At 71.7% G+C, this 45,454-nt stretch carries 39 protein-coding genes and 1 pseudogene; 17 read left to right on the top strand and 23 right to left on the bottom strand.

The features are described from left to right. Positions 1 to 152 precede the first annotated feature (152 nt). A complete protein-coding gene (locus ACFYM2_RS34145) occupies positions 153 to 545 on the bottom strand; it encodes a VOC family protein (RefSeq protein ID WP_388841659.1) in 393 nt (130 codons plus the stop codon). A gap of 50 nt (positions 546 to 595) precedes the next feature. On the opposite strand from ACFYM2_RS34145, the gene ACFYM2_RS34140 reads away from it, so the two are divergent. The 3 genes from ACFYM2_RS34140 to ACFYM2_RS34130 all read left to right on the top strand — a co-directional run bounded on the left by ACFYM2_RS34140 (position 596) and on the right by ACFYM2_RS34130 (position 3,482). Then, positions 596 to 1,228 carry a nucleoside/nucleotide kinase family protein gene (locus ACFYM2_RS34140; protein WP_388462337.1) on the top strand — a complete coding sequence of 211 codons (633 nt, stop codon included), beginning with the start codon at positions 596 to 598 and terminating at the stop codon, positions 1,226 to 1,228. 50 nt (positions 1,229 to 1,278) lie between these two features. After that, positions 1,279 to 2,232, top strand: coding sequence for a hypothetical protein (locus ACFYM2_RS34135; RefSeq protein WP_388462339.1), 954 nt, complete (start codon positions 1,279 to 1,281; stop codon positions 2,230 to 2,232). A gap of 119 nt (positions 2,233 to 2,351) precedes the next feature. Next, on the top strand, positions 2,352 to 3,482 hold the full coding sequence (locus ACFYM2_RS34130; RefSeq protein WP_388841656.1) for a M24 family metallopeptidase: 1,131 nt from the start codon (positions 2,352 to 2,354) through the stop codon (positions 3,480 to 3,482). A 58-nt stretch (positions 3,483 to 3,540) separates the two neighbouring features. Here ACFYM2_RS34130 and treZ read toward each other — a convergent pair whose 3' ends face one another. Next, complete coding sequence (gene treZ / locus ACFYM2_RS34125; RefSeq protein ID WP_388841653.1) at positions 3,541 to 5,283, bottom strand: malto-oligosyltrehalose trehalohydrolase; 1,743 nt, start codon at positions 5,281 to 5,283, stop codon at positions 3,541 to 3,543. 73 nt (positions 5,284 to 5,356) lie between these two features. Then, positions 5,357 to 6,310: a GNAT family N-acetyltransferase gene (locus ACFYM2_RS34120; RefSeq protein WP_388462345.1), complete on the bottom strand. Its 954-nt coding sequence runs from the start codon at positions 6,308 to 6,310 to the stop codon at positions 5,357 to 5,359. A gap of 310 nt (positions 6,311 to 6,620) precedes the next feature. On the opposite strand from ACFYM2_RS34120, the gene ACFYM2_RS34115 reads away from it, so the two are divergent. Next, a complete protein-coding gene (locus tag ACFYM2_RS34115) occupies positions 6,621 to 7,175 on the top strand; it encodes a DUF1707 and FHA domain-containing protein (protein WP_388462347.1) in 555 nt (184 codons plus the stop codon). Between the two features lie 40 nt (positions 7,176 to 7,215). On the opposite strand, the gene lpdA is transcribed toward ACFYM2_RS34115, so the two are convergent. Then, positions 7,216 to 8,625 (bottom strand): dihydrolipoyl dehydrogenase, encoded by a 1,410-nt coding sequence (lpdA, locus tag ACFYM2_RS34110; protein WP_359008893.1) that lies wholly within the window; start codon positions 8,623 to 8,625, stop codon positions 7,216 to 7,218. A 223-nt stretch (positions 8,626 to 8,848) separates the two neighbouring features. Here lpdA and ACFYM2_RS34105 point away from each other — a divergent pair, with 223 nt between their 5' ends. Next, entirely contained in the window at positions 8,849 to 9,781 is a 933-nt protein-coding gene (locus tag ACFYM2_RS34105; RefSeq protein WP_359008901.1) for a LysR family transcriptional regulator, read from the top strand. A 31-nt stretch (positions 9,782 to 9,812) separates the two neighbouring features. Here ACFYM2_RS34105 and treY read toward each other — a convergent pair whose 3' ends face one another. Further along, the gene (treY, locus tag ACFYM2_RS34100; protein WP_388841650.1) at positions 9,813 to 12,140 is read right to left on the bottom strand and encodes a malto-oligosyltrehalose synthase; all 2,328 of its coding nucleotides are present in this window, start codon (positions 12,138 to 12,140) and stop codon (positions 9,813 to 9,815) included. An 81-nt stretch (positions 12,141 to 12,221) separates the two neighbouring features. Between treY and ACFYM2_RS34095 the strand changes: the two genes are divergently transcribed. After that, positions 12,222 to 13,490, top strand: coding sequence for an MFS transporter (locus ACFYM2_RS34095; protein WP_359008897.1), 1,269 nt, complete (start codon positions 12,222 to 12,224; stop codon positions 13,488 to 13,490). A gap of 214 nt (positions 13,491 to 13,704) precedes the next feature. Here the strand turns inward: ACFYM2_RS34095 and glgX are convergent, their stop codons facing one another. Then, entirely contained in the window at positions 13,705 to 15,834 is a 2,130-nt protein-coding gene (glgX, locus tag ACFYM2_RS34090) for a glycogen debranching protein GlgX (RefSeq protein ID WP_359008280.1), read from the bottom strand. A gap of 344 nt (positions 15,835 to 16,178) precedes the next feature. On the opposite strand from glgX, the gene ACFYM2_RS34085 reads away from it, so the two are divergent. The 3 genes from ACFYM2_RS34085 to ACFYM2_RS34075 all read left to right on the top strand — a co-directional run bounded on the left by ACFYM2_RS34085 (position 16,179) and on the right by ACFYM2_RS34075 (position 18,810). Further along, positions 16,179 to 17,414 carry an SAV2148 family HEPN domain-containing protein gene (locus ACFYM2_RS34085; protein WP_359008279.1) on the top strand — a complete coding sequence of 412 codons (1,236 nt, stop codon included), beginning with the start codon at positions 16,179 to 16,181 and terminating at the stop codon, positions 17,412 to 17,414. A 235-nt stretch (positions 17,415 to 17,649) separates the two neighbouring features. Beyond that, positions 17,650 to 18,378, top strand: a complete 729-nt coding sequence (locus tag ACFYM2_RS34080) for an exonuclease domain-containing protein (protein WP_388462352.1) — start codon at positions 17,650 to 17,652, stop codon at positions 18,376 to 18,378. A gap of 39 nt (positions 18,379 to 18,417) precedes the next feature. Continuing rightward, entirely contained in the window at positions 18,418 to 18,810 is a 393-nt protein-coding gene (locus ACFYM2_RS34075; RefSeq protein ID WP_388841647.1) for a hypothetical protein, read from the top strand. Between the two features lie 73 nt (positions 18,811 to 18,883). Here ACFYM2_RS34075 and ACFYM2_RS34070 read toward each other — a convergent pair whose 3' ends face one another. Continuing rightward, on the bottom strand, positions 18,884 to 19,792 hold the full coding sequence (locus tag ACFYM2_RS34070; protein WP_388462356.1) for a phosphotransferase: 909 nt from the start codon (positions 19,790 to 19,792) through the stop codon (positions 18,884 to 18,886). A gap of 489 nt (positions 19,793 to 20,281) precedes the next feature. Here ACFYM2_RS34070 and ACFYM2_RS34065 point away from each other — a divergent pair, with 489 nt between their 5' ends. Both ACFYM2_RS34065 and ACFYM2_RS34060 read left to right on the top strand, forming a co-directional pair. Next, positions 20,282 to 21,487, top strand: a complete 1,206-nt coding sequence (locus tag ACFYM2_RS34065) for a S8 family serine peptidase (RefSeq protein WP_388841644.1) — start codon at positions 20,282 to 20,284, stop codon at positions 21,485 to 21,487. Between the two features lie 78 nt (positions 21,488 to 21,565). Further along, positions 21,566 to 22,123 (top strand): DUF1697 domain-containing protein, encoded by a 558-nt coding sequence (locus ACFYM2_RS34060; RefSeq protein WP_388841641.1) that lies wholly within the window; start codon positions 21,566 to 21,568, stop codon positions 22,121 to 22,123. Positions 22,124 to 22,147: 24 nt separating this feature from the next. On the opposite strand, the gene ACFYM2_RS34055 is transcribed toward ACFYM2_RS34060, so the two are convergent. Next, positions 22,148 to 22,999 (bottom strand): aldo/keto reductase, encoded by an 852-nt coding sequence (locus tag ACFYM2_RS34055; protein ID WP_388841638.1) that lies wholly within the window; start codon positions 22,997 to 22,999, stop codon positions 22,148 to 22,150. A gap of 181 nt (positions 23,000 to 23,180) precedes the next feature. Here ACFYM2_RS34055 and ACFYM2_RS34050 point away from each other — a divergent pair, with 181 nt between their 5' ends. After that, on the top strand, positions 23,181 to 23,813 hold the full coding sequence (locus ACFYM2_RS34050) for a DsbA family protein (RefSeq protein ID WP_388841635.1): 633 nt from the start codon (positions 23,181 to 23,183) through the stop codon (positions 23,811 to 23,813). Here ACFYM2_RS34050 and ACFYM2_RS34045 read toward each other — a convergent pair. The 13 genes from ACFYM2_RS34045 to ACFYM2_RS33985 form a co-directional block, all read right to left on the bottom strand. After that, on the bottom strand, positions 23,776 to 24,549 hold the full coding sequence (locus tag ACFYM2_RS34045) for a sirohydrochlorin chelatase (RefSeq protein ID WP_359008266.1): 774 nt from the start codon (positions 24,547 to 24,549) through the stop codon (positions 23,776 to 23,778). The genes ACFYM2_RS34050 and ACFYM2_RS34045 overlap by 38 nt on opposite strands. A gap of 6 nt (positions 24,550 to 24,555) precedes the next feature. Further along, positions 24,556 to 25,446 carry an ABC transporter permease gene (locus ACFYM2_RS34040; RefSeq protein ID WP_359008264.1) on the bottom strand — a complete coding sequence of 297 codons (891 nt, stop codon included), beginning with the start codon at positions 25,444 to 25,446 and terminating at the stop codon, positions 24,556 to 24,558. Continuing rightward, positions 25,433 to 26,251, bottom strand: coding sequence for an ABC transporter ATP-binding protein (locus ACFYM2_RS34035; protein WP_350233296.1), 819 nt, complete (start codon positions 26,249 to 26,251; stop codon positions 25,433 to 25,435). The genes ACFYM2_RS34040 and ACFYM2_RS34035 overlap by 14 nt, the downstream gene beginning before the upstream one ends. A gap of 45 nt (positions 26,252 to 26,296) precedes the next feature. Further along, positions 26,297 to 27,406, bottom strand: coding sequence for an aliphatic sulfonate ABC transporter substrate-binding protein (locus tag ACFYM2_RS34030; RefSeq protein ID WP_388841631.1), 1,110 nt, complete (start codon positions 27,404 to 27,406; stop codon positions 26,297 to 26,299). 239 nt (positions 27,407 to 27,645) lie between these two features. Beyond that, entirely contained in the window at positions 27,646 to 29,013 is a 1,368-nt protein-coding gene (locus tag ACFYM2_RS34025) for a GTP-binding protein (protein WP_359008260.1), read from the bottom strand. Between the two features lies 1 nt (position 29,014). Beyond that, the gene (gene cysD / locus ACFYM2_RS34020) at positions 29,015 to 29,950 is read right to left on the bottom strand and encodes a sulfate adenylyltransferase subunit CysD (protein WP_350233299.1); all 936 of its coding nucleotides are present in this window, start codon (positions 29,948 to 29,950) and stop codon (positions 29,015 to 29,017) included. After that, on the bottom strand, positions 29,947 to 30,492 hold the full coding sequence (gene cysC, locus ACFYM2_RS34015) for an adenylyl-sulfate kinase (RefSeq protein WP_350233300.1): 546 nt from the start codon (positions 30,490 to 30,492) through the stop codon (positions 29,947 to 29,949). The genes cysD and cysC overlap by 4 nt, the downstream gene beginning before the upstream one ends. Positions 30,493 to 30,530: 38 nt before the next feature. Next, positions 30,531 to 31,247, bottom strand: a complete 717-nt coding sequence (locus ACFYM2_RS34010; RefSeq protein WP_388841628.1) for a phosphoadenylyl-sulfate reductase — start codon at positions 31,245 to 31,247, stop codon at positions 30,531 to 30,533. Next, positions 31,244 to 31,423: a hypothetical protein gene (locus ACFYM2_RS34005; RefSeq protein WP_350233302.1), complete on the bottom strand. Its 180-nt coding sequence runs from the start codon at positions 31,421 to 31,423 to the stop codon at positions 31,244 to 31,246. Before ACFYM2_RS34005 ends, ACFYM2_RS34010 begins: the two co-directional genes overlap by 4 nt. Next, the gene (locus tag ACFYM2_RS34000) at positions 31,420 to 33,117 is read right to left on the bottom strand and encodes a nitrite/sulfite reductase (RefSeq protein ID WP_388841625.1); all 1,698 of its coding nucleotides are present in this window, start codon (positions 33,115 to 33,117) and stop codon (positions 31,420 to 31,422) included. The genes ACFYM2_RS34005 and ACFYM2_RS34000 overlap by 4 nt, the downstream gene beginning before the upstream one ends. A 114-nt stretch (positions 33,118 to 33,231) precedes the next feature. Next, entirely contained in the window at positions 33,232 to 33,315 is an 84-nt protein-coding gene (locus tag ACFYM2_RS33995; protein WP_310591794.1) for a putative leader peptide, read from the bottom strand. 152 nt (positions 33,316 to 33,467) lie between these two features. Beyond that, on the bottom strand, positions 33,468 to 34,031 hold the full coding sequence (locus ACFYM2_RS33990) for a GNAT family N-acetyltransferase (RefSeq protein ID WP_388462371.1): 564 nt from the start codon (positions 34,029 to 34,031) through the stop codon (positions 33,468 to 33,470). An 83-nt stretch (positions 34,032 to 34,114) separates the two neighbouring features. After that, positions 34,115 to 35,761, bottom strand: coding sequence for an acyl-CoA dehydrogenase family protein (locus ACFYM2_RS33985; protein ID WP_359008248.1), 1,647 nt, complete (start codon positions 35,759 to 35,761; stop codon positions 34,115 to 34,117). A 17-nt stretch (positions 35,762 to 35,778) separates the two neighbouring features. Between ACFYM2_RS33985 and ACFYM2_RS33980 the strand changes: the two genes are divergently transcribed. The 5 genes from ACFYM2_RS33980 (at position 35,779) to asnB (ending at position 43,604) form a co-directional block, all read left to right on the top strand. Beyond that, entirely contained in the window at positions 35,779 to 36,951 is a 1,173-nt protein-coding gene (locus ACFYM2_RS33980; RefSeq protein WP_359008246.1) for a YihY/virulence factor BrkB family protein, read from the top strand. A gap of 500 nt (positions 36,952 to 37,451) precedes the next feature. After that, positions 37,452 to 38,570, top strand: coding sequence for a ribosome small subunit-dependent GTPase A (rsgA, locus tag ACFYM2_RS33975; RefSeq protein WP_388841665.1), 1,119 nt, complete (start codon positions 37,452 to 37,454; stop codon positions 38,568 to 38,570). Positions 38,571 to 39,045: 475 nt separating this feature from the next. After that, positions 39,046 to 40,422 carry an AlkA N-terminal domain-containing protein gene (locus ACFYM2_RS33970; protein ID WP_388841662.1) on the top strand — a complete coding sequence of 459 codons (1,377 nt, stop codon included), beginning with the start codon at positions 39,046 to 39,048 and terminating at the stop codon, positions 40,420 to 40,422. Positions 40,423 to 40,463: 41 nt separating this feature from the next. Next, entirely contained in the window at positions 40,464 to 41,564 is a 1,101-nt protein-coding gene (locus tag ACFYM2_RS33965) for an ionic transporter y4hA (RefSeq protein ID WP_359008242.1), read from the top strand. Positions 41,565 to 41,762: 198 nt separating this feature from the next. Continuing rightward, positions 41,763 to 43,604 carry an asparagine synthase (glutamine-hydrolyzing) gene (gene asnB / locus ACFYM2_RS33960; RefSeq protein ID WP_359008240.1) on the top strand — a complete coding sequence of 614 codons (1,842 nt, stop codon included), beginning with the start codon at positions 41,763 to 41,765 and terminating at the stop codon, positions 43,602 to 43,604. 999 nt (positions 43,605 to 44,603) lie between these two features. Here asnB and ACFYM2_RS33955 read toward each other — a convergent pair. Both ACFYM2_RS33955 and ACFYM2_RS33950 read right to left on the bottom strand, forming a co-directional pair. Then, on the bottom strand, positions 44,604 to 45,014 hold the full coding sequence (locus tag ACFYM2_RS33955; protein ID WP_359008238.1) for a DUF5994 family protein: 411 nt from the start codon (positions 45,012 to 45,014) through the stop codon (positions 44,604 to 44,606). Between the two features lie 248 nt (positions 45,015 to 45,262). Next, positions 45,263 to 45,454: pseudogene (locus tag ACFYM2_RS33950) on the bottom strand (slipin family protein); the annotation flags it as partial.

The raw sequence follows: 45,454 nt of genomic DNA, 5'->3' as shown, positions 1-45,454 counted from the left end.
GGGAGAGTAGGACGCCGCCGAACAAATTGTGGGAAAAGCCCCGCACCCGATCGTAGGAATACGGTCGACGGTGCGGGGCTTTTTCGCGTTCGCGGGTCCAGGCAGCCGTCCCCGTCCGGGTTCAGCGCGCCCCCGAAGGGACCGCAGCGCCCTCAAGCCGGCTGGAGCAAGTCCCAGCGGTTTCCGTACAGGTCCTCGAACACCGCGACCGAACCGTACGGCTCATGGCGCGGCTCCTCCAGGAAACGGACCCCGGCGGCCAGCATCCTGGCATGGTCGCGGGCGAAGTCCTCGGTGTGGAGGAAGAATCCGACCCGGCCGCCGGTCTGCGCGCCCACGCTCGACGACTGCCGGTCGCCCTTGGCGCGGGCCAACAGCAGCGAGGTGGTGTCGCCTGGTGCGCCTGCGGGGCGGACGACCACCCAGCGGGAACCGTCCCCGCGGACGGTGTCCTCGACGAGTTCGAAGTTAAGGGCGCGGGTGTAGCAGGCGATGGCCTCGTCGTAGTCGCGTACGACAAGAGTGATCAGTGCGATGTGTGGCATGCACACAGGTTATACGTACTACCCGTACCGCCACGGGGAACAATGCGGGCATGGATCTCGACCTGGACCGGCTCGTCGTTCGTGCTCGCGGCCTCATCGTCCCCGGCCGGCGCCGTATCCTCGGCATCGCCGGGCCGCCGGGCGCCGGAAAGTCCACGCTGGCCGGGGAGTTGGTGGGCCGGCTCAACGGGGACGCCGTGCTCGTGCCCATGGACGGCTTCCATCTCGCGGGCGCCGAGCTGCGTCGCCTCGGGCGCGCGCGGCGCAAAGGCGCGCCCGACACCTTCGACGCCGCCGGATACGCGGCGCTGCTGGCCCGGCTGCGTACACCCGAGGCCGGCACCGTCGTCTACGCGCCGGATTTCGACCGCTCGTTGGAGGAGCCGATCGCCGGGAGCATCGCCGTCGATCCCCGGGTGCCGCTCGTCGTGACCGAGGGCAACTATCTGCTGCACGACGAGGGGACGTGGGCGCGGATCGCGGACCTGATCGACGAGGTCTGGTACCTCAAGGCCGATGACGGGGAGCGGGTGCGCGGGCTGGTCGAACGGCATGTGCGACACGGCAGACCGCGGGCGGACGCCGAGCGGTGGGTCGAGGAGTCCGACGAGGTCAACGCACGGCTCGTGGCGGCGGGACGGACCCGGGCGGACCTTGTCATCACCCGGGGCCTCACTGGGTAGGCTCGCAGCTCTGGCGACGATGCGGACGGTGCGAGGGGAAGGCAGCAGACGTGGGGATATTCCGACGAGGACCGAGGCGGGACGCGAGCGACGTTCCACGGGATTCCGAGTTCGGCTTCTTCTCGACCGACGAGGGCGCCCGCTTCCGCGCCCTGGTCAGGGAGGCGTTCGCCGAGCTGGGCCTCGAGGTCACCGTCTACGCGGACTCGGTGAAGGACAGCGGCGGCCGGCGGTTCGGCCTCGGCAACCTCGCGGCCGTCTGCCACAACGAACCCCGCGGGCCGCGCGTCTGGCCGGAATTGATCCGCAGACATGTCGGTATGGTCCTGCGCACCATGGACGCGCCCTCCGCGCTCGACACCATGCCGCCCGACCAGATCCGGGCCCAGCTCTACCCCCGGGTGATCAGCGGGGACGGGCTCGATCCGCAGAGCTTCGGGTACGCGCGCAGTGTGGCGCCCGGCCTCTACGAGATCCTTGCCCTCGATCTCCCCGAGAGCGTCATGATGCTCACCGATGAGGCGCTTGAACCCCTCGGCAAGGTGCCTGACCTGCGGGAAATGGCCCTGCGTAATCTGCGGGAGCTGCCCGTCGAGGGGCATGAGAGGGTCAAGGGCGACGACGGGATGCGCTTCGAACTCGTCGTGGGTGACTCCTTCTACACGGCGAGCCGCGTCCTCGCCCTGGAGACCGTGGTCCGTCAGGTGACCGGACAGGAACTCCCGCCGGAGGGCGCCCTGGTGGCGATGCCTTTCCGCCATCAGCTGGCCTTCCATGTCATCCGCGATTCCGGCATGGTCCTGGCCCTCAACGCGATGGCGTCCTTCGCCGCCTCCGGTTTCGAGGACACCCCGGGGTCCATCAGCCCGTATGTCTACTGGTGGCGGGGCGGTGTGCTCACGCAGCTCAGCGACCGCGACGGCGATGGGCTGCGCATCGTCGTGGGCGACGAATTCGGCGAGCTGCTTGAGCGGCTTGTCGATCAGGAGATGGACGGGCTCTGAGGCACGGGGGCAGGCCTCGGGGGAGTATCGAGCAGGGACACCCGGGAAGACTTGACCTGGGGGCGCGCGATCGGGCCAGGCCCCTCGCGTCCTGACGTGCGCCCGGGCAGGATGAGGGCATGTCCACAGCACCTGTTCCCGCGCCCTTCACCGCCGACGACTACCGGGCCCGGATGGCCCGCGCCGCCCAGGCCGCCGCCGACGCCGGCCTGGCGGGTCTCCTCGTCGCGCCCGGTCCCGATCTCGTCTATCTCACCGGCTACCAGCCGACCGCTCTCACCGAGCGGCTGACCGTCCTCGTACTGGCGCCGGGGCAGGACCCGGTCCTGGTCGTGCCGAAGCTCGAAGCGCCGGACGCCGCGCACGCCGCCGGCGCCGCCGCGCTGAGCCTGCGGGACTGGACCGACGGCAAGGACCCGTACACCGTGACGGCGCCGCTGCTCGGCAGCCACGGCAGGTTCGGCGTCAGCGACAACGCCTGGGCGATGCATCTGCTCGGTTTCCAGCGGGAGTTGCCCGGCACCTCCTACGTCTCCCTCACCGAGGCGCTGCCCATGCTGCGCGCGGTCAAGGACGAGCACGAACTGGCCCGTCTCGAGGCGGCGGGCGACGCTGCCGACGAGACGTTCCGGGAGATCGTGAAGGTACCGTTCGCGGGCCGCAGGGAGCTCGACGTCGCCGCCGATCTGGCCGGACTGCTGCTCAAGTACGGCCACGAACAAGTGGACTTCACGGTGGTGGGCTCCGGACCCAACGGGGCCAATCCGCACCACGAGGCGGGTGAGCGCACGATCGGGCAGGGCGACATGGTGGTGCTCGACTTCGGCGGGCTCAAGCACGGATACGGGTCGGACACCACTCGTACCGTCCATGTCGGCGAGCCCAGCGCCGAGGAGCAGCGCGTCCACGACGTGGTCCGTGAGGCGCAGGAGGCGGGCTTCGCCGCGGTGCGGCCCGGTGCCACCTGCCAGGACGTGGACCGGGCGGCGCGCGCGGTGATCACGGAGGCCGGGTTCGGCGAGTACTTCATCCACCGCACCGGCCACGGCATCGGCGTGACCACCCACGAGCCGCCGTACATGATCGAGGGCGAGGAGCGCCCGCTGGTGCCCGGGATGTGCTTCTCCATCGAGCCCGGCATCTACCTGCCCGGCCGGTTCGGGGTGCGCATCGAGGACATCGTCACCGTGACGGGTGACGGCGGCCGGCGTTTGAACAACACCGACCGCGCCATGGCCATCGTGGAGTGAACAGCGTCAGTAGTACGGGTGCTGAGCCGCCGCGGCGCAGGGCTTCGCGCCGCGCGGCTCAGTGCCCGAGGACGGCGCTGGACTCCGGCGGCATCAGCAGCAGGCCGTCCGGTCCCGGCGCCTCGGCGGGCTCCCAGGCCGCGAGGACGCGGCAGCCGTCCCCGAGTTTGATCCTGACCGGCTCCTTGGACAGGTTGACCACGACGCGCAGGTCGCCGCGCCGGTAGGTGAGCCAGCGCGCCTCCTCGTCGTACGCCACCTTGACGGACGCGAGGTCGGGGTCGGTGAGGTCGGGACGCTCGCGGCGCAGGGCGATGAGCTCGCGGTACCAGGCGAGCAGCCGCGCGTGGGGCTCGGCCGCCGGCTCCGCCCAGTCCAGGCAGGAACGCAGGCGCGTGGCCGGGTCCTGCGGGTCGGGAATGTCCTCGGCCGACCAGCCGTGCGAGGTGAACTCCCTTCGCCGGCCCTCGCGTACCGCGCGGGCGAGCTCGGGGTCGGTGTGGTCGGTGAAGAACTGCCAGGGGGTGCGGGCGCCCCACTCCTCGCCCATGAAGATCATCGGAGGGAACGGGCTCGTCAGGGTCAGCGTCGCCGCGCAGGCCAGCAGGCCCGGTGTCAGGGTCGCGGAGAGGCGGTCGCCCTGGGCGCGGTTGCCGATCTGGTCGTGGGTCCCGGAGTAGCCGAGGAAGCGGTGGGCGGGGGTGTGGGCGCGGTCGACGGGGCGCCCGTGGGTGCGGCCGCGGAAGCTCGAATACGTACCGTCGTGGAAGAAGACGCGGGTCAGCGTCTTGGCGAGCGCGGCGAGCGGGGCGCGGGCGAAGTCGGCGTAGTAGCCCTGGGATTCGCCCGTGAGCGCGGTGTGCAGCGCATGGTGGAAGTCGTCGTTCCACTGGGCGCGCAGGCCGAGGCCGCCCTCCTCGCGCGGGGCGGTGGTGCGCGGATCGCAGGTGTCGGACTCGGCGATGAGGAAGAGCGGCCGGCCGAGTTCGGCCGCGAGCGCGTCGACGGCGGTCGAGAGCTCTTCGAGGTAGGTGTACGCGCGGGTGTCGGCCAGGGCGTGCACCGCGTCGAGGCGCAGCCCGTCGAGGTGGTAGTCGCGCAGCCAGGCAAGCGCGCTCTCCAGGAAGTAGGCGCGGACCTCGTCGGAGCCGGGGGCGTCCAGATTGACGGCGGCGCCCCAGGGGGTGTGATGGGTGTCCGTGAAGTACGGCCCGAAGGCGGGCAGATAGTTGCCGGACGGGCCCAGGTGGTTGTGCACGACGTCCAGGACCACGCCGAGGCCGTGTCCATGTGCCGCGTCGACGAACCTCTTCAGCGCCTCGGGGCCGCCGTAGGGCTCGTGCACCGCCCACAGGGAGACGCCCTCGTACCCCCAGCCGTGCCGGCCGGGGAAGGGGCACACCGGCATCAGCTCGATGTGGGTGATGCCCAACTCGACGAGGTGGTCCAGCTGTTGGGCGGCGGCGTCCAGGGTGCCGGCGGGGGTGAAGGTGCCGATGTGCAGCTCGTACAGGACGGCGTCCTGGAGCGGGCGGCCGCCCGGCCAGGGGTGCTGCCAGGCGAAGGTGTCGTGCGCGACGACGGCGCTCGGGCCGTCGGGCCCCTCGGGCTGGCGGCGCGAGCGCGGGTCGGGAAGGACGGGCCCGCCGTCCAGTACGTACCCGTAGCGGTCGCCGGGGCGGGCCTCGGCCTCGGCCAGCCACCAGCCCGCGCGGACGGGATGGCGGCGCATGGGATGGGTGGCGCCCTCCAGGCGCAGGGCGGCGCGGTCGGCGTGCGGTGCCCACACTTCGAACAGCACTGGCGTGTCCCCCTGTCGTAACCGGTTGCGACCATGGTGCGACAGACGAGGGGGACACGCCCGCACTTCGGGACTACTTCCAGATCATGTTGATCGAGCGCTCGAAGACGACGTAGCCCGCACGGGCGAACGCGTGCGCCATGGGGACGTTCGGCAGGTCCGTCGCGGCGCGGATCCGCGGCACGCCCTGTCCGGCGAGGATCCGGGTGCCCTCGGCCAGGATGTCGTCGATGTGGCCGTGGCCCCGATGGGCCGGCAGCACCCCGATGTAGGCGATGATCGGGTGGTAGTTGTTGCGGGCCGGGATCACGAACCCGACGGGGTCGCCGCCGTCCTTGAGCTCGGCGATCCGCCACCACTCGCGTGGCGTCGTGAACGTCTCGAACTCCTCCTCGTACATGAGCTCCGCGGACTGGCGCGGGGTCATGGTGAGCAGGTCCTCGCGGGTGTGCTCGTCCAAGGAGCCCGCCGCGACGCGTTCCATCAGGGAGATGAGTTCGGCGCGGTCGGTGGCGGGGCGGAACGTCAGGCGGCCGGACGGGTCCGGAACCGGGGTGCCCGGGCGCCACTCCAGACGCAGCCGTTCGACCAGGGGGGTCGCGCCGGACGCGGCCAGGATGTTCAGGCGCGTTTCGACGATCTCGCGGGCGGCGGGGTCCTCGCGCCAGTCCCCGGGCACGAAGCGGCCGTATTCGGGGCGCGGGGCGCCCGCCGCGACCACGGCGGCGGTCGCCGTCTCCACGAGGCGCAGGCCGATCTCGTGGCGCTCGGCCGGTGGCAGGGAGTCGTCCACGTCGAAGACGTCGAGGCAGCGCGGTCCGTCGCCGCGCCTGGCCGTCCACCACGCCGCGCGCGCCCGTACGCGGCCGTCGCGCACGGCCACCCACAGCCAGCCCGGGAGGCGGCGGCCGGTGGCCAGGTCGTCCGCCAACTCGTGGTCGAGGACGTAGGAAAGCTGCTGGAAGAACCCGAGTTCGGCGGCTGACGCGAGCGGGCGGATGGTGATGTCCGACGAGGAGGTCGTCAAGAAGGTCCCTTGATCGTGTGGTGGGGTCGGCGCACCCTAACAGCGCATGGGGGCGCTCCCGCAACGGAATTGGCGTGGCCCGGCGCCCGCGTGATCGTCGCGTCCGTGCGCGTGCGGCGGGGCGGGGAGAGGGGCAGAGGGGGAGAGGGGGAGAGGTTGTGGTGGCGCGGGCGGCGGGACGGGGGCGCGGTGGTGGTGGTGTCCGCGCGCGGCGGGGCGGGGCGAGGTGCTGGTGGTGGCGTTGCGGGGGAGCCAGGCCGGGTGGATCGCTGCTGGACACGTCCCGCCCCGCCGACGGACAATCGGTGACGTGACGCCCTCCTTCGAATTCCGGACCTCTTCGGCGCCCGCGCGGCTCTCCGACGCCGAACGCGACCGGGTGCTGGACGTGCTGCGCGAGGGCGCCGCCGAGGGCAAGCTGTCGCACGACACCTTCCTGCGGCGCATGGAGATCGCCCTCGTCGCCCGCACCCCGGACGAACTGGGCGCCCTCACCGCCGACTTGGAGCGCGGGGACCGGTGGTCGAAGGCGGTGTTCGGCGCGGTCGGCCGGGTGTCGGGGTTCTCCCTCTCGCTGCGCAGGGCCTGGCAGTGGGAGCGGCTGCCCAAACTGCTCTTCCCCGCGCCGGGCCCCGGCCCGCTGCGGATAGGCCGCGACCCGGCCAACGGGCTGCGCCTGAACCACGAATCGGTCTCGCGGCTGCACGCGGAACTCGTCTTCCAGGCCGGCGGGTGGCACCTGCGCGACCTCGGCTCGACCAACGGGACCTGCGTCAACGGGCGCCGGGTGACCGGAGCGGTGGCCGTGGACCACGGGGACCAGGTGAGCTTCGGACAGGTGGCCTTCCGTCTCGCCAGTCACTGAGCTGCGCGGCGCCGGGTGGCGCCGGGATGGCGCCGGCGGATCACCGCTGGTGCAGACCCCGCCCGGCCAGGCTGAGGAAGGACTCGCCGACGGCCTCCGAGAGCGTCGGGTGGGGGTGGATGTGGCGGGCCACGTCCGAGGGCTCGGCGTCCCAGCCCACGATCAGCTGGCTCTCGGCGATCATCTCGGACACGTTCGGACCGACGAGATGGACGCCCAGGACCCGCCCCCCGCGCTCGGCGACCACTTTCACCACGCCGCCCTGGCCGTGCACCATGCCCTTGGCGACGGCCGTCAAAGGCATGGTGTTGACCACGACGTCGTGTCCCTGGTGGCGGGCGTCGGCCTCGGTCAGGCCCACCGACGCGGTCTGGGGCGAGGAGTAGGTGACCCGGGGCACCGCCGCGTAGTCGACGGGCGCGGAGGCCACGCCCGCCAGGGTCTCGGCGACCAACAGGCCCTCCCCGAAGGAGGCGTGGGCAAGGCCGAGCGAGGGCGGCGGCAGCAGATCGCCCACCACATGGATGCCGGGGACCGAGGTTTCGAGCCGGGACCAGTCGGCCGGTACGACGAACCCCCGCTCGTCGGCGGCGAGTCCGGCCGAGGCGAGGCCGAGCCCGTCGGTCACGGGTACGCGGCCCACCGCGACCAGGAGCCGGTCCGCCTCGACGCGGCGGATCTCACCGGACGCCGTGCGCACCGACGCGCGTACGCCGTCCGCCAGGAGGTCCGCGCCCGTGAAGCGCGCCCCGCACCGCACGTCGATGCCGCGCTTCTTCAGGCCCCGGGTCAAGTGGCGGCTGACGTCGGCGTCTTCGAGCGGGACCAGACGGTCGGCGGCCTCGACCAAGGTCACCTCGGCCCCCATCGACCGGTGGAAGGACGCGTACTCGACCCCGATCGCGCCGCCGCCCAGGACCAGCACGGACTCGGGGAGGCCGGGGGCGAACAGTGCGTCGTCACTGGTGACCACGCGCCGCCCGTCCGCCGTGAGACCCGGCAGCATCCGGGGGCGCGAGCCGGTGGCGAGCACGATGCCGCGCCGCGCGACGACGTCGCCGTACCCCTCGACGCGCACGCCCCGGCGTCCCGTCAACTGGGCGCTGCCGCGCAGGACTTCGACTCCGGCGTGTGCGAGGTGACCCTCCACGCCCTTGTGGTTGCGGATGACGATGTCGTCCCGGGTCGCCACGAGCGCCTGCCAGTCGATGGAGTCCACGCTCGCCTTCACCCCCCAGCGTTCGCGCGCCTCGGCTATCGCGTCGACGAGTTCCGCCGCGTGCAGCATCGCCTTGCTGGGGACGCAACCCCGGTGCAGACAGGTGCCGCCGACCTTGTCGCGCTCGGCGAGTACGACCTTCAGGCCGAGGGCGGCGGCCCGCAGAGCGGTGGAGTATCCGCCGGTGCCACCACCGATCACGATCACATCGGCGACACGGGCTGCGGTCATGGGTTCGGTCATCACAGGGGTCCGGTTCTCCGTCAGGGGCCGGTCAGGGGCCCAATCAGAAACTGGGCCCCGTCCGGGCTCAGCCACCGGTCAAGCGTGTGCCCCCGCGCCGCCATGAGTCCAAGGCAAAGTTTCTGTCCGAGCGATGCACGATGCTTATGGCAGGGCGGGCACGGCGCGAGTGGCCGACGGCATGAGGGGGCACGGCGTGAGCCTGCGGCAGATGGAGTACTTCGTCACGGTCGTCGAGGAGACGTCGTTCACGCGCGCGGCGGAACTGCTGCACGTCACTCAGCCCGCGCTGTCGCACCAGGTCAAGGCGCTGGAGAAGTCCGTCGGCGGTGAGCTCCTTGAGCGGCTGCCGCGCGGTGTGCGGCTCACCCCCATGGGCCGCGCCTTCCTGCCGCACGCGCGGCTCGCGGTGCGCAGCGCCGTCCAGGCCCAGCACGCCGCCCGTGCGGCGGCCGGCGCCGAGGGCGGCGAACTGCACATCGCCTGCGTGCACTCGGTGGCCGTCGGCGTGCTGCCCGAGACCTTCGCCCGTTGGCGGCGTGCCCACCCCGGCGTCCAGCTGCTGCTGCACGAGTACGCCGGCACCGACGCGCTGGAGGAGGCCGTCGCACGCGGCGCCGCCGATCTCGCGGTGGGCCCCCCGCCGAGCCACTGGGAGGGGCCCGTCGTGCCCGTCGGCGAGGAGGAGATCGCGCTCGTCGTCGCCCTCGACGACCCCCTGGCAGGCCGCACTTCGGTACGTCTCGAAGAGCTCGCCGACCACGCCTGGGTGCGGTGCGCGATGGAGCCCGTCATCGAGGGGCGGCCCTTTCTCGACCTGGTCTGCGGGCGGGCCGGCTTCACCCCGCGCACCGTCGCGCGCACCGAGCACACCTCGACGGCGGTACGGATGGCGGCCGCGGGCGTCGGCGTGGTCGCGGTGCCCACCCACGTCGTGCGCGGCGGGATCGGCCAGGACTGCGTGCTGCTCACCGTCGAACCCGCCTGGAAGCGGGCCCTGACGGTGTTCTCCCGGGTCGAACTGGCCGGCGCGGCGGCCGCCTTCACCGACCTGCTGCGCGCGTCGGCCTCCTGCGGGGCGGGCGGACTCTCACCGGCCGGCCCGAACACCGGCCGGCCCTGTGACGCCGAGGCCGTCCGCTGACGTCAGGCTCGCCGGGGCCCGGGCCGGTCGTTCACGCCGTCCGCCTGAGCAGGGCCACCGGGCGTCGCGCGAACAGGCCGGCGAGGTCGGCCTCGCCGGTGAAGTGGCGGTCCGGGGTCAGTACGTCCGTCCAGGTGCCGTCGGGCAGGGGTAGGCGGGTGCCGGTCCAGCCGCCCGCGTCGGCCAGGCGCAGCGAGAGCCGGGTCACGGCCGTCACCACCTCGCCCGAGCGGCAGAACGCCACACAGTGCTCGGCGCGCGGGCCGCGTGCGCGCAGCGCCGCGTAGGTCGACGACGCGCCGAACGCCCCGGGCAGTTCGCGGCGCAGCCGCAGCGCGGCCAGGGTCACCGCGAGCTTGTCGCCCGGGTCGGCCAGGGCCGCCGGATCGAAGGGCACCGGGCGCCGGTTGTCGGGGTCCACCAGCGCCGCGTACTCGGCCTCGGTGCCCTGGTAGAGGTCCGGCACGCCCGGCATCGTCAGATGAAGCAGCGCCGCGCCCAGGCTGTTGGCCCGCGCCGCCTCGGCTGTCGTCTTCGTGAACTCCCTTACCAATTCGCTGAGTTCGCCGCCCGGCCCCGCCTCCACGAAGGCGTTCACGGCGTCCTCGTAAGCGGCGTCCTGCTCCGTCCAGGTCGTGCGCAGGGCGGCCTCGCGCGCCGACTTCAGCAGCGCCGCGCCGATCCGTTCCGTCTCGGGCGCCCCGCCGAGCCCGACCGATGTCTGCCACGCGATCCAGGCGAGGTGCGCGTCGGGCGCCGGCGCTCCCGCGACCCGCTCCAGGAGCGCCGCCCACCGACGGGGGTGCTCGGACAGCACCGCGATCCTGGCCCGCACCTCCGCGCTGCGCTTGGTGTCGTGCGTGGACAGCACGGTGGCGGAGCCGGGCCAGTCGCGGGCCAGATGGGAGCAGAAGGCATGGAACTCGTCCGGGGTGACCGAGGGCCGCGCCGGGTCGCCGCCCACCTCGTTGACCGACAGCAGGGGCGCGTACCGGTAGAAGGCCTTGTCCTCGACGGACTTGGCGTGAAGTGCCGACGAGGTCTGCGCGAAGCGGGCGCGGAAGTGCTCGTGCTCGGGGCCCTCGCCGAGCACGCCGAGCGCCAGGTCCCGCACCACGTCCACCGCCGCCGACTCCTCTGCCACCGAGAACGCAGCTTTGGCCTCCTCGGCGGCCGACTCGCTCAGCACCACTTCCGCCCCGGTCCGGTAGGGCCGGTAGACCGGGACGCGGACCAGGAGTTCGCGCAGGGCCAGCCGCAGCGCCCAGGGCGCGTGATCGCGCAACGCTGGGCCGCCAGCGGCGCAGATCCGCGTGGCCACCCGCACCAGGTGCTCGGTCTCGGCGGCCAGTTCGTGGGTGAGCACGCGGTACGCGGCGCGCCGCGCCGTCGGCGTCCACCGGCCGCCCAGATCGTCCTCCACTCCGGTGAACTGCCGGTACAGCGAATGGAGTTGATCGACGCCCTCCGGGTCGGTGAAGAGGCCGTCGATGTGCCGCAGGGCGTCGTAGCCGGTCGTCCCCGCGACCTGCCATCCCGACGGCAGCCGCTCGTCACCGGTGAGGATCTTCTCGATCACCGTCCAGCGCCCCCGCGTCGCCTCGTGCAGGCGGCGCAGATACGCCTCAGGGTCCGCGAGGCCGTCCGGGTGGTCCACCCGCAGCCCGTCCACCACTCCGTCCCGGACCAGCTCAAGGATCTTGGCGTGGGTCGCCGCGAAGACGCTCTCGTCCTCCACCCGCAAGCCGATCAGCTCCGAAATGGTGAAGAAACGACGGTAGTTGAGCTCGGTCCTGGCCAGCCGCCACCAGGCGAGCCGGTACCACTGGGCGTCGAGCAGGTCGGCCAGCGGCAGCTTGGCCGTGCCCTCCCGCAGGGGGAAACTCGCCTCCCCGTAGCGCAGTACGTCGCCGTCCACCGTCAGGCGGTCCAGTTCCGAGCCCAGTGGCCCGCCGAGGACCGGCAGCAGGACGCGCCCGTCGCCCGCCGCCCAGTCGATGTCGAACCACCGGGCGTACGGCGAGGCGGGGCCGGTGCGCAGCACGTCCCACAGCCGGCGGTTGTGGCGCACGGAGGCGGACATGTGGTTCGGGACGATGTCGAGAATGAGGCCGATCCCCAATGGGCGTGCCGCGTCGGCGAGTTGGCGCAGGCCCGCTTCGCCGCCGAGTTCGCGCCGCACCGTGGAGTGGTCGGTCACGTCGTATCCGTGCGTGGAGCCGGGCACGGCCTCAAGGACGGGGGACAGATGCAGGTGGGAGACGCCGAGGCCCGCGAGGTAGGGCAGCGCGGCCTGCGCGGCGGCGAACGGGAACGCGGGCTGGAGCTGGAGCCGGTAAGTCGCAGTGGGCAGGGTCATGCGATCGTACGTACCCCGTTCAGCGCCTTTAGTGCCTTCGGTCCCTGCGTGTGCCCCGGTCGGCGGCGCTAGCTTCGCCTGATGGCCGGATCGCTTGAGACCTACCGCAAGGTGCTCGCCCTGACGGGGCCGGTGCTGCCCGTCCTCTCCTTCCTCGGGCGGCTGCCGACCGCCATGTGCCAGCTCGGCAGTGTGCTCCTGGTCGCCGACACCAGCGGAAGCCTGGCGACCGCAGGGCTCGCGGGCGGGGCGCTCGCCGCCGGGCAGACCGTGGCAGGCCCCCTGCTCGGACGCGCCGCCGACCGCTACGGACAGCGCCCCGTGGTGCTCACCGCCGCCTTGGCCAACGCCGCCGCCGTGACCGGCCTCGTCCTGGCCGCGCTCGCCCACCTGGCGACCGGCCCCCTGGCCCTGCTCGGCGCCCTGGCCGGCGCGAGCGTGCCCCAGGTCGGCCCGCTCGCCCGCAGCAGGACCGTCGCCCTGGCCCACCGCTCCGGCGCCGACGAGCGGACCGTGGCCGGAGCGCTCTCCTTCGAGGGCACCCTGGACGAGGTGTCGTTCGTGCTCGGGCCCGCCCTCGTGGGGCTCGCCGCCGCGCTCGCCCAGCCCGCCGCCGCCCTGCTGCTGGCCGCCGCGCTGCTCGCCGTCTGCGGCACGGCCTTCGCGCTCCACCCGACGGCGCGCCAGGTGTCCGCCGCCCGGCGCACCAGGGCCGCGCGCACCCGGCTGCCGGGCGCCGTGCACGCCCTGCGTGCCACCATGGCCCTCCAGGGCGCCATGTTCGGCGCCTCGCAGGCCGGCATCACGGCCCTGACCGAAGAGCTCGGCCGCCCCTCACAGACCGGGCTCGTGTACGCGGCCATGGGCGTGATGAGCGCCGCCGCCGGGCTCGCCATGGTCGCCGTGCCCCACCGCCTCGCGCTGCCGGCGCGCTGGCGGATCGCGACCACGGCGCTGACCGCGCTGTCCGTGCCGCTCCTGTTCGTCACCACCCTGGGTGGTCTGTACGCCGCGGTGATCGTGCTGGGTGTGGCCTACGCGCCGCATCTGATCACCGTGTTCGCGCTGACGGAGCGCCTTGTGCCGGCGGACCGGCTCGCGGAGTCGATGGCGTTCTTGACGAGTGGCGTCGTGGGCGGCCAGGCCCTCGCGCTCGCCCTGTCGGGGCGCCTGGCCCAGGACCACGGCGCCGCCGCCGCGTTCGCCGTCATGGTGGTGGCGGGGGCGCTGTGCGCGGCGCTCTCCTGGTTGGTACGCGGCCTTGGCGCGCGGCGGTTCCCGATGGGTACCGCCGCCGCCGGAGTCGCGCCGGCCCCACCACAGCCGGTGCACGAGCCCCGGCGGGGCTAGGGGGTGTCTGGTGGACCATGGCCGGGGGCGCGGCGTCTGGCACGGCACCTCGCGGCGTTGCCGAATCGCCCCGATAGCTCCGCTATCGAGACGCTCCGGCGCCTTGCGATGCACCGCACCAGACGCCGCGCCCTGACCGACCCTGATCCACCAGACACCCCCTAGGCCGTGCCTTCAAAGTCCCGTCTGCCCGGCGCCGCTCTGAAGACACCCCCTAGGCCGGCCGGCGCAGCACGGTCATGCTGCGGCCGATCAGCGTGATGCGGCCCCCGGCCTCGATCTTCGGGCCCCCGTCCGCCGGCCTCCCTGTCGGCAGCGCGGTGTCCACCACGACCTGCCACTGGAGGCCGTGGTTGACCGGCACCACGAAGCTCAGCGCCTCGGCGCTCGCGTTGAACATCAGCAGGAACGAATCGTCGCTGATCCGCTCGCCGCGCGGCCCCGGCTCGGAGATCGCGTTGCCGTTCAGGAACACCGACAGCGCCTTGGCGTTGGCCGACTGCCAGTCCCGGTCCGCCATCTCCTGGCCCTCGGGCGTGAACCAGGCGATGTCGGAGAGCTCGTCGTGCGTGCCCTGCACGGGGCGGCCGTGGAAGAAGCGCCTGCGCCGGAAGACCGGATGGTCCCTGCGCAGCCCCACCATCGCGCGGGTGAACTCCAGGAGCGTGCCCGCAGGGCCGTCGCCGTCGTCGTCCGGATCCGGCCAGTGCACCCAGGACAGCTCGTTGTCCTGGCAGTACGCGTTGTTGTTGCCGCCCTGGCCACGGGCGAACTCGTCGCCGTGGCTGATCATCGGCACGCCCTGCGACAGCATCAGGGTGGCCACGAAGTTCCGCATCTGCCGGGCGCGCAGCTCGGTCACGTCCGGATCGTCGCTCGGGCCCTCCACGCCGCAGTTCCAGGACCGGTTGTGGCTCTCGCCGTCCCGGTTGCCCTCGCCGTTGGCGTCGTTGTGCTTGTCGTTGTAGGAGACCAGGTCGTTCAGGGTGAAGCCGTCGTGGCAGGTGTGGAAGTTGATGGATGCCAGCGGTCGCCTGCCGTCGTCCTGGTACAGGTCGGACGAGCCGGTCAGGCGGCCCGCGAACTCGGCGAGCGTACGCGGCTCGCCGCGCCACAAGTCCCGTACGGTGTCGCGGTACTTGCCGTTCCACTCGGTCCACAACGGCGGGAAGTTGCCCACCTGGTAGCCGCCCTCGCCCACGTCCCACGGCTCCGCGATCAGCTTGACCTGGCTGACCACCGGGTCCTGCTGGACCAGGTCGAAGAACGAGGAGAGCCGGTCCACCTCGTGGAACTGGCGGGCCAGCGTCGCCGCCAGGTCGAAGCGGAAGCCGTCCACATGCATCTCGGTCACCCAGTACCGAAGGGAGTCCATGATCAGTTGCAGGACGTGCGGTGACCTCATCAGGAGACTGTTGCCGGTGCCGGTGGTGTCCTCGTAATAGCGCGCGTCCTCGGCGAGCCTGTAGTACTGCGCGTTGTCCAGGCCCCGGAAGGAGAGCGTGGGCCCCAGGTGGTTGCCCTCGGCCGTGTGGTTGTAGACGACGTCGAGGATGACCTCGATGCCCGCCTCGTGCAGCGCCCGCACGGCCTGCTTGAACTCCAGGACCTGCTGGCCCCGGTCGCCCCAGGAGGCGTAGGCGTTGTGCGGGGCGAAGAAGCCGATGGTGTTGTAGCCCCAGTAGTTGGACATGCCGGCGTCCACCAGGCGGTGGTCGTTGACGAACTGGTGCACCGGCATCAACTCCAGCGCGGTGACGCCCAGTTGGGTGAGGTGGTCGATGATGGCCGGGTGCCCGAGCGCGGCGTAGGTGCCGCGCTGGTCCGGCGGGAGTTCGGGGTGGAGCATGGTGAGGCCCTTGACGTGGGCCTCGTAGAAGACGGTGTGGTGGTAGTCGGTGCGGGGCGGCCGGTCGTCGCCCCAGTCGAAGAAGGGGTTGACCACCACGGAGGCCATGGTGTGCGGCGCCGAATCCATGTCGTTGCGGCTGTCGGGGCGCCCGAAGTGGTAGCCGTAGACCGCCTCGTTCCATTCGATCTGCCCGCTTATGGCGCGCGCGTAGGGATCGAGCAGCAGCTTCGCCGAGTTGCAGCGATGGCCCCCCTGCGGTTCGTACGGTCCGTGCACCCGAAAGCCGTACCGCTGGCCCGGCAGGACGCCGGGCAGATAGGCATGGCGTACGAACGCGTCGGACTCGCGCAGTTCGACGGCTGTCTCCGAGCCGTCGTCGTGCAGGAGACACAACTCGATCCGACGGGCGGCCTCGGAGAAGACCGCGAAATTCGTCCCGGCGCCGTCGTACGTGGCGCCGAGTGGGTAAGCCTGTCCCGGCCACACCTGCATGGGCAAGACTCTTCCACTTCCACTCGGGGTACTGGGGGGCTGTTCGGCCAGATCCTCCCTGAAAGCCAGATCCTTCCTGAAAAGACGACGGCCACCCAGGACGTCCGCGTGCGCCAATGGGTGACCCGGCGTTGGGCGACGCGGAGCGAGCGCTCGTGAATCCGCTCACCCCGACTGATAGTGCCCACCAGAACAGGCCGTACCCCCCGGCGAGTTGGCAAACTCGACTCGCCATCGGGCTGCACCGCCTCCCGCTCCCGGAGTACCCTTCCTTGATCGTTGAAGGGTGTGCGGGGCGGGTTCGGCCCGCTCGGGTTTGCCGGGGGGCGGAAGGCGGTGCGCGGGTGAGCTCGGGAGGTCTTGAGCTGCCCCCTGGTGACACGGGTCATGAGGGGGAGTCGGGCGGCATTCCGCCCGGAGCGGTCTCCCTGGCCCGTCCGATGGAGATCGGGGCCGAGCTGGACTGGGGCGCCGAGGCCTGGAACGAGGTGCGTACGCGCGCGCAGCGGGCCGGGCGCGCCTACATCTGGCTGAACCTGGTGGAGCAGCGGCTGCGCGCCGTGGTGGCGGCCGTGCTCCGGCCGATCTACGAGCCGGTCCACGGCGACGACTGGGTGGTCGCGGCCGCGGGCCCGGCCGGCCAGGAGTGGGTGCAGCGGGCCGTCGCGGTGCGCGAGGTCTCGCGCCGCAAGGGCTATCTGCTCGACCCCGCCGACGACAACGTGCTCAGCTTCCTGACGCTTCCGCAGCTGCGGGAGCTGATGGTGCAGCACTGGCCCTGTTTCGAGCCGTACGTGGACGACCGGCGCGATGTCGAGCTGGCCCTGGACGAGCTGGAAGTGGCGCGCAACGTCGTGTCGCGCAACCGGGCGCTGAACGAGGCGGTGCTGGCCCAGGCGGAGCGCGCGTCGGCCCGGCTCCTGGACGTGCTGGGCGGCGCCGGCGGCGCGCCGGCCGCGCACCGGCTGCCCATCGACGCCGTGGAGGACCTGGTCGGCGACCGGTACGCCGACGTCGTCTCCGTCCACTCCGACCGGGTGCGCCTGCAACGCCAGCTGCCCGCCGAGGACCTGTTCGGGGGCGCCCGGCGGCTGGACGCGATAGGCATCGGCCTGAACCTGCTGGTGCAGAACTACTCGGGCCGGCGTCTGGTGCGCCTGGCCGAGTCGGGCTGCCGTGTGCGGTTGCTCTTCCTGAATCCGGCGAGCAGCGCGGTCAAGCGCCGTGAGCGCGAACTCGGCGTGAAGAAGGGCGAGTTGAGCCGGTCGGTGGAGATGAACATCCTGCACATGCGGCGGGTGCGGGCCCAGCTGCGCGACCCGGGCGCCTTCGAGATCCAGGTCTTCGACGAGACGCCCCGGTTCACCGCGTACCTGGTGGACGGGGACGGGCCGGACGGCCTCGCGATCGTGCAGTCGTATCTGCGCCGCGCCCGGGGGATGGAGGCGCCGGTGCTGGTACTGCGCGGGGGTGGCAGGCGGGGTGTGGTGCGGCCGGGCCAGGACGTGGAGCACGGCCTCTTCGAGACCTACCGCGAGGAGTTCGAGTCCTTCTGGGTGGATTCGCGCCCTGTGTCCTGAATGGGCGTGGTGCTTGTCCTCGTGATCGGCCCGGCCCTTTTCGGCCGCGCGGCCGATTGTCAGTGGCGCGTGCGAGGCTGGTCGTCAACTGGGGGAAAGCACCACGAAGGAGGGGCAGCACCATGAGCCGGCACCTTGAACCGCTGATCAAACACGCATGGAGGACCACCGGCGCCGGACGGCGTGAGGCGCGCGAGAGGGCCGCGTCCGGCCGCCGCGCGCAAGGGGTGCTGTGATGAGCTGGGCCGGCGCGCCGATGGTGGCGTTCGATCTGGAGACCACGGGCACCGACATCGAGACGGACCGCATCGTCACCGCGGCGCTCATCGGCCTCGACGCGGACGGAAGGACGGAGCGGGAGCGCACGTGGCTGGTGGACCCGGGCATACGGATCCCCGCCCAGGCCATAGCGATCCACGGCATCACCACCGAGCACGCCCGCGCCCACGGAGCCCCCAAGGCCGCCGTGATCACGGAGATCACCCGGGCCATCTGCGAAGTCCTGGACGCCGGGACGGCGTTGGTGGTCATGAACGCGCGGTACGACCTGTCCCTGCTGGACCGCGAGTGCCGGCGCATCGGCGTCGCCCCGCTCACCGAGCGGCTGAGGGGCACGCCGTCTCCCGTCATCGATCCGCTGGTGCTCGACAAGCACGCGGACCCCTACCGCAAGGGCCGGCGCACCCTTCAGGCGCTCTGCGCCCATTACGGCGTGGCCCTGGATGAGGCGCACGACGCGGCGGCGGACGCGGCGGCCGCGGCCCGGACGGCCCGCCGCCTGGGGGAGAGGTACGCGTCCATAGGATCGCTGCCGCTCGCGGATCTGCACGCCCTGCAAGTCCGCGCGGCGGCGGAGCAGGCCGCCTCGCTCCAGCGTTACCTGCGCCGCACGTCGGACGCGACGGCCCACGTCGAACCCGCCTGGCCGGTCGTCCCGTTCACCAGCGAGCGGATCGGCCGCTGATACGGGTCCTGCCTCGGCGGCCCTCGCTAGGCTCGGCGCATGATTGATCATGGAATCGCGCTGCCCCACTACCGCCTGCACGTCGTCCCGGCGGTCGTGGCGCTCGCGAGCCCGACGTGGCAGCGGGAGGTCTGGCTCGACCCGGGGGAGTTCGAAAACCTCGACTACGTGGTGCACGTCCTGTTCGACGACTTCTGCGACGCGCACCACCCTGAGGCCTGGCTGGGGCAGAGTCTACGCACCGAAGAGGAGGTGACACTGATGGCGCGCCTCGGTGCCGCCTATGGCACGGTCCAGGACGCGGTCGGCGCCGACGCCGCCGACGAGGTCTACTTGGCGTCGCCCCACTGGCACGACGTCGTGTCCGCCGCGGCGCGGCTGGCCCAAGTGCTGGTCGGCAACGACCACGCCGCGCTGACCAAGTCGCCCTGACCCCCTCACCCAGACCCGTCACCCAGACCCGTCACCCAGACCCGTCACCCAGGCCGTCATCCAGACCCGTCACCTAGAACGGGTACCAGCGCACCTCGGGGTCCTCCTCGCGCAGGGAGGTGACGCGGCGCCGGAATTCCTCGCGGGCCTTCGGGTTGGCCGGGGCGTGCTGGGCCACCCAGGCGCAGCTGGCCGTCTCGCGCGCGCCGCGCAGGACCGCGCAGCCCTCCCAGGCGCGGACGTCCCAGCCATAGGCGGCGACGAACGCGTCGTACTGCTCGGCGGGCAGCCCGTAGCGGTCGCGGGACAGGGCCATGACGACCAGGTCGTGCTCGCGGAAGTCGAAGGAGAACGTCTCCAGGTCGACCAGGACCGGCCCCTCGGGCCCGATGTGCACATTGCGGGGGAGGGCGTCGCCATGGATGGGGCCGAGCGGCAGACGCGGGACGAGCGCCCCGGCGGCGGCCGCGAAACCGTCCCGGCGCGCGCGCAGATAGGCCGCGTCGTCGGGGTCGATCGCGTCGCCCGCCAGGCTCAGCCAGCGCTCGACGCCGCCGAGCAGTTCGCGGCGCGGCAGCGAAAAGCCGGGCGCCTCCAAGGCGTGGACGCGGCGCAGCAGTGCGGCCAGGTCCGCGGGCGCGGCCGGGCGTTCGGCGGGTGGCAGCTTGTGCCACACGGTGAGCGGGTGGCCCTCGACCAGCCTCGGCTTCGGCTCGGCGGCGCGCACCGCGGGCACCGAGGCCTCGGCGAGCCAGGCGGCGACGGCCACTTCGCGCTCCGCCCGCTCCACCAGCTCCGGGTGGTGCGTGGCATCCCGCCCGACCTTGACGACGAGGCCGTCCGCCCCGGCATGCGCGCCGGGCAGCGCGAAGACCGCGTTCTCGCCCAGAGCGAGCAGTTCGGCGTGCGCCGCTCCCGGCAGCGCTCCGGGGCCCTCCAGTGCCGCCGCGCCCAGCAGCGCCCGCGCCCGTGCCTCGTCCATGATCGTCTCCCGGTGATCGTTCGGATGCCGGCCAAGTCTCGCACCGGCGCGGGTCGCCCTGACGAAAGGGCGGCCCCGTCAACACGGTGACGCGGCCCGCTGTGCGTTACCGCCAGCCCGCGTTCCAGGAGTACCGCGACGGCGAACAGCACGGATGAACTCGAAAAGCGGCAGGGCCGGAACGGAAATGCCGGTTCTCGCGCGCTATCGGCGCCGGGGGCGCCCGTACCCGTAATCACCTTGCTCACAAAGGGAATTGAGGGACCAGAAAAATTGGTGGTCCGCGCCGGATGTCCACCGACCCTCCATAAAGCCCGAGTTGCCCCCTTGGCGGGCGGTATCGCATTACGAAAGCTTGTTGGGTAAGTCACAGCCGGAGGAAGTCCTTGATCTGCGCGCGCCCATCGAGCAGGGTTTCGAACCAGCCCCGGAGGGTCCCCCTCCGGTCGGCGAATCCCCCCACACTCAGTGACGAGGAGACCCCTCTTCATGGCAACTCACAAACGGGCGAGCAGGATCAAGCTCGTCGTGGTGACCACGGCGGCCGTGACGGCGGCCGCAGTGACCGCGCTCAACTCGCCCTTCGCGGGCGCCGCCCCGGCCGAGGGCACGGTCTACGGACTGGACGCCAAGGACGCGGTCGACGGAAGCTACATCGTCCTGCTCGACAAGTCCGCGTCGGCGGACGCCAAGCGCAAGCTGGCCAAGGAGTACGGCGGCGAGCTCAAGCGCGACTACTCCTCCTCGCTCAACGGCTTCTCCGCCGCCGGGCTCTCCGAGACCGAGGCCAAGCGTCTGGCCGCCGACCCCGCCGTCGGCAAGGTCGTACAGAACAAGAAGTTCCACATCGACGAGACCCAGACGAACCCGCCGTCCTGGGGCCTGGACCGGATCGATCAGACCGGCACGGCGGGCGACGGCGCGTACACCTACCCGGCGGCCGCCGGACAGGGCGTCACGGCGTACGTGATCGACACCGGAGTCCGCATATCCCACCAGGACTTCGGCGGCCGCGCCTCCTACGGATTCAACGCCGTCGACAACAATGACAAGGCCGACGACGGCAACGGCCACGGCACGCACGTCGCGGGCACCATCGCGGGCACCGCGCACGGCGTGGCGAAGAAAGCGAAGATCGTCGCGGTGCGGGTGCTGGACGACAACGGCTCCGGCAGCACCGATCAGGTCGTCGCCGGCATCGACTGGGTCACCAAGAACCACCAGGGCCCCTCCGTCGCCAATCTGAGCCTGGGCGGCACCGCCGACCCCGCGCTCGACGAGGCCGTCCAGAAGGCGATCGCCTCGGGTGTCACCTTCGGCGTGGCGGCGGGCAACGAGTCGGCCGACGCGGGCAACAGCTCGCCCTCCCGGGTGAAGGAAGCGATCACCGTCGCCTCCTCGACCAAGGACGACCAGCAGTCCAGCTTCTCCAACTTCGGCTCCGTCGTGGACCTCTACGCCCCCGGCTCGGACATCACCTCCGACTGGAACACCAGCGACACGGCCACCAACACCATCTCCGGCACGTCCATGGCCACCCCGCACGTGGTGGGCGCCGCCGCCGTCTACCTGGCCGGGCACAAGGACGCCGCCCCCGCCCAGGTGTCCGACGCCCTGACCAAGGGCGCGACGCCGGACAAGATCTCCAACGCGTCCCAGGGCACCCCGAACAAGCTGCTGAAGGTCGTCGGGTAGACGTCGTCCGGCAGCGCTGAACGACGGCCTCCGCGCCCGTCCCCCACGGGGCACGGAGGCCGTCCTAGGGTGTGGCTCATGACGACGACGTACGCCGCTCTGCTGCGCGGCATCAATGTGGGCGGCACCAAGAAAGTTCCCATGGCCGAGCTGCGGAAGATCCTCCAGGATCTGGGCCACGGTGCTGTGAAGACGTATCTCAACAGCGGCAACGCCGTCTTCACCAGTGCCTCGCGTGATCAGGACGCGCTCGCCGCCGAGCTGGAGGCCGCCATCGAGCAGCACTTCGGCTTCCCGGTCGCCTGCATGGTGCGCGGCGGGCCCTATCTGCGCTCCGTCCTGGACGCCTGCCCCTTCCCTGCGGAGAAGCTGACCGGCAAGCAGCTGCACGCCACGTTCTTCTCGGGCCCGCCCGTCACCGCCGAACGCTTCGCCGCCATCGACCCGGCCGCCTACCTGCCCGAGGAGTTCCGCCTCGGCGACCAGGTGCTCTATCTGTACGCGCCCGGGGGCCTGGGCACCTCGCAGCTCGCGGCCGCCCTGTCGCGGCGGGGCCCGCTCAAGGGGGTCCAGGCGACCTCACGCAACTGGAACACCGTCCAGGCGCTGGTGAAGATGACGGAAACCACCGCCTGACCCGCGCCGCCCGGCGCCGCGCGCTCAGGACGTCTCCAGGCCTTCCAGCTCCGTCAACTCCTCCTCGGAGAGGCGGACACGCACGGCGTCGAGGTTTTCGTCCAGATGCCGCAGGGAGCCGGTGCCTGGGGTGGGGCACAGGGCGGGGGAGCGGTGCAGGAGCCAGGCCAGGGCGATCTGCCCCCGGGTCGCGCCGTGCCGGTCCGCGATCCGGCCGATGGCCGCCGCCGCGTCCCCGGTCAGGGCGCCGTTGGCCAGCGGGAACCACGGCAGGAACGCGAGGGAGTGCGCCTCGCACAGGGCGAGCACCGCCTGCGATTCCCGGTCCAGGAGGTTGAAGCGGTTCTGCACCGAGGCGATGGTGGTCAGCCCCAGCGCCTGCTCGACCTGGCCGGCGCCGACGCTGTCCAGGCCGATGTGCTCGATCTTGCCGGCCTGCCTCAACTCATCGAGCGCGCCCAGCTGTTCGGCCATGGGCACCTCCGGGTCGAGGCGGTGCAGCTGGTACAGGCCGATGGTCTCCGTCCGCGGCCTGCGCAGACCGGCCTCGCACATCTCCCGCAGCCGCTCTGGCCGCCCCTCGATGTGCCAGGCGCTGTCGCTGGTGCGCACGACACCGCCCTTGGCCGCGATCACGAGATCGTCCGGGTAGGGGCGCAGGGCCTCGGCGATCAGCTCCTCGGCCAGGCCGGGGCCGTAGTTGTCCGCCGTGTCGATCAGCGTGACGCCGCGCTCCACGGCCCGCCGCAACACGGCCCGTGCGTCCGAGGGATCGCCGCGCGGGCCCCAGTAGCCGGGGCCGGTGAGCTGTGCGGTGCCAAGACCCAGGCGCCGCACGCTCCGGCGCCCGCCGAGCGGAAAGGTCTCAACGGTCATGGCGGGACCGTAGCCTGAGCCCTTTCGCGAGGTGGGCCGTGGGGGCGCAGGGACGGGCGAGGACGGGGCGGGGTCGTCGCGGAGGTGGCGAGCGGCGGCGCCCGGACGGGTGGAAGTGGCCCAGTGATCGCCCGTCGAATTGGCCCAGGAGCGAGGGCCACTCCGGGGCTAGGCTCGTCGCATGACGGTTACGACGAACAGCCCCGCGCAGCGCACCACCATCGACTTCTACTTCGACCCCGCCTGCCCCTTCGTCTGGATCACCTCGCGCTGGATGCTGGAGGTCGAGCGCCTGCGCGACATCGATCTGCGGTTCCGGCTGATGAGCCTGTACTTCCACAATGTGGGCAATGAACTGCCCGACTGGTACCGGGACTTGGTGGACCGGTCGATCGGCCCCGTCCGGGTCGCCGTCGCGGCCGCCGAGGCGCACGGCGAGGACGTGCTGCGCGACCTGTACACCGCGTTCGGCACCCGGATCCACGAGGGCAAGAATCAGGACTTCGACGAGGTGATCGCCCAGTCGCTCGCCGAGCTCGGCCTGCCCGCCGCGCTGGCCGACGCCGCCCACGACGCGGCGTACGACGAAGCGGTGCTGCGCAGCCACAACGCGGGCAAGGACCCGGCGGAGGACGCCTATGTCGGCACCCCGACCATGCACCTCGACGGCAAGGTCTACTTCGGCCCGGTGCTCAACTCGATCCCGCGCGGCGAGCAGGCGGCACGGCTCTTCGACAGCGTGCGCACCCTCGCGTCGTTCCCCGACTTCTTCGAGCTCAAGCGGGCCCGCACAGGATCGCTGAGCTTCGACTGAGCCCGGGACCGGGCCACCCGGCCCGTGCCCGCGCCTCGTCGTAGCGGAGCAGCAGCAGACGCGCCAACTCCGGCGCCGCGCCGAGGACTTGGGCCAGGACGTCGGCGTCGGCCGCGCCCCGGGCGATCCGGTCGGGCAGGAAGCCGGGGGCTATGACGTACGGGGCGACGGCCACCCGCCGGACGCCCATGGCCCGCAGTTCCCGTACGGCGTCCTCCGTACGGGGCAGAGCCGCGGAGGCGAACGCAGGCCGCACGGCGCACCAACCGGTGTGCCGCAGCTCCCGCGCGATTTCAGCGATCACTGCGATCGCCTCCGGGTCGGTGGAGCCCGCCGAGGCCAGGACGAGCCCGGTCGAGCTTCTGTCGGCGGGGCCGAGGCCCGCCTCGTGGAGCCGCCGCTCAAGGGTGGCGAGCAGCAGGGGAGAAGGTCCAAGGACGTCCGCGAGGCGGATGTTCAGACGGGCCGGGGCCCGGCCGAGCACCGCCGGGATATCGGCCTTGGCGTGGAAGGCGCGGGTCAGCAGGAGGGGGAGGGCCACCACATCGCGGATGCCGTCGTCGGCGAGCCGTCGCAGGACCTGGGGGACGGACGGCGTATTGAAGTCCAGGAACCCGGTCTCCACGCGCACCCCGGGCCGCAGCGTCCGGACCTGGCGCACCAGGGCGTCGACGGTCGCGGCGTGCCGCGGGTCGCGGCTGCCGTGGGCGATGACGAGAAGGACGGGGCGGCGCACGGTGGTTCAGCCCCTCACGAGCAGACCGCGGCCGCGCAGCACGCGGCGCTCCAGCGGACTGAAGATCAGCAGGTCGATGGCGATGCCCACGATCAGGATCAGGATGATCGCCAGGAAGATGCCCGGCATGTCGGAGTTGTTGCGGCCGTTCTCCAGCAACTGGCCGAGCCCGAGGCCCAGATCGGGTGAGGAGGCGATGATCTCGGCGGCCATCAGGGAGCGCCACGAGAACGCCCAGCCCTGCTTGAGACCGGCGAGGTAGCCGGGCAGCGCGGCCGGCATCAGGATGTGCCAGGCCCCGCGCATCCCGGTCGCGCCCAGTGTGCGGCCCGCCCGCAGATACAGCGTCGGCACCTGGTCCACGCCGGAAACGAGCCCGTTGGCGATCGAGGGGACCGCGCCGAGCAGGATCACCGCGTACATCATCGAGTCGTTCAGGCCGAGCCACAGCACGGCCGGCGGGACCCAGGCCACCGACGGCAGCGACTGGAGCCCGGACAGGATCGGGCCGATGGCCGCCCGCACGAACGTGACCCGGGCGACGATCAGGCCGAGCGGCGTGCCGATGACGAGCGCGAGCAGGAAACCGAGCAGGCCGCGCGAGACGCTGGTCCACACGACGTCCAGCAAGGTGCCCTGGAGCCACATGTCGCGCAGGCTCGACCACACCGCGCCCGGCGCGGGCAGCTTGTAGGCGTCGGTGACCTTCGCCGACACCAGGACCTGCCACACCACCAGGACGAGGGCGACCGCGGTCAGCGGGGGCAGGACCTTCTTGACCAGCACCTCGCGCACCGGGGCGCGATGGGTCTGGACGGTTTCGAGCGCGTCGAGCCCCGCTTCGAGGCTGCCGAGGTCCGGGGCGTCCTTGACGTCGGTGGTCTCAGTGCTGGCCATGGCGGCGGATCTCCCCACGCAGTTGTTCAGTGATCTCGACGGAGAGCGCCGCCACTTCGGCGTCCTCGATGCGGCGCGGCTGGTCGATGTCGACCGTCCACTCGTGGGCGACCCGGCCGGGCCGCGAGGACAGCAGCACCACGCGCTGCGCGAGCCGGACCGCCTCGCGCACGTTGTGCGTCACGAACAGCACCGACAGGTTCCCCGCGACGGAGTCGCTGGTGTTCGCCGTGCGCCAGATGCGGGTCAGTTCGTCGTGCAGTACGTCGCGGGTGATCGCGTCCAGCGCCGCGAACGGCTCGTCCATCAAAAGGAGTTGGGACTCCTGCGCGATGGCGCGGGCCATCGCCACGCGCTGGCGCATTCCGCCGGACAGCTCGTGCACCCGCTTGCCGTGCGCGCCCTGGAGGCGCACCAGGGCGAGCAGTTCCTCGGCCCGCTCGCGCCGCTCGTTCTTGGGCACCCCGCGCAGCCGCAGGGCGAGCTCGATGTTCTTGCCCGCGGTCAGCCACGGGAAGAGGGCGTGCTCCTGGAACATCAGGGCGGGGCGCCCGCCCGGCGTCTCGATGGTGCCCGAGGTCGGCGCGTCGAGGCCCGCGACCAGGTTGAGCAGCGTCGACTTGCCGCAGCCCGAGGCGCCCAGGAGGGTGACGAACTCGCCCGGCGCGACATCGAGAGTGATGTCGTCCAGGACGAGCTGGGGCCCCGCGGGAGAGCCGAACGACTTCGAGACGTGCCCGATCCGGGCGGCGTACTCGTGCGATGCCTCCGTGCGGTCCGTGGCCTTGACGAGTGCGGTGGCCATGGTCGTCACCTCCTGGGAAACCTGTGGAACCGGCTGGGTGGGGGATTACTTGACGCCGAGACCGGCGTCGCCGACCTCGGGCTTGCCCAGGGACTTGAGGACCTTGTTGAGCGGAGCCAGGTCGTAGATGCCCTTGAGGTCGGGCGCCTTGAGGAGACCGGCCTTCACGGCGTGGTCGGCCTGTGCCTGGAGGGTCGCCGCCAGGGGGTCGTCGAGCGTCTTGATGGACGTCCACGCCGGGTCGATGATGTTCGCCGGAAGCGCCTTGCCGGAGAGATTCTTGAGCGCGGCGTTCGCGGAGGCCTTCGCCTGGTCGGGGTGGGTCCCGATCCACTCGTTGGTCTTCACCGAGCCGCGCAGCACCGCCTCGACGACGTCGGGGTGCGCCTTGAGGAACTTCTGCGACACGATGATGTTGGTGATCACGAACTGCTTGTCCGGCCACAGGTCCGACTCGTCCAGGAGCACCTTGCCGCCCTCGGAGACCAGCTTGGACGCGGTCGGCTCGGGCACCCAGGCGCCGTCGATCGAACCGGACTTGAAGGCGTCCGGGGTGATCTTGTTGTCGGTGCGGACCACGTTCACGTCGCCCTTGCCGCTCTGGGGGTCGACCTTCCAGCCCTTGCCGGCCAGCCAGTTGAGGAACGCCACGTCCTGGGTGTTGCCGAGCTGAGGGGTCGCGATGTTCTTGCCCTTGAGGGCGTCGAGCGAGGTGACCTTGGCGGGGTCGACCACCAGCTTGACCCCGCCGGACGCGGAGCCGCCGATGATGCGCAGGCTCTGCCCCTTGGACTTGGTGTAGCCGTTGATCGCGGGCGAGGGGCCGATCCAGCCGATGTCGATCGAGCCCGCGTTCAGCGCCTCGATCTCCGAGGGCCCGGCGTTGAAGGTGGACGTCTTGACCTTCGTGCCGCCGAGCTCCTTCTGGAAGAGCCCTTCCTGGACGCCGACCAGCGCGGTGGCGTGCGTCAGGTTCGGGAAGTAGCCGATGGTGACGGAGTCGGCGGAGAGCTTCTTGGCGTCGGCGGCGGGCGCGGCTTTCGCGGCGTCGCCCTTGTCGGCGGAGGAGCCGTAGCCGCACGCGGCGAGCGCGCCGAACAGCAGGGGCAGGGCGGCGGCGACGACGAGGCGCCTTCGGGCGGAGTTGGCAGGCATGGGAGGTGGTCCTCTCACGGGCCCGGATCTCGCGTCCTGCGGAGTCTCAACTCCGGGACACGGCCGGGAAGTCGGCGGGTCTTCGATGGGGCGGTGGGTGCGGGTGGTGCGTTTGGGCGCGCGAGCGGTGCGCGTACGTCATCGCGCACATCGGGCAACCCCGCCCTGGCCGCTGCCGAGGGCGCCGCTGCCGACGCGGCCGCCCTCCTTCGCGAAGGTCGCATAGATGTCGAGGTTCATCAGAAGTCCCAGCCGTCCTCGTCGGGCACACCGGCCGCTTCGGTCGCGACCGTCACGCTCTTGTGGGTCGCGAACGACTCACCCGCCATGCCGGCCGTGAGCGTCGTGCCGTCGGCGGGGTCGATCAGGAGGAATGATCCGGTGCGGCGGGAGTCGGCGTAGGAGTCGAGCGCCAGTGGTTCGGCGGTGCGTACCTTGACGCGGCCGATGTCGTTGGCGACGAGCCGGCCCGGGTGCGGGTGCTGGGAGAGGTCGTCCAGGGTGAGCCGGGACTCGATCTCCTTGACGATCGCCTTGACGGTGCGCGTGGTGTGCTTGAGCAGCACGCGCTGGCCCACCGTCAGGGGCTGGTCGGCCACGTGGCACACGGTCGCCTCGACGTCCTGGCTGGGCGTCGGGGCGTCCCCGCTCGGCACGATCAGGTCGCCGCGCGAGATGTCGATGTCGTCGGCGAGCAGGAGCGTGACGGACTGCGGCGTCCAGGCGACGTCGACGGACTCGCCGAGCAGGTCGATACCGGCCACCTTGGTCGTACGCCCCGAGGGGAGCACGGTCACCGGCTCGCCGACCCGGAACGTACCGGCGGCGATCTGGCCCGCGTAGCCCCGGTAGTCGGGGAGCTCGGCGGTCTGGGGGCGGATCACGTACTGCACGGGGAGGCGGGCGTGGCAGGAGGTCAGGTCGTGGCTGACCGGGACCGTCTCCAGGTGTTCGAGGACGGTGGGGCCGCCGTACCAGTCCATGTGGGCGCTGGGTTCCACCACGTTGTCGCCGACGAGCGCCGAGATCGGGATGCCTGTGATCTCCGGTACGCCCAACTCGCTCGCGTACGCGGTGAATTCCTCGGCGATCGCCGCGAAGACCTTCTCGTCGTAGCCCACCAGGTCCATCTTGTTGACGGCCAGGACCACGTGCGGCACGCGCAGCAGGGCGGCGACCGCCGCGTGCCTGCGGGTCTGCTCGATGACGCCGTTGCGGGCGTCCACCAGGACCACGGCGAGGTCGGCGGTGGAGGCGCCGGTCACCATGTTGCGGGTGTACTGCACATGTCCGGGCGTATCGGCCAGGATGAACCGGCGCCGCGCGGTGGCGAAGTAGCGGTAGGCCACGTCGATGGTGATGCCCTGCTCGCGCTCGGCCCGCAGGCCGTCGGTCAGCAGCGCCAGGTCCGGCGCCTCCTGGCCGCGCTTGAGGGAGGCGGCCTCCACGGCCTCCAGCTGGTCGCTCAGGACCGACTTGGAGTCGTGCAGCAGGCGGCCCACCAGCGTGGACTTGCCGTCGTCGACGGATCCGGCGGTGGCGAAGCGCAGCAGGGTGGTGGCCGACGGGTCGGCCAGCTGCTGGGCGGTCTCGGCGGTAGTGCTCACTTTAGAAGTACCCCTCGCGCTTGCGGTCTTCCATCGCGGCCTCGGACAGTTTGTCGTCGGCACGGGTGGCGCCCCGTTCGGTCAGCCTCGACGCCGCGATCTCGGTGATGACCGCGTCCAGCGTCGTCGCGTCGGAGTCGACTGCGCCCGTGCAGGACATGTCGCCCACCGTGCGATAACGCACCAGGCGGGTCTCGACGCTCTCGCCCTCCTTGGGGCCGCCCCACTCACCCGCGGTCAGCCACATGCCCGACCGCTTGAACACCTCACGCTCGTGCGCGAAGTAGATGCCCGGCAGGGCGATGTCCTCACGGGCGATGTACTGCCACACGTCCAGCTCGGTCCAGTTGGACAGCGGGAACACCCGCACGTGCTCGCCCGGCGCGTGCCGGCCGTTGTAGAGCTGCCACAGCTCGGGCCGCTGACGGCGCGGGTCCCACTGCGAGAACTCGTCCCGCAGCGAGAACACCCGCTCCTTGGCGCGGGCCTTCTCCTCGTCGCGCCGCCCGCCACCGAACACCGCGTCGAAGCGGTGCTCCTGGATGGCCTCGGTCAGCGGCACCGTCTGGAGCGGGTTGCGCACCCCGTCGGGGCGCTCGCGCAGCTTGCCCGCGTCGATGTACTCCTGCACCGAGGCGACGTGCAGTCGCAGACCGTGCTCGGCCACCACGCGGTCGCGGTAGGCCAGGACCTCGGGGAAGTTGTGCCCGGTGTCGACGTGCAGCAGGCAGAAGGGGACGGGCGCAGGGGCGAACGCCTTCAGCGCCAGGTGCAGCATGAGGATGGAATCCTTGCCGCCGGAGAACAGGATCACCGGCCGCTCGAACTCACCGGCCACCTCCCGGAAGATGTGCACCGCCTCGGACTCCAGCGCGTCCAGATGGCTGAGCGCGTACGGGCTGTCCACACCCTCGGTCACGGTCGCGGCCGACGTCATGCCAGCCCCCTCTCGGTGAGCAGCGCGAAAAGTGCCGCCGCGGACTCCTGCACGGTCTGGGTATGTGACTCGATCACCAAATCCGGCGCCTCGGGCGCCTCGTACGGGTCGTCGACGCCGGTCAGGCCGCTGATCTCGCCCGCCGCCTGCTGGGCGTACAGACCCTTCACATCGCGTACGGAGCACACCTCGACCGGAGTGGCGACGTGCACCTCCAGGTAGGCGGTGCCCTCGCTCTGGTGACGCTTGCGGACGGCCTCGCGGCTGTCGGCGTACGGCGCGATCACCGGGACCAGCGCCTTGACGCCGTTGGCGGCGAGGAGTTCGGCGACGAAACCGATGCGCTGCACATTGGTGTGCCGGTCCTCACGGCTGAAGCCGAGCCCCGCGGAAAGGAACGTGCGGATCTCGTCGCCGTCCAGCACCTCCACCCGGTGCCCGTCCGCGCGCAGCCTGCCCGCGAGTTCGAGGGCGATGGTCGTCTTGCCGGCGCTCGGCAGACCGGTCAGCCAGATGGTGGCTCCCGCCTCCGTCACGCTCATCGAAGTCTCCTGGTCGTCTCTGGGCCTGTGCTGGACTGTCATCCGTGCAGCCCGCACTCGGTCTTGTTGCGTCCGGCCCAGCGGCCGGCGCGCGCGTCCTCGCCCTCGGCGACCCGGCGGGTGCACGGGGCGCAGCCGATCGAGGGGTAGCCGTCCATGAGCAGGAGGTTGGTGATCACACCGTGCTCCGCGACGTACGCGTCCACGTCGTCCTGCGTCCAGCGGGCGATGGGCGACACCTTGACCTTCTGCCGCTTCTCGTCCCAGTCGACCACCGGGGTGCCCGCCCGGGTCGGGGACTCGTCGCGGCGCAGCCCCGTGGCCCACGCGGCGTACGAACTCAGTCCCTGCTCAAGGGGCTTGACCTTGCGCAGGGCGCAGCACAGGTCGGGGTCGCGGTCGTGGAGCCGTGGGCCGTACTCGGCGTCCTGCTCGGCGACGCTCTGACGCGGGGTCAGGGTGATGACGTTGACGTCCATCACCTCGGCCACCGCGTCCCGGGTCCCGATGGTCTCGGGGAAGTGGTAGCCGGTGTCGAGGAACACCACGTCCACGCCGGGCATGGCGCGCGAGGCGAGGTGGGCGACGACGGCGTCCTCCATGGAGGAGGTGACGCAGAAGCGCTTGCCGAAGGTGTCGGCGGCCCACCGCAGGATCTCCAGCGGCGAGGCGTCTTCGAGATCACGGCCCGCCTGTTCGGCGAGCGCCTTGAGGTCGTGTGCCGTGCGGCCTTCGCCGGTCCCAGTGGCCGTCATATCGCTTCCCCTCCCGTGGTGTCGCGCCGCAGGCCGCGGGCCAGGAGCCCGAGGAACTTCAGCTGGAAGGCCCGGTTGCACGCCGCGCATTCCCACGCGCCGTGTCCGGCCTCGTGGGGACGCAGGTCCTCGTCCCCGCAGTAGGGGCAGTGGTAGGGGGCCGCGCGCTCGCTCATGACAGGGCCTCCTCGCCGGCGCGTCCGGCCCAGGCCGCGAACCGCTCGCCCTCGGCGCGCTCCGCCTGGAAGCGCCTGAGGACCCGCTCGACGTAGTCGGGCAGTTCGGCCGAGGTGACTTTCAGGCCCCGCACCTTGCGGCCGAAGCCGGCCTCCAGGCCGAGCGCGCCGCCCAGGTGCACCTGGAAGCCCTCGACCTGGTTGCCCGCGTCGTCCAGGACCAGCTGGCCCTTGAGGCCGATGTCGGCGACCTGGATGCGGGCGCAGGAGTTGGGGCAGCCGTTGATGTTGATGGTGATGGGTTCGTCGAACTCCGGGATGCGGCGCTCCAGTTCGTCGATGAGCGAGGCGCCGCGCGCCTTGGTCTCGACGATGGCGAGCTTGCAGAACTCGATGCCGGTGCAGGCCATGGTGCCGCGCCGGAACGGCGAGGCGTTGACCTTCAGGCCCAGGGACTCCAGGCCCGACACCATCGACTCGACGCGGTCCTCCTCGACGTCGAGCACGATCAGCTTCTGCTCGGTGGTGGTACGCAGCCGCCTTGAGCCGTGCGTCTCGGCGAGCTCGGCGATCTTGCTCAGGGTGGCGCCGTCGACGCGTCCCACGCGCGGGGCGAAGCCGATGTAGAAGCGGCCGTCGTTCTGGCGGTGCACGCCGAGGTGGTCGCGCCACACGTCCTTCGGCAGCTCGGGCGCGGGCCCGTCCAGCAGGTCGCGCTTCAGGTACTCGTCCTGGAGGACCTGGCGGAACTTCTGCGGTCCCCAGTCGGCGACGAGGAACTTCAGACGGGCGCGGTTGCGCAGCCGGCGGTAACCGTAGTCACGGAAGATGGAGATGACGCCCTCGAAGACGTCGGGCACCTCCTCCACCGGAACCCACGCGCCGAGCCGCACGCCGAGCTTGGGGTTGGTGGAGAGCCCGCCGCCTACCCACACGTCGAAGCCGGGGCCGTGCTCGGGGTGCTCGACGCCGACGAACGCCACGTCGTTGATCTCGTGCGCGACGTCCAGCTGCGGGGAGCCGGAGATGGCCGTCTTGAACTTGCGGGGCAGGTTGGAGAAGGCCGGATTGCCGACGAAGCGCCGGTGGATCTCCTCGACGGCCGGGGTGCCGTCGACGATCTCGTCCGCGGCGATGCCGGCGACCGGCGAGCCGAGGATGGTGCGCGGAGTGTCACCGCAGGCCTCGGTGGTGGACAGGCCGACGGCTTCGAGCCGGTTCCAGATCTCGGGGACGTCCTCGATGCGGATCCAGTGGTACTGGATGTTCTGCCGGTCGGTGAGGTCGGCGGTGCCGCGTGCGAACTCCTGCGAGATCTCGCCGATCACGCGCAGCTGCTCGGTGGTCAGGCGCCCGCCGTCGATGCGCACGCGCAGCATGAAGTACTCGTCGTCCAGCTCCTCCGGCTCCAGGACGGCCGTCTTGCCGCCGTCGATGCCCTGGCGGCGCTGGGTGTAGAGACCCCACCAGCGCATCCGGCCGCGCAGGTCGCTCGGGTCGATGGAGTCGAAGCCACGCTTGGAGTAGATCGTCTCAATGCGTGTCCGCACATTGAGACCGTCGTCGTCCTTCTTCACTTGCTCGTTGCCGTTGAGGGGCGTGAAGTGCCCGGCGGCCCACTGGCCTTCACCACGGTGGCGGCCCGTCTTGCGACGGGGCGGCGTGGGGGCAGGGGTTTCTGGGCTGACGGCCATGGCGTATGTCCTTCAAGACTGCAGGAGGGCGGCTCTGACCTGCACACCCGCGCGTGGGCGCGGCGGTGCGCAGTCAGGAAAGAGGGAGGAGGATTCGCGGCGCTGCCGGAGGCGTCAGCGTGCCGGACAGATGGCGCTGGACATGCGGCCGAGGTCGACGTGCCGCCGACTCACCAAGGCAATTCCAGTTCCAGACATGACGGAAGCGTGTCACGGGACTTTGGACCCAGTCCACCACTATCCAGAATGTGGACGTAGATGTCCCGCATTATGAGACGGTGTGTTCCGGGTCACGGACCGGAGGCGCTGGTTCCGTGGGCGACGGCCCGTCCCACGTGCCGGGGCGACCGTCAGAACGCCCCCGGCCAGGGGCCCGGAGCGGCCACCTCGTCGGCCTGCTCCTGCCGGGTGTCGAAGAGCTTGAAGCCGCGCCGCACATAGTTGTCCATCGCGTGCTCCCCGTCGAGCGAGCACGTGTGCAGCCACACCCGCTCGGTGGCGGGCAGCCCCGGCCAGCGCCCGGCCAGGTCCCAGGCCCGCCGGACCCCCTGCGTCAGGAGGTGGCCGCCGATGCGCCGGCCGCGGAAGGCGGGCAGCAGCCCGAAGTAGACGATCTCCACCGCGCCGCCGGGCTGCGCCTGGAGCTCGACGTAACCGGCGGGCGTGCCCCGCTCATAGGCCACCCACGTCTCCGTGCCCGGCTCGGCGAGCAGCCGCTCCCACTGCGCGTACGTCAGGCCCAGCCGGTCGGTCCACCGGATGTCGCCGCCGACCGCCGTATAGAGGAAGCGGCTGAACTCCGGCGAGGGGACCTCCGCGCGTACGACCGTGACGTCGCCGGCGGGCTCGGCGGCCGGGCGCAGATCGGCGGCGGAGGTCTGCTCCAGGGACCAGGTGGTGACGGTGATACTCATGGGGCCAGGCAATCATGCGGCCGTGACGGCCTCCAACGCAGGTCAGGGAGTGTGGACCCCCGGTCGGCGCCGGGGGCCCGCTTTCACGCCCCGGCGCGGGCCCGCTCCACCACCGACGCCAGGTCGAGGGAGTGCGGCAGCGTCCCGAAGGCCGCCCCCCAGTCGCCGCCGAGCCGCGAGGCGCAGAACGCGTCCGCGACCTCCGGCGGCGCCCAGCGCACCAGGAGCGAGCCCTGGAGCACCAGCGCCATCCGCTCCACCAGGCGCCGCGCCCGCCCCTCGATGCCGTCCAGATCGGCGAGTTCGGTCAGCAGGCCCTTGATCGCCCCGTCCAGCCGGTGGTCCGCGCCGCGCGCCGTGCCGACCTCCTGGAGAAAGGCGTTGATCGCTGCCGGTTCGCGCTGGAGCGCCCGCAGCACATCGAGCGCCTGCACGTTGCCCGAGCCCTCCCAGATCGAGTTCAGCGGGGCCTCGCGCAGCAGCCGGGGCATGCCCGACTCCTCCACGTACCCATTGCCGCCCAGGCATTCCAGCGCCTCGCCCGCCACCGGCGTACACCGCTTGGTGACCCAGTACTTGGCGGCCGGCACCGCGAGCCGCAAGAACGCCCGCTCCTGCTCGGTGTCCGCGTCGTAGGCGGCCGCGAGCCGCAGCGCCAGCGTGGTGGCGGCCTCCGACTCCAGGGCCAGATCGGCCAGCACATTGCGCATCAGGGGCTTGTCCACGAGCAGACCGCCGAACGCGCTGCGGTGGGAGGCGTGGTGAATCGCCTGCGCCACCGCCTGGCGCATGATCGCCGCCGAGCCGATCACACAGTCGAGCCGGGTCGCCGCCACCATCTCGATGATGGTGCGCACCCCGCGCCCCTCCTCGCCGACCCGGCGCGCCCACGTCCCGTCGAACTCGACCTCGCTGGAGGCGTTCGACTTGTTGCCCAGCTTGTCCTTGAGGCGCTGGATGGCGAACGTGTTGCGGCTGCCGTCCGCCAGGACGCGGGGCACCAGGAAGCAGGTGAGGCTGTCCTTGTGGGCGGCGGATGCCTGCGCGAGCACCAGGAAGCCGTCGCTCATCGGCGCCGAACAGAACCACTTGTGCCCGGTCAGGACGTACTCGCCGTCGGCGTCGAGCGCGGTCGCGACGGTGGTGTTGGCGCGTACGTCGCTGCCGCCCTGCTTCTCCGTCATGCCCATGCCGAAGAGCACACCGGCCTTCTCGGCGGCGGGCCGCAGCCCCTCCTCGTACACATGGGAGGTGAGCCTCGGCTCCCACTCGGCGGCCAGCGCCGGGTCGGTGCGCAGCGCGGGCACCGCCGCGTGCGTCATCGAGACCGGGCAGCCGTGCCCGCCCTCGGCCTGGGTCCACACCAAGAACCCCGCCGCGCGCCGCACATGCCCCGCCGGGCGGCCCCAGGCGTCCGTGAGTCCCGACGTCACCGCCTTGCCGAGCAGCCGGTGCCAGCTGGGGTGGAACTCCACCTCGTCGATCCGGTTGCCGTAGCGGTCGTGGGTGCGCAGCTTCGGCGGGTTCTCGTTCGCCAGCACCCCCCACTCCTGCGCCTGCGCGGATCCCGCGGACGTCCCGAGCCCCGAAAGCTCCTCCTTCACCTCCTCCACGAGCTCCGGCGCGGTGTGCCGCTCGACGGCCTCGACAAGGGCCCGGTCGGCGGTGAAGACGTCGTACCCCACCAGGGGCGGAGGCTGGTTGGTCACTGTGTGGGTCGTGGCTGCCATGCCGATACGGTAAGGACGTGCAGCCAGCAAATGAAACACCCGAGCGGACTTCCGGCCGCCTTCATCGGGCCCGCGTCGTCTACCGCAACGTCTCCAAGCGGAAATTGGGCTGGCTGCTCCTCAAGGACACCGTCAACTCCTGCGTGGAGTACCGCATCCTGGGCCTGGCCGCCGAGGCCGCGTTCTTCACGCTGCTCTCGCTGCCCCCCCTGCTGCTCAGTGTGATCGCGCTGCTCGGGTACGTGGACGGCTGGACCAGCACCCACACCGTCGCCAGCATCGAGCAGAACATCCTGAACGCGGCCGGAACCGTCCTGTCCGAACGGGGCGTGCACGAGTTCGCGCAGCCGCTCCTCGAAGACGTCACCAAGGGCAAGCGTCCCGACATCGTCTCCATCGGCTTCGCCATCGCCCTGTGGTCGGGATCGCGCGCGGTGAACGTCTTCATCGACACCATCACCGTCATGTACGGACTCGACGGACACCGGGGCATCGTCAAGACCCGGCTGCTCTCGCTCCTGCTCTACGTCGTCGCGCTGCTCATCGGCGCGGTCGTGCTGCCGCTCGCGGTGGTGGGACCCGACCGGGTGGTGGAGCTCGTCCCGTGGGGCACGGACGTGATCAGCTTCCTGTACTGGCCCACGATGATCCTGCTGTCCATCGCCTTCCTCACCACCCTCTTCCACGTGTCCGTGCCGGTCCGCTCGCCGTGGATCGAGGACGTGCCGGGCGCGCTGGTGGCCCTCGCGATGTGGGTGCTCGGCTCGTTCCTGCTGCGGATCTATCTGACCAGCACGGTCGAGGGCCCCACCATCTACGGCTCGCTCGCCGCGCCCATCGCGGTACTGCTCTGGATCGGCATCTCGGCTTTCGCGGTCCTGGTCGGCGCGGCCGTCAACGCGGCCATCGACCGGGTGTGGCCCTCGGTGGCCACGGCCGCCGCGCGCGCCGCGAGCGACCGGGTGCGCACCGCGCAGGCCGCCCAGCTGCTGGCCCGCGCCCAGCCCACCCAGCCCACGCTCTTCGACCCGGAGGACGACGACCCGGAGGACGCGTTCGACCCCGGGATGCCCTCGGAGTTCCCCGAACGCTGGTCGAAGTTCCTGCCCCCGGACGACGTGAAGTCCCGCCTGCACCACCTGAAGAAGCACGAAAAACACGAGGAACGCCACCCGCGCGACCCCGAGTGACCTCGGCCGTACGCGCGGGCCGCGCTCGCCGCCTGCCGCGCCGACCGGGCGCGCCTGGCCCGCGACGAGCGATGCGGTCATGTCGGCCGCTACCAGGCCGATGGCGTCGAGTCGTGGAGTCAGGCCCTCACGGCAGCGCCCAACGAACTCCCGTACGTGGAAGGCGAGTTGAGCCGCAAGGGCGGGGCAGGGCGCGGTGCGGGGTGTCCGTGTGGACGGGGCTGCGTCAGTCCCGAACAAATTGCTGGCGCCGGGTCGCCGATGGCTCTAAAGTCGGGGCTGTTCGAGCGGGGCGACATGATGTCGTCGCCGGTGGTGAGACCTGTACGAGGAGGTGTGAACGATGGCTGTCGTTGCGAAGGGCGCTGCCCGCATTCCGAAGCTGATCTCTCACACCCCCGTGGCCTCCGGCTGACCTTCCGCTTCCTCCACGCCTGCGCGCGTGGCGCCGGGGCCGCCCTTCGAAGGGTCTCCCCTTGTCTTCTTCGTCTTTCTCGTCTTTGTCGCTCCCCTCGTACTTCACCGCGTCGAACGACTCCGCCCCCGCGCGTCCGCTCGCCGCGTACGGCTGGGACGACGCCTGGGCGGCGGAGTTCGCCCCGTACGCCGAGCGGGGCCTGGTGCCCGGCCGGGTCGTACGCGTGGACCGCGGCCAGTGCGATGTGGTGACCGCGTCCGGCACCCTGCGCGCGGACACCGCGTTCGTCACCCCGCACGATCCGATGCGGGTCATCTGCACCGGTGACTGGGCCGCCGTCGAGCCGGTCGGCGACCCCCGGTTCGTACGGGCGTATCTGCCGCGCCGCACCGCCTTCGTGCGCGGCACCTCCTCCAACCGGTCCGAGGCGCAGATCCTCGCGGCCAACGTCGACATGGCGATCATCGCGGTGTCGCTGGCGGTGGAGCTCGACCTCGGCCGCATCGAGCGGTTCCTGGCCCTGGCCTGGGAGTCGGGCGCGCAGCCGGTGGTCGTGCTGACCAAGTGCGACCTGGTCCCCGACCCCGTCGGGCTCTCCCATCTCCTCCAGGACGTCGAGACCACCGCGCCGGGCGTGCGGGTGCTCGCGGTCAGCGCGGCCACGGGTGAGGGCGTCGAGATGCTGGGCGCGCTCGTCGCGGGCGGCACCAGTGTGCTGCTCGGGCAGTCCGGCGCGGGCAAGTCCACGCTCGCCAACGCGCTGCTGGGCGAGGAGGTGATGGCGGTGCGGGCCGCGCGTGAGGTGGACGGCAAGGGCCGCCACACCACGACCACGCGCAACCTCCTCGTGCTGCCGGGCGGCGGCGTCCTCATCGACACCCCGGGGCTTCGGGGGGTCGGCCTGTACGACGCGGAGTCCGGGGTCGGGCAGGCCTTCTCCGAGATCGAGGAACTGGCCGCCGACTGCCGCTTCCACGACTGCGCGCACCTCGCGGAGCCGGGGTGCGCGGTGCTGGACGCGGTGGAGGAGGGGTCGCTGCCGCAGCGGCGTCTGGAGAGCTACCGCAAGCTGTTGCGCGAGAACCGGCGCATCGTGGCCAAGACGGATGCGAGGTTGCGGGCGGGGATCCGGCGCGAGTGGAAGGCGAAGGGGGCGGAGGGCCGCGCGAATGGCGCGGCCAAGCGGGGCGGGTTGCGCTGACGGGTGCGGGCCGTGTCTGGCTGGTCGCGCAGTTCCCCGCGCCCCTGAGCATCTGGTGCGGGCCCGCACCGGCGGCCTGAGCCCGCCTGGCGTTTGCGGGGCGGGGCCCTGGGTTTCCGGGTGCGGGTTGTGGGTGGCTGGGCGCGCAGTTCCCCGCGCCCCTGACTACTCGATGCTGGCCCGCACCGGCACTCTCAGCCCGTCCGGCAATTGAGGACGAGCGCCCTTAAGGCGCGAACGGGGTCTGGGGCGGAGCCCCAGGGAGTTCGGGTGCGGGCCGTGGGCGCTTCTCGCGCAGTTCCCCGCGCCCCTGGCGGGGCATGTGCTGGCCCGCATGGGCATAGTCAGCCCGTCCGGCGATTGAGGACGAGGCCGTTCAGGTCGGACGGGGTCTGGGGCGGAGCCCCAGGGGCACGGGGTGAGGTCTGAAAGCCGCTAGCGACCCCGCAGGGGACCCCGCACACTGGACAGCGTGATGGACGCAGAAGCCCAGTACGAGGCCGTAAGCAGCAGGGACGCCCGGTTCGACGGCGAGTTCTTCTTCGCCGTGGCGACCACCGGCATCTACTGCCGCCCGAGCTGCCCCGCGATCACCCCGCGCCGCAAGAACGTCCGGTTCTTCCCCACCGCCGCCGCCGCCCAGGGCCACGGTTTCCGCGCGTGCCGCCGCTGCCGCCCGGACGCCGTGCCCGGCTCCGCCGCGTGGAACGCCCGGGCCGACGTCGTGGCCCGCGCGATGCGCATGATCGGGGACGGCGTGGTGGACCGCGAGGGCGTGCCGGGTCTCGCGACCCGGCTCGGCTACAGCACCCGCCAGGTGCAGCGCCAGCTCACCGCCGAGGTGGGCGCCGGCCCGGTCGCCCTGGCCAGGGCCCAACGCGCCCACAGCGCCCGGGTGTTGCTCCAGACCACCACGCTCCCCGTCACCGAGATCGCCTTCGCCGCCGGATTCGCCAGCGTGCGCCAGTTCAACGACACCGTCCGCCAGATCTACGCCCGCACCCCGAGCGCCCTGCGCGAAGAGGCCGGCGCCCGCGCCACGGGCCCCGGCGTCGCGACCGCCGCCGGCGTTCCGCTGCGGCTCGCGTACCGAGGTGCGTACGCGGTGAAGGAGACGTTCGACCTGCTGGCCGCCGAGGCCGTCGAGCACGTCGAGGAGGTCGTCGGCGACCTGGGCCGGCGGACCTACCGCCGCACCCTGCGGCTGCCGCACGGCACCGCCGTCGTGGCCGTCGCCGAGGCCGCCCCCGCCCACACCACCGCCCGCCAGGGCTGGCTGGACGCGCGGATCCACCTCACCGACCCGCGCGACCTGACCACCGCCGTCCAGCGCCTGCGCCGCCTGTTCGACCTGGACGCCGACCCGTACGCCGTCGACGAACGGCTCGGCGCCGACGCGCGCCTGGCCCCGCTGGTCGCGCGCACCCCGGGCCTGCGCTCACCGGGCGCCGCCGACCCCGACGAGTGCGCGGTGCGCGCGCTGACCGGCACGCGGGGCGCGGCCGCGCTCGTGGAGACGTACGGCAAACGCCTGGACGTACCCGACGGGACGCTCACCCACCTCTTCCCCGAACCCGGGACGCTCGCCGCCCACCCCGACCCCCACCTCGCGGCGCTCGCGACCGCGCTCGCCGACGCCACCCTGCGCCTGGACGCGGGGGCCGACCGCGACGAGGCCGCACGGGTGCTGCGGACGCTGCCCGGCATAAACGAGGAGACCGTCGCGCTGATCCGGACCCGGGCGCTGGGCGACCCGGACGTGGGGGCGGCGCCGGGTGAGGACGCCTGGCGGCCCTGGCGCTCCTACGCGCGGCGCCACCTGGCGCTCGCGGTGGCGGCCGGGGAGCAGTAGTCCGACGGGCGGCCACCGGCCACTTCTGGGAACGTCGAGGCATGATCCGTCTCGCGCGCCTGCCCCTCGAACGCTGGTCGGCGGTGCTGCCGCCGCTCGCCCTCGTGCTGCTCGCGCTGACCTGGGGGCGCTCCCTGCCCGGCTGGCTCGTCGCGCTGGTCGCGTGCTTCCTGGCCGGGGCGGTGCTCGCCGCCGTGCACCACGCCGAAGTGGTCGCGCACCGGGTGGGCGAACCGTTCGGATCCCTGGTGCTCGCGGTCGCCGTGACGGTCATCGAAGTCGCATTGATCGTCACCCTGATGTCGGACGGCGGCGACAAAAGCGCCTCCCTCGCCCGCGATACCGTCTTCGCCGCCGTGATGATCACCTGCAACGGCATCGTGGGGGTGTGTCTCCTGGTCGGCGCCCTGCGCCGCAGGGTCGCCGTCTTCAACGCCGAGGGCACCGTCACCGCCTTCGCGACGGTCACCACGCTCGCGGGCCTCAGCCTGGCCCTGCCCACGTTCACCACCAGCAAGCCGGGCCCCCAGTTCACGCCGGCCCAGCTGATCTTCGCCGCGATCGCCTCGGTCTTCCTGTACGGGCTCTTCGTGGCCACCCAGACCGTGCGCCACCGCGACTATTTCCTGCCAGTGACCCAGCAGGGCGACGTGATGCGCGACGACGACCACGCCGAGGCGCCGTCGGCCCGCACCGCCTGGGTCAGTGTCGCCCTGCTCGGGGTGGCGCTGGTCGCCGTCGTGGGCCTGGCCAAGGGGGTGTCGCCGACCATCGAGCGCGGGGTCGCGGCGGCCGGGCTCCCGGCCTCCGTCGTGGGCGTCGTCATCGCGCTGCTCGTCCTGCTGCCGGAGACCATCGCCGCCGTCCGCGCGGCCCGCCGCGACCGCGTCCAGACCAGCCTCAACCTGGCACTCGGCTCGGCCATGGCCAGCATCGGACTCACCATTCCGGCGGTCGCGCTCGCCACGGTCTGGCTCTCCGGGCCGCTCCTGCTCGGCCTCGGCGCGAGTCACATGGTGCTGCTCGCGCTGACCGTCGCGGTGGGCATCCTGACCGTCGTGCCGGGGCGCGCCACCCTGATGCAGGGCGGCGTGCACCTGTCGCTGTTCGCCGCGTACATCGTCCTCGCGGTCAGCCCCTAGGGGGTGTCTGGTGGACCATGGCCGGGGGCGCGTGTTCCCGGCCGGGCGAGCGACGCTTTCAAGTCACCCTGCAACAAGGCCTGTTGACGGACCCGCCGTGCCGTCCCACGATCGAAAGGCAGGTAGTTGCTCAATACATCCGCTTGGGGCGGCGGCACGTCCCCCCTCCGGTCCGGGCGGCGAAGCGGGAGGCACCCCATGTGTGGCATCACCGGCTGGATCTCCTTCGACCGTGACCTACGCGCCGAGCGGGACACCCTGGACGCGATGACCGAGACGATGGACTGCCGAGGGCCCGACGACCGCGGCGTCTGGGCCTCGGGACCGGCCGCCCTCGGCCACCGCAGGCTCGCGATCATCGACCTTCCGGGCGGGCGTCAGCCCATGAGCGTCGAAGCAGGCGACAAGGCCGTCGCCCTCGTCTACTCGGGCGAGGCGTACAACTTCACCGAACTGCGGGCCGAACTCACCGCGCGCGGACACCGGTTCACCACCGACTCCGACACCGAGGTCGTCCTGCACGGCTACCTCGAATGGGGCGAGGCCGTCGCGGAACGCCTCAACGGCATGTACGCCTTCGCCCTCTGGGACGAGCGGGTCCAGCGCCTTGTCATGATCCGCGACCGGATGGGCATCAAGCCCTTCTACTACTACGAGACCCCCGACGGCGTGCTCTTCGGCTCCGAGCCCAAGGCGATCCTCGCCAACCCGCTGGTCCGCCGCTCCGTGTCGCTCGACGGCCTGCGCGAGCTGTTCACCATGGTCAAGACGCCCGGCCACGCCGTGTGGGACGGCATGCGGGAGGTCGTGCCCGGCACCGTCGTCACCGTCGACCGCACGGGCCTGCGCACCCACACCTACTGGTCGCTGGAGACCCGCGCGCACGACGACGACCGCGACACCAGCATCGCCCACGTCCGCGAACTCCTCGACGACATCGTCCGGCGCCAGCTCGTCGCCGATGTGCCACGCTGCATGCTGCTCTCCGGCGGCCTCGACTCCTCCTCGCTCACCGCCATCGCCGCCCGCCAGCTCGGCGAAGTGGGCCAGCGGGTGCGCAGCTTCGCGGTCGACTTCGTCGGCCAGACCGAGAACTTCGTCGCCGACGAGCTGCGGGCCACCCCCGACACCCCCTTCGTCCACGACGTGGCCCGGGGCTCGGGCACCATCCACCAGGACATCGTCCTGGACGCCCAGGCGCTCGCCGACCCCGAGGTGCGGGCCAAAGTCATCCGCGCCCGGGACATCCCCATGGGCTTCGGCGACATGGACGCCTCGCTGTACCTGCTGTTCAAGGCGATCCGCGAGCACTCCACGGTCGCCCTGTCCGGCGAGTCCGCCGACGAGGTCTTCGGCGGCTACAAGCAGTTCTTCGACGAGGACGCCCGCGCCGCCGACACCTTCCCCTGGCTCGTCAAGTTCGCCGAGCAGTTCGGCGACGACGCGGGCCTGCTGCGCCCGGACCTCGCCGCCACCCTGAACGTCCCCGCCTACATCAAGGACTCCTACGACACCGCCGTCGCGGCCATCCAACGCCTGGACGGCGAGAGCGACTTCGAGTACCGGATGCGCCAGATCTGCCATCTGCACCTGACCCGTTTCGTGCGCGTCCTGCTCGACCGCAAGGACCGCGCGAGCATGGCCGTCGGGCTCGAAGTGCGGGTGCCGTTCTGCGACCACCGGCTCGTGGAGTACGTCTACAACGCGCCCTGGTCGGTGAAGTCCTTCGACGGCCGCGAGAAGAGCCTGCTGCGCGAGGCGGCCAGGGACGTCCTGCCGCAGTCGGTGTACGACCGGGTCAAGAGCCCCTACCCCTCCACCCAGGACCCCAAGTACGCCACCGCGCTCCAGGTCCATGCCAAGGACCTGCTCGCCCGGCCCTCCCACCCCGTCTTCGACCTCATCGACCGGGACGGACTGCGCCGCGCGGCCGCCGTGAGCGCCCCGCAGATCCACCAGGCCTCGCGCCGGGGCCTGGAGCGCGCCCTGGACCTCGCGATCTGGCTCGACCTGTACAAGCCGGAGATCAAGACGGCTTAGTGGTCATCTCATTGGCTGAATCGGTGGTCTGTGGGGCATGGTGGGAATTGTTGAACGGTTGGTGCCGGGTGAGTTGTGGGAGTTGTTCCAGCGGGTGGCGCCGGAGGCGCCGTCGCGCCCGCAGGCCCAGCAAACCGCGCACACCCCGCCGCGCCGAGGGGGGCGATCCGGTGCATCTGTACCCGATCAACGGCGCGGGCAACTGCCGAGGCAGTGCCCTGCCCCAGAATGTCGTGCCATGCTCGGCGCCCCGTCGGACCGGGAAGGGGCACAGTTCGAGCTGTGTCGAGTAGGGGCGGGATATCCGCGTTGCGCGAGAAACCGGGCCGGATGCGCACGGGCAGACGGCGGCGGAACTCGGTGCAAGTCTGGAGTGCCCAGCCGGACATCTGAGCCGGATGGGCGCCGCAGGATGCGGCACCCATCCGGGGGCGTGGAGGACACGAGACTCCCCCTCTTCGGGTCTCCACGCATGTCCTTGCGGCACGCGGGGCCGCGGATGACCCCGCCCTGAACCGTGCCGCAGGGACGAGGGCCGGAGCCGTGCTGTCTGCGATGGCTCCAGCCAGTCTCGGCGCAGTTGTTCATGCCCGGGTCTGGGGGCCAGATCGGGGACGGAGTCGGCCGCGCGTATGTCCAGCCGTTCGAACCATCCCTCGATACGAGAGTAAGGCGCCTTGCAGGCTCGCGATAGAGGGCCTTGCGACGAGGGGCGAGAGCGAATGTCGGTGGGCGGGCGGCGCAGACGAGACCGCGGACGGCGATCAGGCGTCCGACGAGACCGGCGACGGATGAAATCTTCTTGCGGCAGAGACGTCAGCTGGGTGATGTCTTCGCGTTGCCGCCGGTCAGTGAGACCTGCTTCGGCGTCGGCTGAGGGAGCGACGGCTCGACGAGCGAGCACAGTTCATCCGACGCGTTCCACGGCCGCGACTGACGTCTCCCCAGGGCCAGACCACCGACCATCCGAACCGAAAGTCACATGATCGGCAGCTTCTGTCAGTGCCTCTCAGCGGGGCCGATTGGGCCGGCGATGGTGGCCAGGAGGCGCATGGCCTCGGCTCTGTCGGTGTGGGGCGGGACGACCAGCAGGTCCCAGCGGCCCCGGCCGGGGGCGAGGAGGCAGATCGTGTTCGGGGCGTGACGGCTGGTGGCCCGGCGCAGTTGGATCGCGTGCTTGGCGACGAGGATCCGACTGGGGAAGGCCGACCACATGCCCGCGTTCGTGGTGGCGTGGGCTATCTGCGGCCACGAGCGGGGCAACGCACGGATCAGGCGCGGCAGTTCGGCGGTCAAATCGTCCGAGCGGGGCCACCAGACGCCGTCGATCAGGTGAGGGTTGCTGCCTGCCGGTGCCAGGCGCAGGCGTACCGGGTTCAGGGAGGAACGGGGGCGGAGTGTCGTGGTCATTGGGTCCGACCGTTCCGGGCGGGAAGCCGTCGCGGGGTGTGAGCGGGGGGCATGCGCGGTGGCTGTCGCTGCGGCCGGGGGCGGTCCGGCGGCCGGGGTGCGCGGGGTCTCGTAGCTCAGGGGCAAGGAGTCCGTCGCAGGACCGATGGGGGGCAGGGAACTGGTGGTCACGGCGGGCTCCTTGGCCTCGGCTCGGGTGCGGTGGTCGGTCCGGCCGGGGCTGGGGCCAGTGGTGGAGCACAGGAGGGTCAGTCGTGCTGGGGGAGCGCACTGGGTTTGTTGTTCGATCCGGCGGCGTGGACGGTCTTGGCCGGTTCGACCGGGTGCGGGGTCGGCGGCAGTCCTGCGGCCTGGGTCTCGCGGGCGAGGAAGGAGCCGAGTTCGCCGATGGTGCTCATCAGGGGTGCGGGGAAGACGACGGTGGTGTTCTTGTCGACGCC

This window comes from Streptomyces sp. NPDC006711, assembly GCF_042869775.1.
Lineage (GTDB): Bacteria > Actinomycetota > Actinomycetes > Streptomycetales > Streptomycetaceae > Streptomyces.
Note: the sequence above shows the minus strand (reverse complement) of the source record. Positions and strands in the feature narration are given on the sequence as shown.

Excerpts from the sequence above, each read along its gene's own strand:
- ACFYM2_RS34145 (WP_388841659.1), bottom strand. The coding sequence starts at position 545 with ATGCCACACATCGCACTGATCACTCTTGTCGTACGCGACTACGACGAG.
- ACFYM2_RS34140 (WP_388462337.1), top strand. The coding sequence starts at position 596 with ATGGATCTCGACCTGGACCGGCTCGTCGTTCGTGCTCGCGGCCTCATC.
- ACFYM2_RS34130 (WP_388841656.1), top strand. The coding sequence starts at position 2,352 with ATGTCCACAGCACCTGTTCCCGCGCCCTTCACCGCCGACGACTACCGG.
- lpdA (WP_359008893.1), bottom strand. The coding sequence starts at position 8,625 with ATGACCGCAGCCCGTGTCGCCGATGTGATCGTGATCGGTGGTGGCACC.
- ACFYM2_RS34105 (WP_359008901.1), top strand. The coding sequence starts at position 8,849 with ATGGAGTACTTCGTCACGGTCGTCGAGGAGACGTCGTTCACGCGCGCG.
- treY (WP_388841650.1), bottom strand. The coding sequence starts at position 12,140 with ATGACCCTGCCCACTGCGACTTACCGGCTCCAGCTCCAGCCCGCGTTC.
- ACFYM2_RS34095 (WP_359008897.1), top strand. The coding sequence starts at position 12,222 with ATGGCCGGATCGCTTGAGACCTACCGCAAGGTGCTCGCCCTGACGGGG.
- glgX (WP_359008280.1), bottom strand. The coding sequence starts at position 15,834 with ATGCAGGTGTGGCCGGGACAGGCTTACCCACTCGGCGCCACGTACGAC.
- ACFYM2_RS34080 (WP_388462352.1), top strand. The coding sequence starts at position 17,650 with ATGAGCTGGGCCGGCGCGCCGATGGTGGCGTTCGATCTGGAGACCACG.
- ACFYM2_RS34075 (WP_388841647.1), top strand. The coding sequence starts at position 18,418 with ATGATTGATCATGGAATCGCGCTGCCCCACTACCGCCTGCACGTCGTC.
- ACFYM2_RS34070 (WP_388462356.1), bottom strand. The coding sequence starts at position 19,792 with ATGGACGAGGCACGGGCGCGGGCGCTGCTGGGCGCGGCGGCACTGGAG.
- ACFYM2_RS34065 (WP_388841644.1), top strand. The coding sequence starts at position 20,282 with ATGGCAACTCACAAACGGGCGAGCAGGATCAAGCTCGTCGTGGTGACC.
- ACFYM2_RS34060 (WP_388841641.1), top strand. The coding sequence starts at position 21,566 with ATGACGACGACGTACGCCGCTCTGCTGCGCGGCATCAATGTGGGCGGC.
- ACFYM2_RS34055 (WP_388841638.1), bottom strand. The coding sequence starts at position 22,999 with ATGACCGTTGAGACCTTTCCGCTCGGCGGGCGCCGGAGCGTGCGGCGC.
- ACFYM2_RS34050 (WP_388841635.1), top strand. The coding sequence starts at position 23,181 with ATGACGGTTACGACGAACAGCCCCGCGCAGCGCACCACCATCGACTTC.
- ACFYM2_RS34040 (WP_359008264.1), bottom strand. The coding sequence starts at position 25,446 with ATGGCCAGCACTGAGACCACCGACGTCAAGGACGCCCCGGACCTCGGC.
- ACFYM2_RS34035 (WP_350233296.1), bottom strand. The coding sequence starts at position 26,251 with ATGGCCACCGCACTCGTCAAGGCCACGGACCGCACGGAGGCATCGCAC.
- ACFYM2_RS34030 (WP_388841631.1), bottom strand. The coding sequence starts at position 27,406 with ATGCCTGCCAACTCCGCCCGAAGGCGCCTCGTCGTCGCCGCCGCCCTG.
- cysD (WP_350233299.1), bottom strand. The coding sequence starts at position 29,950 with ATGACGTCGGCCGCGACCGTGACCGAGGGTGTGGACAGCCCGTACGCG.
- cysC (WP_350233300.1), bottom strand. The coding sequence starts at position 30,492 with ATGAGCGTGACGGAGGCGGGAGCCACCATCTGGCTGACCGGTCTGCCG.
- ACFYM2_RS34010 (WP_388841628.1), bottom strand. The coding sequence starts at position 31,247 with ATGACGGCCACTGGGACCGGCGAAGGCCGCACGGCACACGACCTCAAG.
- ACFYM2_RS34005 (WP_350233302.1), bottom strand. The coding sequence starts at position 31,423 with ATGAGCGAGCGCGCGGCCCCCTACCACTGCCCCTACTGCGGGGACGAG.
- ACFYM2_RS34000 (WP_388841625.1), bottom strand. The coding sequence starts at position 33,117 with ATGGCCGTCAGCCCAGAAACCCCTGCCCCCACGCCGCCCCGTCGCAAG.
- ACFYM2_RS33995 (WP_310591794.1), bottom strand. The coding sequence starts at position 33,315 with ATGTCTGGAACTGGAATTGCCTTGGTGAGTCGGCGGCACGTCGACCTC.
- ACFYM2_RS33990 (WP_388462371.1), bottom strand. The coding sequence starts at position 34,031 with ATGAGTATCACCGTCACCACCTGGTCCCTGGAGCAGACCTCCGCCGCC.
- ACFYM2_RS33985 (WP_359008248.1), bottom strand. The coding sequence starts at position 35,761 with ATGGCAGCCACGACCCACACAGTGACCAACCAGCCTCCGCCCCTGGTG.
- ACFYM2_RS33970 (WP_388841662.1), top strand. The coding sequence starts at position 39,046 with ATGGACGCAGAAGCCCAGTACGAGGCCGTAAGCAGCAGGGACGCCCGG.
- ACFYM2_RS33965 (WP_359008242.1), top strand. The coding sequence starts at position 40,464 with ATGATCCGTCTCGCGCGCCTGCCCCTCGAACGCTGGTCGGCGGTGCTG.
- asnB (WP_359008240.1), top strand. The coding sequence starts at position 41,763 with ATGTGTGGCATCACCGGCTGGATCTCCTTCGACCGTGACCTACGCGCC.
- ACFYM2_RS33955 (WP_359008238.1), bottom strand. The coding sequence starts at position 45,014 with ATGACCACGACACTCCGCCCCCGTTCCTCCCTGAACCCGGTACGCCTG.